Below are 57,132 nucleotides of genomic sequence, written 5' to 3' on the forward strand. Positions count from 1 at the left end.
GTGGTCTCCCGCGAGGTCAGCCCGAGCGAGATGGCGGTGCTCACCGTCGGCAGGATCCAGGCGGGGACCAAGGCCAACATCATCCCCGACGAGGCCTACCTGGAGATCAACACCCGGGCCCTCAACGACAACGTGTCCGCCCAGCTCGAAGCGGCCATCGAACGGATCGTGCGCGCCGAGGCCGCCGCCTCCGGAGCCGCCCGCGAGCCGGAGATCGAGCGCTTCCAGGGCGCGGGGGTCACCCGCAACGACCCCCAGAGCACCGCCGACGTGGCCGCCGCGCACCACGCCTACTTCGGCGACGAGTACGTCATCCACCTGCCCGACCCGTTCCCGGCGACCGAGGACTTCAGCTACTTCGGCCTGCCCGGCGACCCGCAGCCGATCCCGTACGTGTTCTGGTTCGTCGGCGCCACCCCCCACGACGTGTGGGAGGCCGCCCCCGGCGACACCCCGTACGAGAAGATGGGCAACGTCCCCAGCACCCACTCGCCGTTCTTCGCGCCCGCCCGGGAACCCACCCTGCGCGCCGGGCTGGCCGCGATCACCGTGGCCGCGCTGTCCTACCTGGGTGACGACAGCCCGAAGGCGTCGGCCGAGGACACGCCCAACGACGCCTACGACAGCGCCTACCTCGCCTCGTCCTGGCCCGCCCCGGAGGAGGACCGGGCCCAGACCGGATGGCCCGCCCCGGAGGAGGACCGGGCCCAGAGCGCATGGCCCGCTCCGGAGGAGGACCGGCCCCAGTCCCCCTGGCCCGCCCCCGACGAGGACCGGGCGCGGTCCCCCTGGTCCGCCCCGGACGACGACCGGGCCAAGTCCACCCACGAGGCCGACATGGACTCCGTGATGGAGGCCCAGGACGAGGAGCACCGCCAGGAGTGGCGCGACGGCAAGACCGAGGAGTCCACGCTGTCCGCGGACATGGCCGCGCTGCTGGAGGACGACGACCGGCCGCGCCCGCCGTCCGGCCCCTCCTACGGGGGCCCGCCCCCGCCCCCCGACGACGACCGCCCCGGCTCCGAGTACCGCCTCTGACCACGGATGGCCGAACGCCGGCTGCGCCATCCCCGGGAGATCCCCCTTCTGGTCGTGTGCGTGGGGGTGACCCTGCTCGCCGTGGTGGGCGCGGTCAGCCGCGCCTACTCGGGTGAGCCCAACCAGCCGCTGCTCCTGCTGAGCATCCCCGCGCTCGTGTACTTCGTGCGCGGGCAGCAGTACGCGCGCCAGCGGGTCAACGGGGTGCGCATCACCGAGAACCAGTTCCCCGAGGCCCACCGGATGGTCACCGAGGCCGCCGCCGCGTTCCGCATGAAGCAGGTGCCCGAGGCCTACGTCGTGCTGGGCAACGGCGAGCTCAACGCGTTCGCCTCCGGGCACGGCTTCCGGCGCTACGTGGCCGTCACCAGCGACCTGTTCGAGGTGGGCGACCGGCTGGCCGACGCCGACACGCTGCGGTTCGTGATCGGCCACGAGGTCGGCCACATCGCGGCGGGCCACACGTCGTTCTGGCGCCAGTTCGGGATCTCGGTGGCCAACGTGATCCCCGGCGTGGGCACCAGCCTGAACCGCGCGCAGGAGTACACCGCGGACAACCACGCCCACGCGTTCTGCCCCGAGGGCATGCAGGGGCTGCGGGTGCTCGCCGCGGGCAAGTACCTGTACCCGGCCGTGGACTTCCACGACATCGCCGCCCGCGCACGCACCGACACGGGCTTCTTCGTGCTGCTGGTCAACCTCCTGTCCAGCCACCCCGTGAACACGTTCCGCTTCGCCGCCCTGGCCGACCGCACCAGGCCGGGAAGGGTCTTCTAGAGGCGGGGTCCGCCCCGTGCGGGACGGGGTCGTTCCGGGCACGGGGACCGGTCCTTCCAGGTTCCGCACGGTCCGCCCGTGCGGGACGGGGCCGTCCTTCCGCCCTAGCCCTGCCCGCCCCGCCCGGCCAGCCGCGCCGCCGCCTGCGCGGGCAGCGGCTCGTGGCGCGCGTACTCCCGGCTGAACACGCCCGTGCCGTGCGAGATCGACCGTAGTTCCACCGCGTACCGGACGATCTCCAGCTCCGGCACCTCGGCGCGCACCACCGCCCGACCGCCCCGCACCGACTCGGTCCCCACCACCCGGCCGCGCCGGGCCGACAGGTCGCTCAGCACCGCGCCCAGGTAGGCGTCGTCCACCTCCACGGACACCTCGTCCACCGGTTCCAGCACCGCTAGACGCGCCGCGGCCGCCGCGTCCCTGAGCGCCAGCCGACCCGCCTTCTGGAAGGCCATGTCCGAGGAGTCCACCGAGTGCGCCTTGCCGTCGTAGAGCGTCACCCGGATGTCCACCAGCGGATACCCCGCCCCGGAGCCCGCTCCGTCCCCCGACCCCGCGCCGCCCTTCGCGCCGGTCCCCGTCCCGACGCCGTCCGCCATCTGCGCGCGCACGCCCTTCTCCACGGACAGCACGAACTGGCGGGGCACCACCCCGCCCACGATCTCGTCGACGAACTCCAGGCCCGCGCCCGACTCCAACGGCTCCACGCGGATCCGGCAGACACCGAACTCCCCGTGCCCGCCGCTCTGCTTCACGTTCCTCCCGGTGCCCTGCGCCGGGACCGCGAAGGTCTCCCGCAGCGGCACGCGCACCTCCCCGGTGCCGACCCGCACCCCGTGGCGGTGCTCCAAGCGGTCCAGCGCGGCGTCCAGGTGCGCCTCGCCCAGGCTCCACAGCACCATCTGGTGGGTTTCGGCGTTCACCTCCACCCGCAGCGACGGGTCCTCCGCCACCAGCCGGGCCACCGCCTGCGACAGCTTGTCCTCGTCCCCCGAGGACTCCGCGCTCACCGCCACCGGCAACAGCGGACGCGGGAAGCGCCACGGCGCCACGCGCACCGGCCGCTCCGGCTCGGAGAGGGTGTCGCCGGTGCGGGCGTCGGGAAGCCTCGCCACCAGGCACAGGTCTCCGGCGACCACCTGGCCCACCGGCCGGTTCTCGCGGCCCAGCGGCACGGACAGCGGTCCCGTGCGCTCGTCGTTGCCGGTCCGGTCCAGCTCGTCCTGGCCGGTCAGTCCGCACGGGACCCCGTGGCCGTGCAGGTGGACACGGGTGTCGGGGCGCAGGGTCCCCGAGAAGACGCGCACCAGGCTCACCCGGCCCACGTACGGGTCCCCGGCGGTGCTGAGGACCTGCGCGACCAGGGGTCCGTCCGGATCGCAGGACAGCCCCGCCACCGGTTCGCCCTCCGGTGTGGAGGTCTCGGGAAACGGGCGCCGGGTCGGGTCCGGGCACGAGAGCGGCAGTTCGCGCAGCAGTTCGCGCACACCCACCCCGGTCGTGGTGCTGATCGCCAGGACGGGATGGAAGCCGCCCGCGGCGACCGCCTTCTGGAGGTCGTCGATGAGCAGGTCGGGGTCGAGTTCGCCGCCCTCCATGTAGCGCTCCATGAGGGCCTCGTCCTCGCTCTCGGTGATGACCTCCTCGACGAGGGTCTCCCGGAGCGGTCCGGCCGCCTCGCGCAGCCAGTCCGGCACCGGACGCGCCGAGGGGGCGGACCCGGGCCCGCCCCCTCCGGCGCGGCCGGAACGCTTCGCGCGCTCGGAGCCGTCGGAGCCGCCGGCGCCGGCGGCTCCGACGGAGTAGTCGTAGTACCGCTCGGAGACCAGCCCCCACACGCCGACCACGCGGCGGTCGTCCCCCGTGCCCTCCACGGCCGGGACGTAGGCGGGGTGCACGCCCGGGCCGAACGCCTCCCGGCACTGGGCGACCACCTCGTCGTAGTCCGCGCGCGGGTGGTCGATCCTGGTGACGGCCACCGCCCGGGGCATGCCGACGGCGGCGCACTCCTCCCACAGCACGCGGGTGCGGCCGTCCACGCCCTCCAGGGCGGACACGACGAACAGGGCGGCGTCGGCCCCGCGCAGCCCGGCGCGCATCGCCCCGATGAAGTCCGCGTATCCGGGGGTGTCCAGAAGGTTGACCTTGACGTCGCCGACCATGACCGGGTTGACGGTGAGGTCGACCGACCGCCCCTGCCGGATCTCGACCTCGTCGTGGTCGCTGACGGTCGTGCCCTCCTCCACGCTGCCGGGGCGGCTGACCTCCCCGGCGGCGGCGAGCAGCGCCTCGACCAGGCTCGTCTTACCGGCGCCGGACGGCCCGACCAGCGCGATGTTGCGGATGTTGCGGGGCCCGTCGGCCCTCGGTACGGCTCCGGCTGAGGCTCCGGTTCCGTTGACGTTGCGATCTGCCATCCCTGCTACCCAGCCCTTCGTGGTCCGAGCGGTGGCCGCACGGAACGGGCGGACCCGCTCATGCTGTGACCTGTGTCACTTCTACGGTCGCCCTTCTCGGGCCGCACGGCAAGAGGTGGTCAGGAGCGGGAGCAGCCGTGGATGAAATACAGCATGTGCACTATGACTCGTTTCGGACCCCTACTATTGCCCCGTGCCATGGTCGGAGTCTCTCCCTCAGTTCAGCCTCGCCGGGACCGTCCTGACGGTCCTGCTGCTCCTCTTCGCGGCGTTCGGCGAACCCCTCCTCGGCAGGAAGGCGTTCACGTGGCTGTCCCGTAGGCGCGACGGCGACGCGCGCGCCCTCACCCTCCTGCACGCCGTCACCATGGGGATCCACGTGCTGTGGGGCCTGGTGGTCTTCGGGGTGCTGCTGCTCTCGCCGAACCTGGTCGCCGCGGACCTGGGCCTGCGCCTGCCCGACGCGTGGGGGCCGATCGCGGGCGGCGCCGTCGGCGGCCTGCTCGCCCTCACGGTGTTCTGGCTGCTGGTCAACGGGCTTCCGAAGGGACCGGGACGCTCCGGCCGCGGTCACGGCCGCGGCGGGAGGCCGGCGCGCGGCAGGCGCGCCCAGGGCGCGAGCGCCCGAGGGCGGCGCTCCTCCGCGCCGCTCAGCCTCCCCCAACCCGAGCGCGACCGGGGGCTGCTCGCACCGCGCACCAACGCCGAACGGGCGATGGCCGCCGGGGTGGCCGTCACCGGGGGCGTGTTCGGGGAACTGCTCTACCGGGGCCTGTTCATCCTCCTGGTCGCCAGCATGGGCGTGCCGCTGTGGATCGCCGCCGCGCTGTCGGTGCTGCTGTTCTCCGTCGCGCACCTCTACCAGGGCTGGTGGGGCCTGGTCAGCGCCGGCGCCTCCGGCACCCTCTTCACCGTCCTGTACCTGGGGACCGGAAGCGTCTGGGTGCCGGTCCTGGTCCACGTGGCGCTCAACCTGCGCTCCCTCGTCTTCCCGCCCGCCGACGTCCGCGAGGCGGGGGAGCGGGAGTACCGCGAGGACGAGGGGGACCCCGAGGCCTACGAGGAGTACGACGACTACGACGAGTACGAGCACCACGGCCACGGGTACGAGGACGGACCCGTCACCGGGGAACAGCCGCTGACCGACGCCGAGGAGGGCGGGAGCGCGGACACGGCGGTGGCGCCCGCACGGCCGGGCACGGGGACTCCCGCGCACGGGACCCCGTCCCACGGAGCCGGGTCGGGCTACGGCGGCACCCCTGGTCATGGCGGCCCCCCGGTCTACGGGGGCCTCCCGGACCAGGGACGAAACCTCGGCCACGGCGACCCCCACGGGCACGGCGGCGACCCCGGACACGGCGGGCACTCCGCTTACGGGGACCTCCCGGCCCGGAGCGGGGACTCCGGCCCCGGCGCCCCCCGCACCGACAGCGGTCCCCACGCCCACGGCGGCGCCTTCCAACAGGACCAGCGGGACCTGTACAGCGGCCTGTCCACCTCCGGGCCCTCCTCCGGGCACGGCGACCCCCTCGGCGACGGCGGCCTGCCCGGCTACGGTGACCGTTTCGGCGGCGGTGACCAGGGCGGTCACGTCGGTCAGCCCGGTTACGGCGGCCACCGCTCGGACGGCACGTCCCACCCCGCCCCGCCCCACCCCGGCCCCTCTCACGGCGGTCCGCCCCCCAACGCCCCGCTGTACCCCGGCGCCTCCCGCCCCGGCCCCCTCCCTCCCCACGGGGCACCGGCGGACCCCTCCCACGACGACCTCCTGGGCGATCACCGCCGGGACGAAGGCCGCGGAGAACGCCGCCTGTACCCCGACGAGTGGATCGACCGCCGCTACGGTGACGCGAACACCACACCGGGGTCCGACCCCGACCGCTGGAGCTGATCGGGCACGATGGTGGGGTGTCCGACGCCATTGACCACCCGCGCGCCCAACCCCGTGAGCACCGCTACCGGCTGACCACCTCCGACGGGGTCGGCATCGACGCCGTGCTCCTGCGCGGCGCCGGGTCCCGCACCACCGCCGTGATCCTCGCCAACGGGTTCACCGGTACCCACCGCAACCCGAGCACGCGTGCCGTCGCCGAAGCACTGCTCCCGTTCGGCGACGTGATGACCTTCGACTTCCGCGGCCACCACGGCTCCGGCGGGCTCAGCACCGTCGGCAACGCGGAGATCCACGACCTGGAGGCGGTCGCCGTCCGCCTGCGCGAACTCGGCTACACCTCCCTCTCCACCGTGGGGTTCTCGATGGGCGCGGCCGTCGCGATCCGGCACGCGGCCATCTACGGCGGAATGGACGCGGTGGTCTCGGTCAGCGGACCCAGCCGCTGGTACTACAGGGGAACGCGCGCCATGCGGCTGCTCCACCTGGGCATCGGCCGCAGGGCGGGACGCCTGTTCCTGCGCGGCTTCCGCAAGGTCAGGGTCATCGACAAGGAATGGGACCCCGTACCCGCCGAACCCCGGGAGATCGCCGGGGAGGTCTCCCCGACTCCCCTGCTGGTCGTGCACGGCGACTCCGACGCCTACTTCCCCGTCTCCCACGCCACCGCCATCCACGACGCCGCCCGGGAACCGCGCGACCTGTGGATCATCCCGGGGATGGGGCACGCCGAACGCGCCGTGACCCCCGAGCTGACCGCGCGCATCCGCGACTGGCTCGTGGGGAAGGTCGGCGGCGAGAACGCCTGAGCGGGCGGCTGAACAGGGCGGATCGGCACCGCGTCGACAGGTGTGCGCGTGTCGGCTACAAAGGACGGATGATCCGATCTCGTTCGTCCTCACCCGGGAACGGAACACCCTCGGAGACGGCCCCGCCCGGCGCGGCCGACGACAGCGGCACCACCGACACCACCCCGCCCGCCCTCCCCGGTCTGCGCGGACGGGGCTTCGCCCTGCTCATCGCGGCGACCGCGGTCGGCCTCTGCGGCTTCGCCGCCGTCCTGCCCCTGGTCCCCCTGTGGGCCAGCCGGGGCGGCGCGGGCGAGTTCGGCGCCGGGAGCACCACCGCCGTCTTCATGCTCACCACCGTGCTCACCCAGCTCGCCATGCCCTGGCTGCTGGAGAGGGGCGGTTACCGCTGGGCCTTCCCGGTGGGCGCCCTGGTGATGGGGCTGCCCACCCCGCTGTTCGCCCTGACCGCCGACCTGGGGCCGCTGCTGGCCGTCTCGGCGGTGCGCGGGGTCGGCTTCGGCATGGTCAGCGTCTCCGGAACCGTGCTCGCCGCCCGCCTGGTCCCGCACCACCAGGTCGGCCGGGCCACCGGTTACTACGGGCTGGCGGTCGGCCTGCCGCAGGTGCTCATCCTGCCCGGCGGCGTGGCGCTGGCCCTCAACATCGGCTTCGACACCGCGTTCTGGCTCACCGGTCTGTGCTCGGTCCTGGGCGGGGCCCTGGCCTGGGGCATCTGGTACGCCGACGGCGGCCGCAACCGTGCGGCGCTGCGGAGCACGGTCCGGGCCGCCGCCCCCGAACCCGGCCCAGCCCCGGACGCGTCCGCGGGCCGTCCGCTGCTGCGGGCGCTGGCGGCGCCGCTGGTGCTCATGCTGCTGACCGCCTCGTCGGCCAGCGCGATCATCACCTTCCTGGCCATCCCCCTGGAGCAGGCGGCGTGGCTGGTGGGCGGCGCCCTGGCCGCCTACGCGCTGGCGGTGGTGGCGGGCCGCTGGACCGCCGGGATGCTGCACGACCGCCACCGGCGCGCCCTCCTGCTGCTGCCGGGCATGGTCGGCGCGGTCGCGGGGATGGCCCTGGTCACCGTCGCGCTGTGGTCGGTCGGGGACGCGCCGGGCGCGGGGACGGCGCTGCTGGTGCTCCTGGGGTCGGCCGTGTTCGGCCTCGGCTTCGGCGCGGTCCAGAACGAGACCGTCACCCTCATGCTGAACCGCGCCGGTCCGGCCGGGTACGGCCGGGCCAGCGCGGTGTGGAACATCGGCTACGACGCGGGTTCGGGAGCCGGGGCGATGGTCCTGGGACTGCTGATCCAGCTGACGGGGTACGGGCCCGCGTTCGCGGTCACGGCCGTGGCGCTGCTGGCCTCGGTGCCGCTCGCCCTCGGCGGGCGCGCGGGGCGCGGGGCCCGCGCGCGCGGCTGATCCCGCCGGTCCGGCAGGGCCCGTCCGGGCCGGGGACGACCGGCCTACGGACGACTAGGGTCTGTTTTTTGAACCGGTCTCAGCTTGTGGGGGTTGGTTCGGGCGCCCACGGGGTTCTGGAGGTGGAGGAGGCGGGTTCGTGAGGAACGAGCGAACCCGCCGTAGGCGCCGAAGGTTCCCGTTCTCCGGGCGCCCGAACACAAGCAGGACCGCGCCGTAGGCGTCCGTTGAGGGTGGTGGCGGGCGACGGGTGGGACGAAGCGAAGCGGAGGTCCAAAAAACACTGACTAGTACGACGAGATGTGCACGTGGTCGTAGTGGTTCTGGGTGTTGTCGCCCCGGTCCTCCATCCACTTCCACTGGCGGGAAGCGGAGTGCCAGATCTGCTGCTCCCAGATGATGTACTTGATGCCCAGCCGGTCGGCGTTGTCGATCCCGAACTGGGAGATCTGCGAACCCAGGGACTGGTTGGCCGCCGAGGGCAGCGCACCGCCCGCGCTCATCATGAAGTCGCAGGCCTGGCCCGTGCCGTGGTCGTCGGCGCTGGAGCGCAGGCAGCCGACCGGGTAGGGCGCGCCGAACGTCTGCACGATCTCGTCGCGGATCGCCGCCATGCGCGGAGTGGCCCCGTCCCAGCCCCAGCCCCGCGCGCTGGCCGGGATGCTGCCGTCGCCCGGGGTCTCGGGGATCTGCTCCGCCTCGTACTCCTCGATCCTGGCCTCGACCTCCTCGCGCTCCTCCTCCAGCGTCTCGACGAGCTCCTCGGCCTCGGCCAGCTCGGTCTGGAGCTCCTCGTTGACCAGGGCAGCCTCGTCCCGCGTCTGGATGAGGTCGTAGATCTGCTCGGACTGGCTCTGCCCGAGGTAGTTCAGCGTCGCGGCGTCGGCGAACATGCTCTCCGGGTCGCTGGAGAAGATCACCTGGAACGCGGGGTCGAGGCCGCCGCCGCTCTTGTACTGGGTGGAGGCGATGGTGGACACACCGGTCCGGGAGGCCTCCAGACGCCCCTCGACCTCCTCCAGGTCCTCCTCGGCCTTCTCCACGCGGTCCTTGATCTCGTTGAACTGGAGGAGCTCGCCGTCGTAGCTCTCCTCCAGCTCCTCGGCCCGCCGGTTCAGTTCGTCGATGTCCACCTCGTCGTTGTCCGGCTCCGCCAGAGCCGTTCCGGGCAGGGCGACCAGCAGGGCCGCCGCCAGGGCGCTGAGGGACAGGGCGGCACGCCTGCCGCGCGCGAATGAGGGAGGAGTGGGTGTCATGTCTGCTCCGAGGATGGTCCGAGCGCATCCGGTCGGCCTGCGGCGTGTGACGGGGGGAGCCGCGGCGGTGGGAGATACTCAGCAGACCATACGAGATCTTGGCGTTACATGCCTAGTGCGTTACTCACGTGACTTGGGAGACTGCGCGGGGATGTGTCCGAAGATACCCGGAGCCGGGGACCGGACCGGACCCCGGTCGGCTGTTCCGGGTCCGGGCCCGCCGGAAGGAGGCCGGGACCCTCAGCTCGCGCCGCCGAAGGCGCTGGGCAGCTGTACGCCCGCGGGCTCGGGGGGCTCGGCGGGCATGAACCAGTCCGAGCGGCGGATGTCGCGCAGGGCCCGTTTGCGCGTCTGCGGGTCCAGGCGCTCGATGTAGACCATGCCGTCGAGGTGGTCGGTCTCGTGCTGGAGGCAGCGGGCCATCAGCCCCGTGCCCTCCACGGTGACCGGCTCGTTGCGCAGGTCCACCCCGGTGACGACGGCGCGCTCGGCCCGGGTCGCGGGGTACCACAGCCGGGGGACCGACAGGCAGCCCTCGTCGCCCTCCTGGACCTCCTCCGACAGCTCGGCGATCCTCGGGTTGATCACGTAGCCGATCCGGCCCTCGACGTTGTAGCTGAACACGCGCAGGCCCACGCCGATCTGGTTGGCGGCCAGACCCGCCCGCCCGGGGGCCTCGACCGTCTCCAGGAGGTCGTCCACCAGCGCCCTGGTGTGCTTGTCGAACCGGGTGACGGGTGTGGTGGGCGTGACGAGGACGGGGTCGCCGAAACGGACGATAGGGCGCATGGTCATGTGCCCCAGGGTAGTCGGAAGCGTGCTCCCGGCGGTACGGAAGCGGAGAATCCGGACTCGGGGCCCGGAGGCGGCTCCGGACGGCTCAGGCCGCGGCCAGGCCGGGGCGCAGGGAGTCGTCCAGCACCATCTCGATGTAGTCCAGGGCGGCCCTGCGCCGGGCCAGCGCACTCTCGTACAGGGAGGGGGCGCTGACGTTGCGCCGCACGCGCAGGCACTCGTTGACGATGCGCTGCCACCGGTCGGGGAAGGCGTGCAGGGCGTAGGCGCCCGCGCCGCTCTTGGAGGTGATCTCCCCGGTCTTGAGGGTGAAGTGCAGGCGGCTGACGCTCAGCACGCTCCAGGAGGGCGCCAGGGAGCCCAGGGCGGCCAGGCCGCGCGGCGTGACCAGGCGGCCCGCCTTCTCTCGCCAGCGCCGCCACTGCTCGTCCAGGGAGCCCAGTGACCAGGCGCGCAGGCTCTCGGGCTCGTCCCACACGTCCAGTTCGAGCGGGTGCGGGCCGCGCACGGTCACGCCGTGCTCGGCGAGGATGTGCCACGTGACGGGGTTGACGTCGGCGCTTGCCCGGTTGCGGAACCGGCCGCCGATCACCGAGGCGACCGGGCCGCAGGCCGTGGGGTCGCGGGTGAGGTCGTCCCAGGTGACGTGGATGCCGTTGAACTGGGGTCCGGTGGCGGCGGCGCGGGTGCGCGCGTGGACGCGTCGCAGCAGCTCCAGTTCGCGCCTGCCGGGCGTGTGACCGGTGACGATCACGAAGTCGACGTCGCTGGTGTGCGGGCGGAAGTCGCCGAGGGCGACCGAACCGGTCAGGTAGAGGCCTTCGACCAGGCCGGGGGCCTCCTGGTCGGCGTACGCGAGAAAGGTCTGGGCCAGCGTCTGCACCCGAGGGTGGACGGCCATGCTCACTCCAGTCTGGATGGTTCGGTGCGGATCTGGGGGCGCGGTCCGTCCGGAGGTGGGGAGTCCGGTCGGGCGGCGGCCCGGAGCGTTCCCGCGGCGTGTGCCGCCTGCGGGTACGCGCTCCATCGGTACCAAGTGTGAGCGGGTCGAGGGGGTCATGGCAAGTGATCGCGCCGGACCCGCATCCTGTCTCCCCACGTCAGGTGGTGTGCGGCTATGGGGGCTTGGGGGAGTACGCACCCTTGACAGAGAACGGCGTGATGTGCAAGGGGGGCCTCGCGCGCGTGCGAGGAGGTCCGGACCGGCCGGAGCGGGGCGCGGCGCTCCGGCCGGTCCGGAGGCGGCCGGGCGGGAACGGACACCGGCGAAAAGCGGCGCGCTCCGAAGACGGCCGAGAATCCGCGTCCTCTCAGGCAGGAAGGCTGCCGCACATTCCGCAGCACGTGCATCCGCACCTGGCGAATGCATGAGAAAAGCTTTGCTGGGTATTTCTCTAGAGAGGTCGGGGGCGAAAGCGGTTATTCGTCCGCCGGAGAATGGGTGTGGTGTCCGCCATGCCCCGCCGGGGACCGGTTCCGGGGCGGGAGGGAAGGGGCGGTTCGTCGGAGCAGGTGGGGGCGGCTTCCTCTCTCGGCGTCAAGGATAGCCCCCTTCGTCCTCCGGAAGCCGTGAGTCCTACACCACTCTCTCCAGAAGTGGACATGCCCTGTTTTTTCGGCGATTGTTATGGTTCACGCAGACCCCCGGTGGTCATAACCACCACAGCCATTGTTCGCTTTTTTCCTCCGCGTAACACCGCACAACCCCCGTGAAACTGAGCCGCTTTACGCTCGGCGGGCAAGGCAGTTCCCCCCGCAGATGTACCGAAGGAGACGTGCATGGTCCCGACGATGGTCCTCGTAGCCGACGACTCACGTGACACCCACCGCCGGGACGCCCTGTGGGGCCTGGCCGAGGCGGTGGCGAGCAGGGGAGAGGTGCCGGTGACCCCGGCCTTCGGCAGCCCCGACGACGTCGCCGCCACCGTCCACTCCGTCCGGGGGCCCAAGGTGGTCGTCCCCGCCTTCGTCGCGGGCGGCGACGTCGCCAGCGCCCGCCTGCTCTCCCGGCTCGGCCTCGGCCGTATGAGCGACTCCTGCCAGACCCCGCCCCTGGGAGCGGTTCCGTCGATCGTGGCCGACCTCGCCGGGCGGCTGGCCGACTCCGGCTGGGGTCCGTCCGACGGCGTGGTCCTGGCCGCCGACGGCACCACCGGCACCGAGGAGCACCAGGTCGTCATGGACGTGGCGCGCATGCTCAGCCGCCGCCTCGACTCCCCGGTCCAGGTGGGCTACCTGCGCACCTGGGCGCCCTCGGTGGTCGACGCCGTCGACCGGCTGCGCCGCCACGGCCAGGACAACGTCGCCGTCGCCGCGTGGAGGCTCGTGGACGGCCCCGACTTCGACCTGCTGCGCGGTCTGGACGTCACCGCGATCACCGAGCCCCTGTGGCCCTCCGAGCTGGTCGTGGACACCCTCCTCGCCCAGCACCGGGCGGTCAGGGGGCGCCTGGCCTGAGAACGCGGTCCCCGACGGGCCGACACCCACGGTGACACCGTCCGCCGCACGGGTGACCGCAGGAGTTCGGGGCGCCGCGCCACCGTTACCGGGAGCGCGCGGATGGGTAGGGGGCAAACGGGCGGGAACCCCCCGCACCCACAAACACGGCATCCGCACCGCGCCGCCTCCCACACGGCGCGGTGGCGACCGGACGCGACTCCTCCGGCGGCCCCCGCCTCCCCCCGCCGGCGCGGAGGTTTCCCCGCGACCGGTCCGGGACCCGAACAGAGCCAGTGCGCCGCGGACCGTGCGGTCCGCGGCTCCACCGACCCGCGAGGGGCCACCCCGAACCGTCATCGACGCGAGCGAACCTAAGGTGGATGTATGAACGACGTCACAGCGCAGTTCGTCGATGACCGGCAGCGTCGGCGTCTGGAACGGCGCTTCGGCAGCCACGTCGGCGAGTGGCTGACCGAACTCCCGGGGATCGTCTCCGGGATCGCCTCCGACTGGGGGCTGACCGTCGAGGGCCCGGCCCCCCACGGCCGGACCTCCGTCGTCGTCTGCGTCGTGCGCCCGGACGGCGACCGCGCGGTCCTCAAGCTCTCACCGGACACCGGCCTGGCCGCGTCCGAGGCACGGGTGCTGCGGATGTGGGAGACCTCCGGGCGCGTGCCCCGCGTGTGGGAGGTCGACAACGCGCGGGGGGCCATCCTCATGGAGTGGATCAGCGGCGACACCGTCGCGGCGGGCGGGCGGGTGCCGCCGATGGAGACCGTCGGCGCGCTCATCTCCCAGCTGCACTCCGTCGAGGTGCCCCGGCACGAACTGCTCGAACTGCGCCCGCTGACCTCGCGGGTGCAGTTCATCTTCGACCTGTGGAACCGCGAGCGCGCCGAGGGGCCCGCCGCCGAGGTGGTGTCCGCGTCCGCCATGCACCAGGGCTTCTGCCGGGCCCGCGACCTGGCCAACGGCACTGTGGACGTCGTGCCCGTCCACGGCGACCTGCACCCGGGCAACGTCATCGACGGCGGCCGGCGCGGCCTGGTGGCCGTCGACCCGCGCGCCTGCCTGGGAGACGCGGCGGTCGACGCCGTGGACTGGGCCCTGTGGAAGGCCACCAGCCTGCCCGAGGTGGTGCAGCGCGTGGACGTGCTCTCCGGCGTCCTGGGCGTGGACGGCGACCGGATGATGGCGTGGGCGCGCGCGTTCGCGCCCTGCCTGGCGGTGGCCAAGGCCAACCGCGGCCACGGCGGCACCGACGAGTTCGACATGCTCGTCGAACTCTCGGAGGGGGAGGCCTTCGTCCTGTGACCCGTGCCGGGCGGCCCCGGCGGCCGACCGCCCCGGCACGCGCCGACGGGTTCAGTCCCCGGGCTGGGCCGAGCCCGCCCTCTCGAAGCGGTAGCCCCGGCCCGCCTCCGTGATCAGGTAGCGCGGGCACGCCGGGTCGGGCTCCAGCTTGCGGCGCAACTGCGCCATGTACACCCGCAGGTAGTTGGTCTCGCTCTGGTAGGCCGGGCCCCACACGTCGTGCAGCAGCTGGCGCTGGCTGACCAGCTGGCCCGCGTGCCGGGCCAGGATCTCCAGGATGTGCCACTCCGTCGGGGTGAGCCGGACCTCCTCGCCCTCCCGCAGCACCCGCTTGGCGCCCAGGTCCACGGTGAAGGAGGGCGTGCGCACCACCGGGGCCTCGTCCACGCGCACCGACCGCCGCTCCGCCGCGCGCATGCGCGCCAGCAGCTCGTCCATCCCGAACGGCTTGGTGACGTAGTCGTCGGCACCCGAGTCCAGGCAGCGCACCTTCTCCCCGGCCGAGTGCCGCGCCGACAGCACGATGATCGGCACCTGCGACCACCCGCGCAGCCGCTGTATGACCTCCATGCCCTCCATGTCGGGCAGCCCCAGGTCGAGCAGGACCACGTCGGGGTGGTTGTCCGCGGCCAGCCGCAGCGCGGACGCCCCGTCGGCCGCGGTGTCCACGTCGTGCCCGCGCGCCCTCAGGTTGATCCGCATGGCCCGGATGATCTGCATGTCGTCGTCAACGACCAGGACCCGCATCGGTCCCCTCCCCGTCTCCGGTGTCCGTCTCGCTCTTCTCCACAGCACGGAGCGTGAACACCATGGTCAGACCGCCGCCGGGCGTGTCCTCGGGGTCGAGCCTGCCGTGCATCGCCTCAACGAAACCACGCGCGACCGCCAGTCCCAGACCCACCCCCGTGCCCTGGGGGGCGTCGCCCAGGCGCTGGAAGGCCTCGAACATGCGCTGTTTGCCCTCGTCGGAGACTCCGGGCCCGCGGTCCACCACGCGCAGCTGCACGCTGTCGCCGTGCGCGCTCGCCGAGACCAGCACCGGCAGGCGCGGGTCCGGGTTGTACCGGACCGCGTTGGAGACCACGTTGGCCACCGCCCGCTCCAGCAGCCCGGCGTCGGCGCGGACGCGGGGCAGGCGGTCGGGCACGTCCACCACGACCGCCTCGTGCGGCAGGCCCAGCAGGGTGATGGGCACGACCTCCTCCAGCCCCACCGCGCGGAGTTTGGGGCGCACGTTGTCGGTGTGCACCCGGCTCATGTCCAGCAGGTTGTCGATCAGCCGGTTGAGCCGGTCGGTGGACTCCTCCACCGTCTCCAGCAGGTCCTCGCGGTCCTCCTCGGTGAGGGTGATGTCGGTGGCGCGCAGACTCGACAGGCTCGCCTTGATCGAGGTCAGCGGGGTGCGCAGGTCGTGCGAGACCGCGGCCAGCAGAGCCGTGCGGATGCGGTTGCCCGCCACCTGGCCACGCGCCTCGGCCGCGTCCCACTCCAGCCTCTGGTGCTCCAGGGCGATGCCGATGTGCGCGGCGAAGGCCCGCAGCACGCCCCGGTCGGCGGCGGGCAGCACCCGGCCGCGCAGCGCCAGCGCCAGGTTGTCGGAGATCGAGACCAGGACGTCGGCCTCCTCGGGGGACTCGCACGCCGGGGCGCCCACGCTGTGCGCCGCGCGCCAGCGCTCGTCGTCCAGCCGCTCCAGCAGGGTCGCCGACCGCTGCCCGAAGGTCTCCCGGATCCGCCGCAGCAGGGCCTGGAGGGGCTCCTTGCCCGCCAGGACGCTGCTGGCCAGCAGCGTCACCGCGTCGGCCTCGGCCCGGGCGCGCGCTGCCTGCGCCGACCGGCGCGCCGCCATCTCCACCACGATCGCCACCAACGCCCCCACCAGGGCGAACGCGGTCAGCGCCAGCATGTTGTCCAGCGACACCGAGGGCCGCCCGTGCAACGGGGACAGCAGCACGGTGAGCAGCACCGCGCTCCACAGCGCCGACACCAGGGCGGGGCGCAGGCCGCCCACCGCCGCCGTGGCCACGGTGGCCAGCAGCAGGAGCATCGCGTCCGAGGCGGCGCCCACGTCCTCGAACAGGGGCAGCGCCATCACCAGCGACAGCAGGGTGGGCGCCAGCAGCGCCAGCGACCAGCCGGTCACCCGGCGGTGCTCGCCCAGCCCCCGGCCGGGCGGCGGCAGCGGCCACCGGCCGCTGCCCACCCGCTCGTGGGTGACGATGTGCACGTCGATGTCCCCGGAGTCGCGCGCCACGATCGCCCCGACCCCGGGGCCGAACACGTACTGCCAGGTGCGGCGGCGCGAGGACCCCAGCACGATCTGGGTGGCCTGGACGCCCCGCGCGAACTCCAGCAGCCCGGTCGGCACGTCGTTGCCGACCACCTGGTGGTAGGTGCCGCCCAGCTCCACGAGCAGCCTGCGCTGCCGCAGCAGGTCGTCTGTGGGCGCCTGCGCCATGCCGTTGGGCGGCACCACGTGCACCGCCAGCAGGTGGCTGGGCTGGGGGTGTCCGCCCCGCGAGCGTGCGGCCACGCGGGCGGCCCGCCGGATCAGCGTCTCTCCCTCGGGGCCGCCGGTGAGCGCCACCACGACCCGCTCCCGGGCCTCCCAGGTCCGCCGGATCTCGTGCTCGCCGCGGTAGCGGGCCAGGCTCTCCTCCACACGGTCGGCGGTCCACAGCAGCGCCAGCTCGCGCAGCGCCGCCAGGTTGCCCTCCCGGTAGTAGTCGGCCAGGGCCGCGTCCACGCTCTCGGCCGGGTGGATGTCGCCGCGCGCCATCCTGCGGCGAAGCTCCTGGGGGGTGACGTCCACGAGTTCGACCTCCGCGGCGCGGCGCACCACGTGGTCGGGGACGGTCTGCCGGGGGCGCGCGCCGGTGATCTGGTGGACCACGTCGTTGAGGGACTCCAGGTGGTGGATGCCCACGGTGGACAGCACGTCCACGCCCGCCTCCAGCAGCTCCTCCACGTCCTGCCAGCGGGTGGCGTTGGGCGAGCCGGGCGGGTTGGCGCGGGCGAGGTCGTCGACCAGCGCCGTCCCCGGAGCGCGCGCGATCACGGCCGCGGTGTCCACGGAACCGGACGGCAGCGGCGGGACCCGCTCCAGCCCCTCCAGGAGCGCGGAGGTCCGTGCCCGGCGGTGGGTGTGGGCGGCGGCGACCACGACGTCGGTGCCGCGCTCGGCCCGGCTGCGGGCCTCGGCCAGGGCGTTGTGCGTGGTGCCGACGCCGGGGGCCGATCCCAGGTAGATGCGGAGCTTTCCTCGTGCCACGGCATCCATTGTCGGGGCAGGGGAGGGCCGCCGCGGACGGTTCGGACCGCGGCGCGGGCCGGTCGCGGCCACGGGCATGACGCGGCGGCCCCGGTTGGCGATACTGGGGGGACATACCGACGCATACGCCCGGGCGCCCCTCGCGCGGCGGGCGGTGCCCGGCCGCCGCGCGCGGCCGACGAGCATTGGTGAGGAGGCGCGGCGTCCGCCCGCCGGACGGGGCGGCGCCGCGGAGCCGATGACCTATCCCCCCGACGACGGTTCGTTCCCCGGTCCCCCCGGCGGGGAGCCCTTCCCCGGACAGCCGGGACAGCCCCATCCGGGCCCACGGCCCCAGCCGGGCTCCCCCGGGCAGCCGCACCCCGGCCCGGGGACTGCCGGGGGTTTCCCCGGACGGCCGGGGCAGCCGCCCGGCGGGCCCGGCCACCCCCACGTCCCGCCCGCCCGGCCCGGGTACGGCGCGCACGGGGGCACGCCGCCTCTGCCGCCGGTTGCCGGCCACCCGGCACAGCCCGGTCCGCGCCGGCGTCCCCGCAGGGGCCTGGTCGTTGGCGGCGGCGCCGCGGCCGTCCTGCTGGCGGCCTCCCTGGGCGTCGTGGTGTGGAACATCGCCGACGGCCGCCCCTACGCGGAACTTCCCGACTGCGGACGGCTGCTGCCGGCCGAGGTGGTGGACTCCGTGCCCGGCACCGAGAGCCCACGCGCCGAGGGCGAGTACACCACCGTCGAGGACGACGAGACGGAGTACCTGGCCGAGGCGGGCGTGCTCGGCTACCTCAACTGCAGTGTCGGGAACGTCGACGGCTTCCCCCTGCACGTCACCGCCTCCCTCTTCGAGTACGAGGACGGCGGGGAGGCCGTCGAGAAGTTCCACGCGGAGCTTGAGGACCAGCTCCGCGACCGCGAGCGGGGACGTCACGAGGAGGAGCAGGACCAGACGACGGTGCTCCTGGACTGGCGCCCCGTGTCCGCGGGCGACACCGGGTACGCGGTGCTCTTCGAGGGCGACGGGCACACCGACGGCGACGCCTACGGCTCGGCGGTCTTCGTCACCGTCAACGTCGGTGTGACGGTCTCCTACACCGTCGGCGGAGACGACGGCGTCGGCGAGGCCGAGGCCCTGGACTTCCTCGCCGACTTCGCCGGACGGGTGGAGCGCCAGCTCTCCCGGGAGGGGGAGCGGGCCTGAGGTCCTCCCGGGGGCGGACGTCCGCCCCCGGGGCCCGGCCGGACGCCGCCCTACGGGGCGGGGATGAGCTTGCCCGGGTTCAGGATCCCCTCCGGATCCAGCGCGGCCTTGACCGCGCGCAGCACCTCCCCGCCCAGGGGGCCGATCTCCGCGGCCATCCACGGCAGGTGGTCGGTCCCCACCGCGTGGTGGTGGGTGATCGTCCCGCCGTTGGCGGCGATCGCCTCCGAGGCGGCCCGCTTGGCCCGGCCCCAGCGCTCCAGCGGCGCGGCCCCGGCCGCCGTCACCACCGTGAAGTACAGCGAGGCGCCCGTGGGGTAGGTGTGCGACACGTGGCACATCACCACGGCGCCGCCCTCCCCGTCCTCCAGCGCCCCGGTGAGCGCGCCGGAGACCGCCGCGTACAGCGGGAGCAGGCCGCTCCAGGGGGCCGCGGTCTCCAGGGTCTCGGCCAGTACCCCGGCCGACAGCAGGGAGTCGCGCAGGTAGGGCGCGGAGAACCGGTTGTCGCGCCAGTGCGCCACCGGCTCGGGGCCCAGCGGGGTGCCGCCCGCCCCGGCCATGGCCTCCCGCGCCGCGGCCGCGCGGACCTCCACCTCTGCGCCGGTGCCCTCGAAGCCCAGGACCGCCTGGCAGCCGGGCGCGGACTCGCGCCCTCCCACGGCCGCTCCCACGAAGGTCTCCGCCTCGTCCAGGACCCGCGCCATGGTCGGCCGGATCCCGGACTGGGCCAGGGTCCGCAGCGCGTCCACGCCCGCCGCGAAGTCGGGGAAGGACCACGCCTCGTCCAGCACGCGCTCGGGGCGGCGGCGGATCCGCAGGCCCACCTCGGTGATCACGCCCAGCGTCCCCTCCGAGCCCAGCAGCAGGCGGCCCAGGTCCGGACCGGCGGCCGAGGCGGGCGGGCCGCCCGTGTCCAGGGTGCCGCGCGGGGTGGCCGCGCGCAGCGAGACCACCATGTCCTCGAAGCGGCCGTACCCGGAGGAGGCCTGCCCGCTGGAGCGGGTGGCCGCGTAGCCGCCGACGCTCGCGTACTCGTAGCTCTGCGGCAGGTGCCCGAGCGTGCACCCGTGCTCGGCCAGCAGCGCCTCGGCGCGCGGGGTGCGCACGCCCGCGCCCAGGACGGCGGTCATGGAGGCGGTGTCCACCGACACCAGCCGGTCCAGGCGGCGCAGGTCCAGGCAGACCACGGCGCGCAGACCGCCGCGCAGGGGCGCGACCCCGCCCACCACGCTGGTGCCGCCGCCGAAGGGCACCACGGCCACGCGCTCGGCCGAGCACACCTCCAGGACGCGCCGGACCTGGTCGTGGTCGGCGGGGTACAGGACGGCGTCCGGCGCGGGGTCGGCCCTGCCCGCGCGGCGCAGCAGCAGGTCGGGGGTGCTCTTGCCGCCGCTGTGGCGGAGCCGGGCGGCGTCCCCGTCGTCCACGTGGCCGGGCCCGACCGCACCGGCGAGCAGTCCGCGCAGCCGCTCGTCCAGCCGCGAGGGGGGCAGCTCCACCCGCTCCTCGGGGACGGGGGGCAGGTCCGCCAGAGGGGCCCGCAGCACCTGGGAGACCAGGTCGCGCAGGCCGGGGTCCAGCGCGCGCGCCCGGGCGGGGTCACCCCACCCGAACCAGCTCATCTCGGGCGCCGCCTCCGAGGAAGTGTCGTCAGTCATGCTCTACAGTTTTACATATGGCGTCAATACGTAACGTTGAAGACCGCATCCTGGACGCGGCCCGCGCCTGCGTCGAGGCCTTCGGGGTGCGCCGCACCACCCTGACCGACGTGGCGCGCCGCGCCGGGGTCAGTCGGCCCACCGTGTACCGGCGCTGGCCCGACGCGACCGCGCTCGTGGCCGACCTGCTCACCCGGGAGCTGCGGCGGATCCTCGCCGACCAGGGCGACGGCCCCGGCGGGCCCGCCGGAGAGGACGTGCGCGCCCGGCTGGTCCGGCACGCGGCCGGGGTCGCCCGCGCGCTGCTCGCCCACCCGCTGTTCGTCCGGATCGTGGACACCGAGCCCGAACTCCTGGCCACCTACACCTTCCAGCGGCTGGGCACCAGCCACCGGGCGGCCCTCGAACTGGTGGAACCGGTCGTGGCCGAGGGCCAGCGCGACGGGTCGGTGCGCGCGGGCGACCCCGCGGTGCTGGCCCGCCTCGTACTGGTCACGGTCCAGGGCACGGTCACCTCCCGCCGCCTGTTCGCCGACGTCACCGACGAGTCCGGCCTCGTCGACGAGCTCGCCGCCCTCCTGGACGGCTACCTCCGCCCGCCGAACCAGGAGAGCCCATGAGCCCCGCGGTCCCCGCCTCCTCCTCCCTCAACACCGCCCGGCGCGCGGCCGACCTCGCCGCGCTGGAGCACGACCCACGGATCGATCTCCTGGTCGTCGGCGGGGGAGTGACGGGCGCCGGAGTCGCGCTCGACGCCGCCGCGCGCGGTCTGTCCACCGTCCTGGTCGAACGCCACGACCTGGCCTTCGGCACCAGCCGCTGGAGCTCCAAGCTGGTCCACGGCGGCCTGCGCTACCTGGCCAGGGGTCAGGTCGCCATCGCCTACGAGAGCGCCCGCGAGCGCGACGTCCTCATGCGGGTCACCGCGCCGCACCTGGTGCGGCCCCTGCCCATGGTCGTCCCCGTCCACCGGGGGACCGGACTCGCACGCGCCCTGTTCGTCCGCGCCGGGGCGGGGGCGGGCGACCTGCTGCGGATCATGGCCGGGACCCCCGGCGGCGTGCTGCCCCGGCCCCGCCTGGTCGGCCCGCGCCAGACCCTGCGCCTGCTCCCGGGCGTCGCACGGCGGGGACTCCTCGGCGGCGTCGTGTCCTTCGACGGCCAGCTCGTCGACGACGCCCGCCTCGTGGTGGCCCTGGCCCGCACCGCCGCCCGTGAGGGCGCCCGGATCCTCACCCGCTGCTCGGCCGAGAGCCTGGCCGCCGACGGCGCCGTGCTGCGCGACGGGGTGACGGGCCGGATCGTCCCCGTGCGCCCGCGCGCGATCGTCAACGCCACCGGGGTCCACGCCGACCTGCTCGACCCCCACGTGCGGTTGAGCCCCAGCCGGGGCAGCCACCTGGTGCTCGACGGCGCCGCCCTGGGCCGTCCCCGGGCCGCGCTCACCGTGCCGATCGACGGCAGCGCCAGCCGCTTCGTGTTCGCCCTGCCCCAGCCGGACGGCCGGGTCCTGGCCGGGCTCACCGACGAGCCCGTGGACGGCACCGTGCCGGACGTGCCCGAGGTGCCCGACAGCGACGTGGACTTCCTGCTGGACCGGTTCAACCGGGCCCTGGAGACCCGCCTGGAGCGCTCCGACGTCCTGGGCGCCTTCGCCGGGCTGCGCCCGCTGGTGCACGGGGTCGGGGACAGCGCCGACCTGTCCCGCGAGCACGCCGTCACGGTCGCCCCGAACGGCACCGTCACCGTGGTCGGCGGCAAGCTCACCACCTACCGCGCCATGGCCGAGCAGGCCGTCGACACCGCCGTGCGCTCCCGCGGGCTGTCCGCGGGCCCCTGCCGGACCCGCGCGCTGCCCCTGGTCGGCGCCGCCCCGCGCGAGGCGCTCGACGCCGTGGCCGCCCCGCGCCGCCTGGTGGCCAGGTACGGCACCGAGGCGGTCGCCGTGCTGGCCGAGGCCGACGCCGACCCGGAGCTGCTCGCCCCCCTCGTCCGCGGGGTCACCGGGGCCGAACTCCGCTTCGGGGTGCGCCACGAGGGAGCCATGGACGCCGCTGACCTGCTGGACCGCCGCACCCGGGTCGGGCTCGTCCCCGCCGAGCGCTCCGCGGCCGAGGCCGCCGCCGAGGAGGCGCTCGGGGCCGTGGACTGAACGGCGGGACGGGTCGGGGGGAGACGGGCCGGAGAACGCGCGGGATTTCGGGGACTCACCACACCCGCATCCCCTGTCCCACAGGGTTCTGATCGCGTAAGGTCGTAGCCGTTCCCGCCGCCCCTCCCCCGAAGGCGGTTCCAGGACGCTCCCGCAGCCGCCCCCTTCCCCCGGTTCGCCTGCCCACTGAACCGCCCCGCCGAAGGAGTCCTCCCATGCCCACGCTCGTCTCCGTGCCGGCTCTGGCCAAGGCCGAGGACACCGTCCTCAAGGGTGTACCGGACGAGTACCGGCACTACTTCAGCGGACGGCCGCCGGTCCCCTTCACCAAACGCCACTGGGAGTTCCCCGGGGAGCCCGCCAGCGTGCCGCTGGCCCGCGCCTTCCTGGACACCTGCGCGGCCGCCCGGGACAGCGACTACCGCTACGTCTTCTCGCTGCTGGGCACCGAGCTGGCCACCAACGCCATCCGGCACAGCCGCTCCGGCGAGGAGGGCCAGACCTTCGTGCTGCGGGTGACCCGGGCGCCCAACGGGCTCACGCTGGTCTGCCGGGACAACGGCAGGCCCACGCGCTCCCAGCCGGGAGAGGACCGCCCGCTGAGCGCCGGACCGCTGGAGGGCGACCGGCTCACCGCGGAGAACGGACGGGGCCTGGCCCTGGTCGACAGCTTCGCCACCGCCTGGGGCGACAACGGCCACCCCAGCATCCGCAAGGTGTGGTTCCACCTGGCCTACGACCTCACCGGCAGCTCCTGGCCCGCCGCCTGATCCCTGCGAGGGCGGGGAGGGCCGGGCGGGGCGCATGAGCGCCTGATCCCTCCAGGGGAGGGGAGACGCGGGAGGCGCGTGCGCGTTCTGGACGCGTCCGGTCCCCGCCGCGCGGACGCGCCCGCGGCCACCCGGGCACGGCGGGCCGGGCGTGCGCTCTTGCCACCCGGGCACGGGCGTGTCAGCATACTGACCAGTAGCCACATGTGGCGCGGATCACGGGACGGCGCGATCCCCGGTCCGCACGGGCCCGCGGGCCCCGTACCACCGCACGCGGCGCCCCAGGCCGACGCCCTCACCTCCGCGGTCCGCGACGGTCGGCCACTCCCCCCGACCGCCCGATCGCGCCCCCCCGCGCGGCTCGCCCCGAGGTGTCCGCCCATGGATTCCACCATCGCCACGATCGCGCTCCCGGCGGCACTCGCCGTCATCATGCTCGGGCTCGGCCTGAGCCTGACCGTCGGGGACTTCGTCCGACTGACCAGCATGCCCGGCACGGTCGCGCTCGTTCTGGGCTGCCAGATCCTCGTCCTGCCCCTGGTCTGCCTCGCCCTCGTCCTGCTCTTCGACCCGCCGCCCGCCCTGGCGGTGGGCATGATGCTGCTCGCCGCCTCGCCCGGCGGCACCACCGCCAGCCTGTACAGCTACCTGTTCCGCGGCAACGTCGCGCTCAACATCTCCCTGACGGCGCTCAACTCCCTCACCGCCATGGTGACCCTGCCGCTGATCACCAACCTGGCCATCGCCCGCTTCATGGGCGACGGCGACACCCTCGGCCTCCAGGTCGGCAAGGTCCTCCAGGTGTTCGCGGTCATCCTGGTCCCCGTCGCGGTCGGCATGCTCGTCAGGGCGAGGGCGGACGCCTTCGCCCGGCGCATGGAGAGGCCGGTCAAGATCGCCTCCGTCGCGGTGCTGTTCGGCGTCATCGCCGTCGCGCTCTACCAGGAACTCGACAACATCGGCGACTACATCGTCTCCGTGGGGCTGATGGTGCTGCTGTTCAACATCGCCAGCCTCACCATCGGCTACTGGGCGCCGCGGGTCCTGGGCACCGGCCGCCCCGAGGCGATCGCCTCCTGCATGGAGATCGGCCTGCACAACACCACGCTGTCCCTGGCCATCGCGCTCAGCCCGGCCCTGCTCGGCAGCACCGAGATGGCCGTCCCGTCCGCGGTGTACGGCGTGCTGATGTTCTTCACCGCGGCCGCCACCGGCCTGCTGGTCACCCGCGGGGGAACCCGTGAGGAGGCCCCGGCGTCCGGCCGCTGACCCGCCTCCGCCGGGGGCCGACCCGCCTGGTCCGGCCGGGGCCGCTCACCTGCTGTCGAGGTAGGCGAGCACCGCGCGCACCCGGCGGTGTCCGCTGTCGGAGGGCGACAGCCCCAGCTTCGCGAAGATGTTGCCGACGTGCTTGTGCACCGCGTTCTCGGTGACCACGATCCGTTCGGCGATCTCCCCGTTGTCGAGCCCCTCCGCCATCAGCGCCAGGACCTCGTTCTCGCGGCGGGTGAGCGACTCCAGGGGGTCGCGGACCCGGCGGGCCAGCAGCTGCTGCACCACCGCCGGGTCCATCACCGTGCCGCCCCCGGCCACCCGCCGCAGCGCGTCCACGAACTCGCTGACCCGGCCCACCCGGTCCTTGAGCAGGTAGCCCACCCCGCCGCGGCCGTCGGCCAGCAGCTCCCCGGCGTAGTCCCTCTCCACGTACTGCGAGAGCACCAGCACCGGCAGCGCCTCGTGCCTGCGGCGGGCACCGATCGCCGCGTGGATGCCCTCGTCACGGAAGTTCGGCGGCAGCCGCACGTCCACGATGGCCAGGTCGGGCCGGTGGCGGTCCACGGCGTCGGCGAAGGCCGCCGCGTCCGCGGCCACCTCGGCCACCTCGAAGCCCCTGGTGGAGAGCAGCAGCTCCAGCCCCGCCGACAGCAGCACGTTGTCCTCGGCGATCACGATCCGCACGGCATCTCCACGTCGATCACGGTCGGCCCGCCCGCCGGGCTGTCCACGCGTACCGTACCGTCCAGGGCGGCCACCCGGCGGCGCAGTCCCCGCACACCGCTGCCGCGCTCCTCGTCCACCCCGCCCGAGCCGTCGTCGCGCACCGTCACCCGCAGCACGCCGTCCGCCCGTTCCAGGCGCACGGAGATCTCCTCGGCCCCGCTGTGCTTGACCGCGTTGGTGACCGACTCGGTGACCACGAAGTAGGCCGCGGTCTCCACCGCCACCGGGAGCGCGCCCAGCTCGCCCACGTCCAGGCGGGTGGGGACGGTGGTGCGGGCGGCCAGCGCGGTCAGCGCCCCGGACAGCCCCCGGTCGGCCAGGATCGGCGGGTAGATGCCCTGGATCACCTCGCGCAGCTCGGCCATCGCCTCCTCGGCGCCCTCGTGGGCGTTTCGGAGCAGCGCGGCCACGGCCGGGTTCTCCACGGCCTCCCTCGCCACACCCAGCTGCATCGCGATCGCCACCAGCCGCGCCTGGGTGCCGTCGTGCAGGTCGCGCTCGATCCGGCGCAGCTCCGCGCCGTGCGCGTCCACCACGTCGGCGCGCGTGCGGCTCAGCTCGTCCACCCGGGCCGCCAGCAGCTCCGCCTCGGTGGGGGCCAGCAGCGCCAGGGTCATGCGGGCGTGGGCCCGGGCCGCCGGGACGGCCGCGCCCAGGCCCAGCGCGCACCCGACCACCGTGTAGGCGACCCCGGTGACCAGAGCGGTGCCCCAGTCCAGCACCGGGAGCCACAGGAGCTGCAACGGCTCCTCCCCCGGGATCGCCCACCAGAACAGGTACTGCGGCGCGCTCAGCGGCATCGCGAGGGCCAGCAGCCCCACGAGCCCCAGCACGGTGCTGGCGGGCGCGAACACGGGCAGCCACAGCAGGACGCGGCGGGTGGACGGCCGACCCCACAGCTCCCGGAAACCGGACGCCTCCCGCCCGCCCACGCGCGGGACCGGCACGCCCAGGAAACGGGAGGCCCACCCCTGGTGCCAGGAGGCCCACCGGCCCAGCAGCCCCACCCAGCGCGGGAGCAGCACGAATCCCAGGCCCCCGATCGGGATGGTCAGGGCCACGGCCAGGGTCAGCGGCAGCATCGCCAGCGTCACCAGACCCGAACCCAGAACCACCAGCAGGTACGTGCTGGCCCGCAGCGCCCGCCTCCAGACCGCACCCATGCCCGCCGTCCCTTCCTCTCGCCCGTCGACCAACGACAGTCTGGCCCATCGCGGACACCCCGGGCACTACAGCCAGCCACCCTCTCCGCCCCGCGGCCTCCGCCGACCGCGCGAGCGCGTCGACGGACCCGCCGGACACTGCCATCGTGGACGGGGAACCCCCACCCGCCTCCGGAACGGAGCCCGACCGGTGACCGCAGCGACCGACCCCCCGCCGACCGGTGCGTCCGCCCCCGCGCCGTCCCGACACTGGACGGCGTTGGACGCCCGGCCCGGTCCCACGCGCCGCAGGTTCGCGGTGGACACCGCCGTGGCCCTCCTCCACCTGCTGCTCTCCGGAGGCCTGCCCGACCCGCACACCCTGGGCGCCCAGCCGCTGGACTGGGTGCGCCCGGTCCTGTGCGCCGTCGTCGCGGCCGGGATCGTGCTGCGCTGGAGACGGCCCGCCGCCTCCTTCGGCGCGGTGCTCGCCGCCGGTCTGGCGGCCACCGTCGCGGGATGGGGCCAGATGCCGCTGGCCGCCGCCGCGTGGGCGCTGTACCCGCTCGCGCTGACCGCCGAACGCGGCCCCACCCGGCCGCGGCACGGGTTCTATCTGCTGGCGGGCGTCCTGGCTGTCGTGGCCGTCGGAACCAACGGCGCGGCCCTGGACGGAGTGGTCCGCGACCTCGGCGTCGGCTCGGTGCTCCTCGGCCTGTCCTGGCTGCTGGGCCGCTCAGTCCGGGAACGCAGCGTCCAGGAGGCGCGCGCGGTCGCCGCGGTGGCGCGCGAGGCCCGGGTCCGGGAGCGGCTGCGGGTGGCCCGCGAGGTGCACGACGTGGTGTCCCACACCCTGGGCGCGGTCGGCATGCGCGCCGGGGTGGCCCGCTACACGGGAGGGGACGCCGAGGACCTGCGGGCGGCCCTGGCCGACATCGAGGCCGCCAGTCGCCAGGCCTCGGACGAACTCCGCAGGGTTCTGGTGTCCCTGCGCGGCGACCACGACGCGTCCCTGGGACCACAGCTAGGACCGGCCGACCTGGAGGCCCTCGTCGCCACCGCGGAGAGCACGGGGATCACCTGCCGCCTGCGGACGGAAGGGGCCGGGTCGCTGCCCCCAGCCGTGGCGGACAGCGTCCACCGCGTGGTCCAGGAGGCGCTCACCAACGCCATCCGGCACGCGCCCGGCTCCATCTGCGAGGTCACCGTCCTGGGCGGCGCCGCCGCCGTGGAGGTGGAGGTCATCGACACCGGGCCCGCGCCCGGCCGCGTTCCCGTACCGGGCAGCGGAACCGGCCTGGCCGGGATGGCGGAGCGTGTCGCCGCGCACGGCGGCACCCTCTCCGCAGGGCCCCTCCCCGGCGGCGGTCACCGCCTCCGCGCGCGCATCCCCTTCGGACCCGGGCCCGGGTGAGGCCGTGCGGCGACTGCTAGCGCCCCGTCGCACACGGCGAGCCGCGTTCCAAGGCCCGTCCACCGGGAACGCGCGGCGCGCCCGTGTGCCGGACGACAGCGCCTTGCCGGTGGCCTTGTCGCCCACGGAACACACGGCGCGCCCGTGTGCCGGACGGTGCCCGTGCGCTTCACGGAACCCGTGTACCGGAGGAGCTGTGTGTGACTGATGACTCCTTGGGTGCCGGGTGACATTTGTGTGCTGGACAGTGTCTGAACGTCGGATGACACCCGTGCGCCGAAAGGCGGCAGAACACGGGAACCCACCCGCGGGCGGAGTCCGCCAGACTGTGTCCCGGGGCCCGCACGCCGGCGCGGCGACGCGCCCCGGTATCCGTCCGAGGGCAGGGGGACAGGCATGGGTGAGACGGCGCCGGTGCGGATCGTGGTCGCCGACGACCAGGACCTGCTGCGCGGTTCGCTGCGCATGCTCATGGACAGTGACCCCGGCCTCACCGTGGTCGGCGAGGCGCGCACCGGGCACGAGGCGGTCGACCTGGTCGTGCGCACCCGGCCCGACCTCGTCCTCATGGACGTGCGCATGCCCGGGCTCGACGGACTGGCCGCCACCCGCCGAATCTGCGCGCGGACCACCGCCACCCGTGTGGTCGTCCTGACCATGTTCGACCTCGACGAGTACGTGTACGGGGCGCTGCGCGCCGGGGCCAGCGGGTTCCTGCTCAAGAACACCGCCCCCGAGGAGCTGCTGCGCGCCGTCCGCGTGGTCGCCGACGGCCAGGCGCTCCTGGCCCCCGAGGTCACCGGGCGCCTGATCGCCGAGGTGGTCCGGTCCAGGCAACCCGAGCCGGACGGGTGGGCCGACGTCCCGCTGACCCCGCGCGAGCGCGAGGTCGCCGCCCTGGTCGGCAGGGGGCTGTCCAACGCCGAGATCGCCGACCGCCTCGTCCTGAGCCGCGCCACCGTCAAGACCTACGTGAGCCGCCTGCTCACCAAACTCGACGCCCGCGACCGCGCGCAACTGGTGGTCTTCGCCTACGAGACCGGCCTGGTCCGGGCCGCACGCCGCGACTGACCCGGCCGACCGGGCCCACCGGGAACACGTGCGCCCGCCTCGGACGTCCCCCGGGGTTGACGGTGCGACTGTCCACTCCGGGCCGACGCGCCGGTCCGCCCCCGGGCCCGACGATGGGCGCCATGATCGAGATACGCGGACTCACCAGGCGCTTCGGCGCCCACACGGCGGTGGACGGGCTCACCTTCACCGCCCGCCCCGGCCAGGTCACCGGCTTCCTGGGGCCCAACGGGGCGGGAAAGTCCACCACGCTGCGGACACTGCTCGGGCTGGAACGGCCCGACGGGGGCCGCGCCCTGGTGAACGGGGTGCCCTACACCTCGCTGCGCAGACCCGCAGCCACCGTCGGCGCCCAGCTCGACGTCGGCGGCGCCCACCCTTCCCGCACGGCCCGCGCCCACCTGGGGTGGATCGCCCGCGCCAACGGTCTGCCCGCCTCCCGGGCGGAGGAGGTCCTGGAGTGGGTCGGCCTGGCGCACGCCGCCCGCTCGCGGGTGCGCACGTTCTCGCTGGGCATGGGCCAGCGGCTCAACCTGGCCGCGGCCCTGCTCGGCGACCCGGAGGTGCTCGTGCTGGACGAACCGGTCAACGGGCTCGACCCCGAGGGCATCCGGTGGATTCGCGGGTTCACCCGCGAGCTCGCCGACCGCGGGCGCACCGTCCTGCTCTCCAGCCACCTCATGGGAGAGGTGGCGAGGATCGCCGACCACTTGGTGGTCATCGACAGGGGACGGCTGGTCGCCGAGGGCGGACCCGCGGAGCTGACCGCCGGACACGACTCACTGGAGGAGGCCTTCTTCGCCCTCGTCGGCCGGGGCCACGGGGAGTGGACCGGGGGCCAGCGGTGAACGGCGTCCTGCGCGCCGAGGCGGACAAGTTGCGCACTCTCGTCTCGGTCTGGATCACCTGCCTGGCGACCCCGGTCCTGACGGTCGGGCTGGCCTGGCTGTCGGGCTGGTCGGTCGGCCAGGCCCTGGAGAACGACCCCGGGATGCTGGTGCGCGAGGTCGTCCCCGAACAGAGCGGCTTCGACGCGATCATGTACGGGCAGGCCGGAATGGTGGTGCTGGGCGTGCTCGCGGTCAGCGGCGAGTACACCGGCGGACAACTGCGCACCTCGCTGCTGGCGGTGCCCGACCGGTCCCGACTCCTCCTCGCGAAGGCGACGGCGGTGGTCCTGGCCGCACTGCCCGTCGCGGCGGTGACCGTGACCGCCGCCTTCGCCGCCACCCAGTTCGGGCTGGGGGAGCACGGCTACCCCCTGGCGGACGTCGTCGGCGGCCCGGTGCCGGGCGCCCTGGCGGGCGCCGTCCTGTACTGGGTCCTGCTGGCCCTGCTCGCGGCCGGGCTGACCGTCCTCGCGCGCAACGCGATCGTGCCGCTGACCGTGCTGATCAGCACGGTGCTGGCGCTGTCCTTCTTCCTCTCGATGCTCACCGACGCGGCCGACTACCTGCCCGACCGCGCGGGGGCCCAGATGTTCCTGCTCGGAGGACCCAACCGGACCGACCTGTCCGCACTCCAGGGCGGCGCGGTCATGGCGGCCTGGGTGGTGCTGGTGTGGGCGGCGGCGGTGTGGCTGTTCCGCCGGCGCGACGCCTGACCCGGGGGAGGGGCCGGGGCGCCGCCGCGCGTGCCTCGGCTCAGTCCTCCGGCCCCTCCTCCTCATCCCCGTCGCGGGTGAGGGTGTCCACGGCCACCGCCACGCTGATCACCAGGGCAGGGTCCCCGGCGAGGTCGGTGCGGTGGGTGTTCACGTCCACCGCGTAGGTGTCCAGGACGCGGAACCACTTGCGGGACACGTGCGCGACGGTGCCGTGCTCGTCGCTGATCACGTACTCCTTGCCGAGGAAGTCCCCGGTCACCTCCCAGTCCGGCGCGCCCTCCACCTCCACCACGAGCTTGTCGCGCAGCGGGTTGACCAGGCGCTTGCGCACGGTGGCGGTGGCGCCGCCCTCCCGCTCGACCCTCATCTGGTCGCGCAGTCTGAACAGCTTCTTGCGGATGACGGCGAGGACGGTGCCGCCGGTGTCCTTGAGCTCGAAGGTCGTGCGCAGCCGCAGCGCCTTGCCGTCCACGAGGAAGACCTTCTCACCCGCCTCGTCGGTCACCCAGTAGTCGTCACCGATGTCGAAAACGCGTTCGCGTACCAGGAACTTCATGCCTCGAAGTTAGGGCACGCGCGCCCGCCGCACCAGAGGCCGTCCGCGCCTGTGGACAACGCCTCCCGAGCGGGGCCGTGCGGGCACGCACAGGCCGGGGGACCGCCCGGTGCGGCCCCGCGCCGACACCGCCGCCGGACGGGACCGTGCCCGCGAAAGTCCGCCCGCTCCGGCACGACACGCGCCGGAGCGGGTACCTATGGGCACATCCCGACCCGGAAAGGTCCCCATGACCTGGCACACCCGGCCCATGGCCGCGTTCGACACCGAGTCCACCGGCCTGGACCTGGCCAACGACCGGATCGTCACCGCCGCCCTGTGGCGCATCGACCCCGCGGCCCGCACCAAGGAGGTCACCACCTGGCTCATCGACCCCGGGATCGACATCCCCCAGGAAGCCACCGACATCCACCACATCACCACCGAGCACGCCCGCGAGCACGGCCGCCCCGCCGCCGAGGCGGTGCCCGAGATCGGTGCCGCCCTGGAGAAGGCCGCCGCGGACGGAGTGCCGGTGGTGGTCTACAACGCCCCCTACGACCTGGGCCTGCTCTCCGCCGAACTACGGCGCCACGACGCCGGGGCGCGCCTCGACGGGACGCTGCGCGTCCTGGACCCGCTGGTGATCGACAAGCGCTTCGACACCTTCCGGCGCGGCTCGCGCAAGCTGGTCGACGTGTGCGCCCACCACGGCGTGCGCCTGGACGCCGAACAGGCGCACGGGGCCGCCGCGGACGCGCTCGCCGCCGCCCGGCTGGCCTGGAAGCTCGCCGCCGCCCACCCCGAACTGGCGGCCATGGACATCGACGACCTGCACGCCGCACAGGCGGTCTGGAAGGCCGAACAGGCCGCGAGCTTCCAGGACTACCTGCGGCGCAGGGACCCCGAGGCGGTCGTGGACGGCTCCTGGCCGCTGCCCGGTCCCGCCTGACCGGGCACCGCCCGCCGAGCCGGATCGGCCGGACGACCACGGGCGGCCCCGACACGCGGGGCGGTGGCACCGGGAGCTCCCGGTGCCACCGCCCCGCGTGGCGTCACACGTCCTGCCCGCCGCGTGCCCCGTCCACCGTGTGTCCGGGGAAGTTCGGGAGACGTGGTGCCGGGTGCCGTAAAACGAAGAACGCCGACCGTGGCGGTCGGCGTCGTTCCGGCTGATCAGCGGGGTGAATCCGCTGGTCCGTTCTGTGTGCCCCCTGCAGGATTCGAACCTGCGCACACGGCTCCGGAGGCCGTTGCTCTATCCCCTGAGCTAAGGGGGCTGGCTTGCGTGAACAACTGTAGCAGGGGCGCGCCGCCCTTCGTCCACCCGTCGCCGCCGCGCCCGCCCCGGCCCGTCGATGACCGCAATCCGGTGGTGCCGTGTCGCCCGGCGGCGGTAGTGTCGCGCCCGTGAACGCCCTACCCACACGGGTTCTCGTCGTCGAGGACGACGACGTCATCCGCGAACTCATCCGCCTCAACCTCGAACTGGAGGGGTTCGAGGTGTTCACCGCCGTGGACGGCCAGGACTGCCTCGACCGCGCCGCGCACATCGACCCGCACGTGGTCACCATGGACGTCATGATGCCCCGCGTGGACGGCTGGACGGCCGTCGAGCGCCTGCGCGCCGACGCCCGCACCCGCGACCGCCCCATCATCATGGTCACCGCGCGCACCCAGGAGACGGACCACCAGCGCGGCAGGCGCGTCGGTATGGACGCCTACCTCACCAAGCCCTTCGACCCCGACGTGCTCATCGACATCATCCGGAGCCTGGTCGACAGGGGCCGGGAGTGACCCCCGGACACCTGGAGGCCGCCGTCCGCGCGGCCGCCGCGCGGGCCCTGGACCTGGCCCCGGACGCGATCCCCTTCGTGTGGCCACGCAACGACCACGCGGACGGGGGCGCCGACGCCGCCACCGCCCTGCCGCCCCGCCTGGCGGGCGTCTCCGGCGGCCGGGAGACCGACCGCCGGGGGGACCGCCGCGCCGAGGTCCGCGACCGCGTAGCCGCCGAACTCTCCGCCATGCGCGACGAGGGCCTGGTGGACTTCGACCGCGTCACCGGCGACGGCCGCGGCTTCCTCAACGTCACCTTCACCGGGCGCCAGCGCGACGCCCTGCTCGCCGCGGCGGCCGACGGGCCCCGCTTCCTCACCGGCCGGGACTGGGACGGCGAGGGGGAGTGGCCCGCCTCCGCCCTGCACGAGGCCGGGCCGGTCGCCCAGGCCCGCAGGCTCGCCCGCGCCGACGCCCGCGCCCGCGTCGCCCTGGCGGTCGGCCCCCAGGCCCCTCCGCCCGCCCCCGGCGAGGCCTCCTGGCGCGACCCCTACCTCGACGGCGGGCACCGGGAACTGCTCACCCCCGCCGCGCGCGCCCTCGGCGCGGTCGGCGAGGACAGCGCGCGCGTCGCCTTCTGCCGCTCGGTGCCCGAGCACCCGCGCGGCACCGAGACCACCGGACGCGACCTGCCGGTGCTGCCCTCCGCCGAGTACCCCGGGGCCTGGGCGCGCCTGACCGACGCCAACCCCGCCTTCCGGATGCGCTACGCCCACGCCCACGCGACCAGCCTCGTGCGCTGGAGCGCCGAGGGCGCGCCGCCCCTCGCGGCCAGCCCCGACCGCACCGCCGCCGTGCGCGGCCTCCTCTTCGACGGCCCCAGCGCCCTGGACACGGCCGCCCGCCGAGAGGAACCCCATATCCTGGTCCGATACCTGGAGGCGCTGACCAGTGCCTACGATGAGTGGCGGACGTGTTCCGCCGCGGTCCCCGAAGCCTCTGAGCGGACCGCCGCGGACCCGGCCCTGCCAGCAGCCGTCGCCGGGGTCCTCCGCACCGGACTCCTCCTGCTCGGGGTGTCAGCGCCCACAAGGCTGTAGACGCCCCGTGCCCCCCGGTGGGCCGTACCCGTCCCTGGTGTTCCGATCGGTTCGGTGGACAATGGGGGGTGCCGCCGACCCGCACAGCCGTACAGTCCCAGCCGAAAGCCCATCATGAGCCGCTACGCCCACCCCGCCGGTTCCCGCCACGCGGAGATCCTGCCGGAGGACAACCCGCCGCTGCCGCCCGAGGACCTCAACGCCCTCGACCCGCGCGTGTGGCCCGCCACCGCGCGCCGAACGGACGGTGAGCTCACCGTCGGCGGCGTCGGCGTGCGCGAACTCGCCGCCACCCACGGCACACCGCTCTTCGTCATGGACGAGGAGGACTTCCGGGGCCGCGCCCGCGACTACCGCACCGCCTTCTCCGACGCCGACGTCTACTACGCGGGCAAGGCGCTGCTGACCAAGGCCGTCGCGCGCTGGGTCAACGAGGAGGGGCTCAAGCTCGACGTGTGCTCGGGCGGCGAACTCACCGTCGCCCTGGCCGCCGGGGTCCCCGCCGAGCGCATCGGCATGCACGGCAACAACAAGTCCGCCGCCGAGCTGCGCCGCGCCGTCGAGGCCGGGGTGGGCCGCGTCATCATCGACTCACTCGACGAGATCGAGCGCCTCGGCGCGATCGCCGCCGAACTCGGCGCCCGCCCCAAGGTCCTCATCCGCGTCACCACCGGCGTGGAGGCGCACACCCACGAGTTCGTCGCCACCGCCCACGACGACCAGAAGTTCGGCTTCGCGATGAGCACCGGCGCCGCCGCCGAGGCCGTCCGCCGCGTCCTGGCCGCCCCGCACCTGGAACTCGTCGGCCTGCACTCGCACATCGGCTCGCAGATCTTCGACACCTCCGGTTTCGAGGTCGCCGCCCGCCGCGTGACCAGGTTCCTCACCGGCGTCCACGAGGAGCTGGGCGTCACCCTGGCCGAGCTCGACCTCGGCGGCGGCCTGGGCATCGCCTACACCTCCGGCGACGACCCCCTGGACCCCAAGACCATCGCGGGGAGCCTGACCTCCATCGTGCGCCGCGAGTGCGAGGAGGCCGGACTGCCGGTGCCCCGCATCGCGGTCGAGCCCGGCCGCGCCATCGCGGGCCCGGCGGGGATCACCGTCTACGAGGTCGGTACCGTCAAGGACGTGGAGGGCATCCGCACCTACGTCAGCGTCGACGGCGGCATGAGCGACAACATCCGCACCGCCCTGTACGGCTCGGAGTACACCAGCCAGCTCGTCTCCCGCGAGAGCGACGCCGAACCCATGCTGTCCCGCCTGGTCGGCAAGCACTGCGAGAGCGGCGACATCATCGTCCACGACCTCTACCTGCCCGCCGACCTGCGCCCGGGCGACCTGGTGGCCGTCGCCGCCACCGGGGCCTACTGCTACTCCATGGCGAGCAACTACAACCACCTGCCCCGGCCGGCCATGGTCGCGGTCCGCGGCGGGAGCTCCCGCGTCATCGTGCGCAGGGAGAACGAGGAGGACCTCCTCCGCCTCGACGTCGGCTGAACGGTCCCGACGGCGGCCGGGGCCGCCCCGAGACGAGGATTCACGAGAGAAGTGGGAGTCACGCCCAAATGGCGATGAAGGTGGCGCTGCTCGGATGCGGCGTGGTGGGCTCGGAAGTCGTCCGCCTGGTCAACGAGCAGTCCGAGGAACTGGCCGCGCGGGTGGGCACGCCCATCGAGATCGGGGGCATCGCGGTGCGCCGCCTGGGCCGCGACCGCGGCGTCGACCCGGCGCTGCTGACCACCGACGCCACGGCCCTGGCCACGCGTCCCGACATCGACCTCGTGGTGGAGGTCATCGGCGGCATCGAACCGGCCCGCTCGCTGATCCTCGCCGCGATCAAGTCGGGCAAGTCCGTGGTCACGGCCAACAAGGCCCTGCTCGCCGAGGACGGCCAGACCCTGCACGCCGCCGCCCGCGACGCCGGGGTGGACCTGTACTACGAGGCCTCCGTGGCGGGCGCGATCCCGCTGCTGCGGCCGCTGCGCGACTCGCTCGCGGGGGACAGGGTCAACCGCGTGCTGGGCATCGTCAACGGCACCACGAACTACATCCTCGACCGGATGGACTCCCTGGGCGCCGGGTTCACCGAGTCCCTGGAACAGGCGCAGGCCCTCGGGTACGCCGAGGCCGACCCCACCGCGGACGTGGAGGGCTTCGACGCGGCGGCCAAGGCCGCGATCCTGGCCCGGCTGGCCTTCCACACCCAGCGGGTGACCGCCGCCGACGTGCACCGCGAGGGCATCACCGGCGTGTCCGCGGGTGACATCGCCAGCGCCCGCGCGATGGGCTGCGTGGTCAAACTCCTGGCCATCTGCCAGCGCTCGCAGGACGGGGGGTCGGTGGGCGTGCGCGTCCACCCGGTGATGCTCCCGGTCGAGCACCCCCTGGCCAGCGTCAAGGAGGCCTACAACGCGGTGTTCGTGGAGGCCGAGTCCGCGGGCCGCCTGATGTTCTACGGGGCCGGGGCGGGGGGTACCCCCACCGCCAGCGCGGTCCTGGGAGACCTGGTCGCGGTGGCGCGCAACCGCCTCGCCGACACCTCGGTGGCCGAGGGCGGGCACGACACCGGGCTGCCGGTGCACGACATGGGCGAGACCATCACCAGCTACCACGTGGCGCTGGACGTGGCGGACCGCCCCGGCGTGCTGTCCAAGGTCGCGGAGATCTTCGCCGACCACGGGGTGTCCATCAAGAACGTGCGCCAGGAGGGCAGCGGGGACGACGCCCAGCTGGTGCTGGTGAGCCACCCCGCCCCCGACGCCGCGCTCAGCGCCACGGTCGAGGACCTGCGCGTCCACGACATGGTGCGCGAGGTGGCCAGTGTCATGCGCGTGGAGACCTTCGCCGACTGAGCGGACCGCGCGCCGCGGACGGCCGGGACCCCGCGGAGGGCCGCACGGGACCCGTGCGGCCCCCTCCGCCGACCCCATGTCCGTATGATGAGACATCAGACCGCGATTCGAGATAGTGCGGGCGTGGTCATAGACTCGTAGCTGGTGGGGAGGACGGACGCGCCGCCGGGCCGTCCGGGAACCCCGCCGCTTCCACCGCGCGTCAAGCGAAGCCGCATCCACCCGAAAGGGACAAGTCGTGAGCATGGCACGGGCGTGGCGAGGCATCGTCGAGGAGTACCGCGACCGCCTCCCCGTCAACGAGAGCACCCCCGTTGTCACCCTCCAGGAGGGCGGCACGCCCCTGCTGCCCGCCACGCGCGTGTCCGAGCTCACGGGCTGCGAGGTCTTCCTCAAGGTCGAGGGGCTCAACCCCACCGGGTCCTTCAAGGACCGCGGCATGACCATGGCCATCACCAAGGCCGCCGAGGACGGCGCCAAGGCCGTCATCTGCGCCTCCACCGGCAACACCAGCGCCAGCGCCGCCGCCTACGCCATCCGCGCGGGCATGACCTGCGCCGTGCTCGTGCCCCAGGGCAAGATCGCCATGGGCAAGCTGGCCCAGGCCCTCGTCCACGGCGCCCGCCTGCTCCAGGTCGACGGCAACTTCGACGACTGCCTCGAACTGGCCCGCAAGCTCAGCGTGGACTACCCGGTCGCCCTGGTGAACTCGGTCAACCCCTACCGCCTCCAGGGGCAGAAGACCGCCGCCTTCGAGATCGTCGACGCCCTCGGCGACGCCCCCGACGTCCACTGCATCCCCGTGGGCAACGCGGGCAACATCACCGCCTACTGGATGGGCTACACCGAGTACTCCAGGGACGGGATCTCCACCCGCAACCCGCGCATGCTCGGCTTCCAGGCCAGCGGCTCCGCGCCCATCGTCAACGGCGCGCCCGTCACCAGCCCGAGCACCATCGCCACCGCCATCCGCATCGGCAACCCGGCCTCCTGGAAGCTGGCCGAGCAAGCCCGCGACGAGTCCGGCGGCCTCATCGACAAGGTCACCGACCGCCAGATCATGGCCGCCTACAAGCTCCTCGCCGCCGAGGAGGGCGTGTTCGTGGAGCTGGCCTCCGCCGCCAGCGTGGCCGGTCTGCTCCAGTCCGTCCAGGCGGGGCTGGTCGAGCCCGGCAGCCGCGTGGTGTGCACCGTGACCGGCAACGGCCTCAAGGACCCCGACTGGGCGCTGGCCGGAGCCTCCTCCGCCACCACCGTCCCGGTCGACGCCCTCGCCGCGGCCCAGGCCCTCGACCTGGCCTGAGACCGGTCGTCCACAGGGCGGAGGGAGTGCCTTCCGCCCTGGCGGGGACGCCGGTAACCTCCCGACCGGGAGGGGTGCGGCCCCGTGCCCGCGAGGGCGTGGGCCCCCGACAATCACCCTCACCGCGCACCCATCATCCTTGCAAGACCCCGGTCCCGCCTGTGGACGAGTACCACGGGGGGCTTCCCGAGAGCCCCCGCCAGGAGAGAGCCCCACGTGAGCCCATCACGCCCCACCCGGGTGTCCGTCCAGGCCCCCGCCACCAGCGCCAACCTCGGACCGGGCTTCGACGCCCTGGGCCTGGCACTGCGCCTGTACAACACATTCGAGGCGTCCCCGCGCGAGGACGGCGAGCTGCGCGTGCGCGTCGAGGGGGAGGGCGCCGACGAGGTCCCCCTCGACGAGCGCCACCTCGTGGTGCGCGCCATGCGCGAGACCTTCGAACGGGCCGGGGAGCAACTGCCCGGGCTCGACCTGACCTGCGTCAACGGGATCCCGCACGCACGCGGTCTCGGCTCCTCCTCCTCGGCGATCGTCGGCGGCGTGGCCGCCGCCAGCGCCCTGCTGGGGCGCACCGGCCCCGACGGCGGACCGGACCGCGACGGCATCTACCAGATCGCCGCGGACATCGAGGGACACCCCGACAACGTGGCCCCCTGCGTCTACGGCGGTTACACGGTCGCCTACCGCGACGGCGACCGCTGGGGCGCGGTGTCCTTGGCCCCGGACCCCCGCGTCCTGCCGGTGCTGTGCGTGCCCGAGTGGCGGCTGTCCACCGAGCGGGCCCGCGGGCTGCTGCCCGAGCGGGTGCCCCACGGCGACGCCGCGTTCAACGCCGGGCGCGCCGCGCTGATGACCGCGGCCGTTTGTGGCCATCCCGAGGCCCTGTACGCGGCCACGCGGGATCGGCTACACGAGCCCTACCGCGCCCCGGCCATGCCGGACACCCTCGATCTCATCCGTGACCTGCGGCAACACGAGAAACTGCCCGCGGTGGTCTCCGGGGCCGGGCCGACGGTCCTGGTCCTGTGCTCCACGGGGGCGGGGGAGGCGTCCGCGGATTCGCCGGAAATCGCGGACCAGGTTGATTCGATCCGCCGGAGGGCGGGTAAGAATTGGGACATACGCCCCCTGCTCGTGGAGCTGGCGGGGGTGCGGTCCCCATCTCCCCATCCGTAGCACCTGTGTCGAGGAATAGCCGTGGCCTGTGGTGGTGTTAGGCTAGGTGAAGCACCAGATGCCCCGTTGCGGGGCGAGTGCTCATCCGCCACAACGGCCTTCGCGTCCCATACTCCGGTGGTCCGGTCCCACGACCAACCGGAAGCGGCGGCCGACGTGTCGAGTCCGCGGTTCTCCCGCGACTGTCGCCAACGTCATCGCAGCCCGCTCCTCCTCGGATGAGCGTGTCTCCACGATGGACGGGCAACACCACCGAGCCATCCGCCCCGACGTCTGGCTGTACCCAGAGCCCGTCGCGATTGGGTACGGGACCGCCTTCACGCCGGTTTCCGAACATCCACGTGGGGCACGCCCTACCCGGCCCTGCCGGTTCGCACCACCGGGCCGGCCGCTCCAGCACCCGCTGACGGCCGACGCCCGCTCCTTGGGAAGGACCCTTAGTGAGCGACACCACCGAACTCCGAACGGACGCGGCGGTCGAAGACAAAGCCACCACCGGCGTTTCCGTGACGGAGGCTGGCGATGGCGCGCCGACAGCCACGCCCTCGCGGTCCCGCACGGCGTCGCGCGGCACCGGTCTCGCGGCCTTGAAGCTCCCCGAGCTCCAGAAGCTCGCGTCCAGCCTGGGTATCACCGGTACGGGGCGCATGCGCAAGAGCGACGTCATCGCCGCGATCGAGGCCAAGCAGGGCGGCCCGGTCGGCGGCCCCACGAAGGCCAAAACAGCAAAGAGCGCAGAGACGGCGTCCAAGGCCGGTAAGGTCGAGGCAACCGACGGCCGGGCCGAGGCTCCCGAGACGCCGGGCACGGACGAGGCCCCGCGCAAGCGCGCGGACAAGCAGCCGTCGGACCAGGCCGTGACCGACCCCCAGGGCGGACGGGGCGACAAGCCCTCCCGCGGTCGTCGTTCGTCCCGCCGACGCGGTGACGAGCCCGGCGACCAGCCCCGGGCGGTGGACGGCGCCGAATCCTCTACCTCCGCGAGCAGCGTGACCAAGACATCCAGCACCCCCCAGAAGAACGGCCCCGACTCCGCCGAGGACCGTGACAACAGGTCCGGGCAGGGTCGCGAGCGCCAGCGCAACCGCCGCAACCGCAACCGCGGCGGTGACGACCAGAACGCGAACAGCAACGCCCAGCAGGGTGGTGGCGGCCAGAACCAGGGCCGCGGCTCCGGTGGTGGCGGTGGCGACGACGACGACTTCGGCGGACGCCGCCGCGGACGCCGTCGGGACCGTCGGGACCGCCGCGGACGCGGCGGGGGCCAGGAGCCGGAGCCGGTGATCGGCGAGGACGACGTCCTGCTGCCGGTCGCGGGCATCCTCGACATCCTGGACAACTACGCCTTCGTGCGCACCACCGGCTACCTCCCCGGCCAGAGCGATGTCTACGTCTCCCTGGCCCAGGTCCGCAAGCACGGCCTGCGCAAGGGCGACCACATCATCGGCGCGGTCCGCCAGCCCAAGGACGGCGAGCGCAGGGAGAAGTTCAACGCCCTGGTCCGCCTGGACTCGGTCAACGGCATGTCGCCCGACCAGGCCAGGGGCCGCCAGGAGTTCTCCAAGCTGGTCCCCCTGTACCCGCAGGAGCGCCTGCGCCTGGAGACCGAGCCGCAGATCCTCACCACGCGCATCATCGACCTGGTGGCGCCCATCGGCAAGGGCCAGCGCGGGCTGATCGTCTCCCCGCCCAAGGCGGGCAAGACGATGGTGGTGCAGGCGATCGCCAACGCCATCACCGAGAACAACCCCGAGTGCTACCTGATGGTGATCCTGGTCGACGAGCGGCCCGAGGAAGTCACCGACATGCAGCGCACGGTCAAGGGCGAGGTCATCCACTCGACCTTCGACCGGCCCGCCGAGGACCACACGGTCGTCGCCGACCTGGCCATCGAGCGCGCCAAGCGGCTCGTGGAGATGGGCATGGACGTCGTCGTCCTGCTGGACTCCATCACCCGCCTGGGCCGCGCCTACAACCTGGCCGCCCCGGCCAGCGGGCGCATCATGTCCGGCGGTGTGGACTCCACGGCGCTCTACCCGCCCAAGCGCTTCTTCGGCGCGGCCCGCAACATCGAGGGCGGCGGCTCGCTGACCATCCTGGCCACGGCGCTGGTCGAGACCGGCTCGCGCGCCGACGAGGTGATCTTCGAGGAGTTCAAGGGCACCGGCAACATGGAGCTCAAGCTCAACCGGAGCCTGGCCGACAAGCGGATCTTCCCCGCGGTGGACGTGGACGCGTCCAGCACCCGCAAGGAGGAGATCCTCATGTCCTCCGAGGAGCTGGGCGTGGTCTGGAAGCTGCGCCGGGTGCTGCACGCGCTCGACACCCAGCAGGCCATCGAGCTGCTCCTGGACAAGATGAAGGAGTCCAAGAGCAACGCCGAGTTCCTGCTCCAGATCCAGAAGACCACCGTGGGTCCCGAGCGCTGACCCGCGGCCCCCGGGTCGAAGCAGGCCCCTCTCCCGTTCCGGGAGGGGGGCTTCGTCGTGTCCGCGCGGTGTGTCCGCGGCAGGCGGGCCCGCCCGGGCGGGCTCCCGCGTACGGGCCCGCCCTCCACCGGCCGCGTCCTCCACCGCTTTCCTTTCGAATCGCGGAAGAGCCAACCCGTGAAACGAAAAAGATCACTACTGTGTTGCGGATCACAGAAGGGTGTATCCCGCGACAGGAAAACGATTTAGGGTCTCGCCGTCGAGTAGTCCCCGCACCAGGGAGCCGCCCGGATGGACAACCTCGCCCTACTCAGCCTCCTCGCGCTCGCCCCGATCGTCCTCGTCGGCGTCCTGCTCGTCGGGTTCCGCCTCCCGGCCATGTACGCGATGCCCGCCGGATACGTCGTCGTGGTCGCCGTCGCCGTCCTCTTCTGGCAGACCGACTGGGTCGCGATCGCCGCCTCCACCGTCCAGGGCCTCATCCTCGCGATCGGCCTGCTCTACATCATCTTCGGCGCGCTCCTGCTGCTGTCCACCCTCACCAAGAGCGGCGCCATCGCCACCATCCGCACCACCTTCACCGACATCAGCCCCGACCGCCGCGTCCAGGCGATCATCATCGGCTGGCTGTTCGGCAGCTTCATCGAGGGCGCCTCCGGTTTCGGCACCCCCGCCGCCGTGGTCGCGCCGCTCCTGCTCGCCCTGGGCTTCCCCGCGATGGCCGCCGTCATGGTCGGCCTGGTCATCCAGAGCACGCCGGTCAGCTTCGGCGCGGTGGGCACACCCGTCCTCGTCGGCGTCTCCGGAGGGCTGGAGGGGTCGTCCGCGGCCGCCGCGCGCGCCGCCGAACTCGGCCTGGACATGCCCGGGTTCGTCAGCCTCATCGGGTTCCAGACCGTCCTGCTGCACGCCGTCGCCGGAACCCTCGTCCCGCTCTTCATCTGCTGCATGCTCTGCGGCTTCTACGGCGGGAACCGGCGCTTCTCCGACGGCCTCGGAGTGTGGAGGTTCGCGCTGTTCGCCGCCTTCGCCATGACCGTCCCCTCGGTCCTGTACAACCACTTCCTCGGCGTGGAGTTCACCAGCCTCCTCGGCGGCCTCACCGGCCTGGTCATCGTCGTCCTCGCCGCGCGCAGGGGCTTCCTCATGCCCAAGCGGACCTGGGACTTCCCGCCCCGCGAGGACTGGCTGGCCCGCTGGAGCGGCACGCTCTCCCGGGGGGACGGCGAGACCGCGCGCGCCGACGGAGGACGCGTGGGCTTCCTGGCCGCCTGGGCGCCCTACCTCATGGTCGCCGCGCTGCTGGTGGCCACCCGCACCATCACGCCCCTGGAGGACTGGCTGACCGGCGTCACGGTCGGAGCCACCGACATCTTCGGCACCCCCGTCTCCCAGCTCGTCGAACCCCTCTACTCTCCCGGCGCGACCTTCATCCTCGTCTGCCTGCTCACCTACGGCCTGCACCGCATGACCCGCCGCCAGATCGCCGACTCCTGGCGGATGGCCGGATCACAGCTGGCCGGGGCGGCCGTCGCCCTGCTCTTCGCCGTCCCGCTCGTCCGCGTCTTCATCAACACCGGAGGCGACTTCGGCGACACCGCCATGGAGAGCATGCCGCTCACCCTCGCCGCCGGAGCCGCCGAACTGGGCGGGACCGCTTGGCCGCTCTACGCCCCCTGGATCGGCGCCCTGGGCGCCTTCGTCGCGGGCTCCAACACCGTGTCCAACCTGATGTTCTCCCTCTTCCAGTTCTCCACCGCCGAACGCATCGGCATCCCGCCCGAGACCGTCGTGGCCACTCAGGCCGTGGGCGGCGCCGCGGGCAACATGATCACCGTGCACAACGTGGTCGCCGCCTCCGCCGTGGTCGGACTGGCCGGACGCGAGGGCGACCTCATCCGCCAGAGCCTCCTGCCCATGACCTACTACGTGCTGCTGGCGGGGTCGGTGAGCTACGTCCTCGTCTACGGGTTCGGCCCCAACAGCGGCACCGTCATGCTCCTTCTGCTCCTCGCCGCACTCACCGCGCTCGTCCTCCTCATGCGCAGGGCCGACGCGGACAAGCCCCCCTCCCGCACCGCCGGAACCGCCTCCGGAGGAGGCCGCGGGAAGGGGGAGGAATAGGTACTGGTCCCGGCAACGTTGTGGGTCTGGCAAACTGGTAGCGAGGAGTGGCCCGCCCTGCTTCGGCTGGGCCCGCCGCCCCGTTACCCGGATCGCCGCGACACCGGTTCGCGCATGGCCCACGACGACCGACCCGCCCCCTGGCGGCCCGGCCCGTCATGCGTCCGGCGGTTGCGCCCCTGATGAGGAGACACACATGAAGGCCGACATCCACCCCGAGTACGTCGCTACCGAGGTGACCTGCACCTGCGGTGCCCACTTCACCACCCGCAGCACCGTCACCGAGGGCAAGATCCGCGCCGAGGTGTGCTCCGAGTGCCACCCGTTCTACACGGGCAAGCAGAAGATCCTGGACACCGGTGGCCGCGTCGCCCGCTTCGAGAAGCGCTTCGGCAAGCGCAAGTAGCGCCGCCCGCTGTCCCGCGGGGCCGGAGCACCCGGCCCCGCGGGACCAGGCTGACCCCCGAGGGGGAGACGGACAGGCGAGGTAAGCACAACACGACGGGGACGGGCGAACGTGAAGCTGGACGACCTACTGGGGGAGTACTACGAGCTGGAACAGCAGCTCGCCGACCCCGAGGTGCACGCCGACCAGGCCAGGGCGCGCACGCTGGGCAAACGCTACGCACAGCTCACCCCCATCATCGAGACCTACCGCGCGCTCAAGGAGGTCGAGAGCGACATCGACACCGCGCGCGAGCTCGCTGCCGAGGACTCCTCCTTCGCCGAGGAGGCCGACCGCCTGACCGAGGAGGCCGAGCGGCTCACCGAGCGCCTGCGCGTCCTGCTCATCCCCCGCGACCCCGCCGACGACAAGAACCTCATCATGGAGGTCAAGGCGGGCGAGGGCGGTGAGGAGTCCGCCCTCTTCGCCGGCGACCTGGTGCGCATGTACCTGCGCTACGCCGAGCGCCAGGGCTGGAAGACCGAGGTCATCGACTCCACCCACTCCGACCTCGGCGGGTACAAGGACATCACGATCGCCTTCAAGAACAAGGGCACCCCCGAGCCCGGTTCGGGCGTGTGGCCGATGCTCAAGTTCGAGGGCGGCGTGCACCGCGTGCAGCGCGTCCCCGTCACCGAGTCCCAGGGCCGCATCCACACCTCCGCGGCCGGTGTGCTGGTCGTCCCCGAGGCCGAGGACATCGAGGTCGAGATCCACGAGAAGGACCTTCGCGTGGACGTCTACCGCTCCTCCGGACCCGGCGGCCAGAGCGTCAACACCACCGACTCCGCGGTGCGCATCACCCACCTGCCGACCGGCATCGTCGCCTCGTGCCAGAACGAGAAGAGCCAGCTCCAGAACAAGGAGCAGGCCATGCGCATCCTGCGCGCCCGCATCTACGCCGAGGCCCAGGCCAGCGCGGACGCCGAGGCCGCCGCCGAGCGCAAGAGCCAGGTCCGCACGGTGGACCGGTCCGAGCGCGTGCGCACCTACAATTTCCCCGAGAACCGCATCTCCGACCACCGGGTCGGATACAAGGCCTACAACCTCGACCAAGTCCTCGACGGGGAACTCGGCGGGGTCGTCAAGGCCCTCGTGGACGCGGACACCAAGGAAAGGCTCGAAGCGGCTCAGTCGTCATGAACGTCCTGCTCGACGAGGTCGCCCGCGCGACGCGCAGACTCGCGGAGGCGGGCGTGGCCTCACCTCGCGCCGATGCCGAGGAACTCGCGGCGTTCGTGCACGGTGTCCGTCGAGGGGAGCTGCACACGGTCGCCGACTCCGACTTCGACGCCCGCTACTGGGAGTGCGTCTCCCGGCGCGAGGCCCGCGAACCCCTCCAGCACATCACCGGCCGCGCCTACTTCCGCTACCTCGAACTCCGCGTCGGACCCGGGGTCTTCGTGCCCCGCCCCGAGACCGAGATCATGGTGGACTGGGCCATCCAGACCCTGCGCGCCATGGACGTCGCCGACCCCCTGGTGGTCGACCTCGGCACCGGCTCGGGAGCCATCGCCATCTCCATCGCGCAGGAGGTGCCGCGCTCACGCGTGCACACGGTGGAGGTCGACCCCGACGCCCTGGCCTGGGCCCGGCGCAACATCGACGCCAGCGGCCACGCCGACCGGGTCACCTCCCACCACGGCGACATGCGCACCGCCCTTCCCCAGCTCAACGGGCGCGTCGACCTGCTCATCAGCAACCCCCCCTACGTCCCCACCCGCGAGGCCGGAGCCATCCCGCCCGAGGTGCGCGACTACGACCCCGCCCCCGCGCTGTGGTCGGGCGAGGACGGCCTGGACATGATCCGCGCGCTGGAGGCGGTCGGCCGCAGGCTGCTGCGCCCCGGCGGCGCGATGGCCGTGGAGCACCACGACGGCCAGGGCATCGACATCCCCTGGCTCTTCCCCGAGGACAGGGGCTGGCGCGACGTCCTCAACCGCAAGGACCTGGCCCGGCGCGACCGCTTCGTGGTCATGCGCCGCGCCGACGAGGACGGCTGACGTGCTTTCCCCCGCCCCCCGTATCCCGGTCCGACCGTGAACCCGGTGGACTCCGTTCAAGAGTGAGGTGAACGCAGGTGAGCCGCATCTACGACTGCGCGGACGAGACCGCCCGCAAGGACGGCATCGCCGACGCCGCGTCCGCGGTACGCCGAGGCGACCTTGTGGTGCTGCCCACGGACACCGTGTACGGCATCGGTACCGACGCCTTCAGCCCGACGGCCGTGGCCAGGCTGCTCGCCACCAAGGGCCGGGGCCGCGAGATGCCCCCGCCGGTGCTGGTCGGCTCGATGCGGGCCGCCAACGCCCTCGTCGACGACCTGGGCAACCACGGTCGCGACCTCATGGAGGAGTTCTGGCCCGGCCCGCTCACCCTGGTCTGCACCGCCACCCCCAGCCTGTCCTGGGACCTGGGCGACACCAAGGGCACCGTGGGCGTGCGCATGCCGATGGACCCGGTCGCCCTGGACCTGCTCAAGGAGGTCGGGCCCATGGCGGTCAGCAGCGCCAACAAGTCCGGCCAGCCCTCCGCGACCCGTGTGGAGGAGGCCATCGAGCAGCTCGGTGACGAGGACATCGCCGTCTACCTGGACGGCGGCGAGACCGAGTCCCGCGTCTCCTCCACCATCGTCGACCTGACCTACGCGGTCCCGCGCGTGCTGCGCGCGGGCGCCATCTCCATCGAACAGCTGCGCGCGGTGTGCGGCACCGTGATCGGCGAGCTGCGCAAGGGTCCCCGCAAGCCCGTGCGGCCGGAGGGCGGCGAGGCCGGGGACGAGCAGGCCCCGGCACCGGAGGCGCAGACCTCGCGGGACGAGGACGAGAGCGCTCCCGGGACCGCCCCCGACGGCGACAAGAACTAGAGGGGCCAGGACGTGCGTGAGTACGCGCTCACCTTCGTCATCGCCGCCGCGGTGACCTACCTGCTCGTTCCGCTGGTGCGCCGGTTCGCCATCGCCTTCGGCGCCACGCCGCCGGTGCGCGACCGCGACGTGCACACCGAGCCCATCCCGCGACTGGGCGGGCTGGCCATCTACGGAGGGTTCGCCGCCGCCCTGCTGATCTCGGCCCAGCTGCCCCACCTCCAGGACGTCTTCCTCGCCGACACCTGGATGGGCCTGCTGCTCGCGGGCGGACTCATCACCATCGTCGGCGTCATCGACGACCGCTGGGGCATGGACGCGCTGAGCAAGCTCGCCGGGCAGACCGCCGCCGCGGGCATCCTGGTCTGGCAGGGCGTGCAGCTGCTGTGGCTGCCGCTGCCCGGCACCCAGCTCTCCCTGGGTCCGTGGCTGGGCGCGATGGTCTCGATCCTGCTGATCGTGGTGACCATCAACGCGGTCAACTTCGCCGACGGCCTCGACGGCCTGGCGGCGGGCATCGTCGCCATCTCCTCCCTGGCCTTCTTCGCCTACTACTACGTCGTCGCGGTGGAGCAGGGCTTCGTGCGCCAGTCCTATCCGGCGATGATCGCGATCATCCTCGCGGGCACGTGCGCCGGGTTCCTCTGCCACAACTTCCACCCGGCCAAGGTGTTCATGGGCGACACCGGGGCCATGCTGCTGGGCCTGCTGCTGACCTCGATCACCATCACGGTGACCGGGCAGTTCGACGCCAACACCGCGCGCGAGGGGTTCAACTCCGGCCTGGTGGTGTTCCTGCCGATCGCGCTGCCGCTGCTGGTGATCGCCCTTCCGCTGGCCGACCTGGTGCTGGCCGTCGTGCGCAGGACCCTGGCGGGCAAGTCCCCGTTCGCGCCGGACCGGGGCCACCTGCACCACCGCCTGCTGGACATGGGCCACAGCCACGTGCGCGCGGTGCTGCTGATGTACCTGTGGGCGGGGATCGTGGCCTTCGCCGCGGTCGCCCTGTCGGTGTTCGACTCCTGGGTCATCGTGTTGGCGGTGACCGCGCTGGTGGCCACGTGTGCGGTTGGACTCATCGCGCTGCCCCGTCTGCGGCGACGCGGACTGCTGTTCCCGCGGCGCAAGGAAAGCGTCAAGACGGCCCCAGATCACGATTCGCCAACTGATGGCTGAGCGGGCCCTCGGGGGCCGTACCTTGGAGCCGAGGAAAGGCGCTTCTGACCTGCGGATACGGTGGCGGAACAGGTGTGGCGAAGGCGACATGAGCGTGGAAAACCGCCTGGATCGGGCACTTTGTGGACCGTTAAGGTCGCGTTAAGGAACCCCCGGATTCAGCACCAAAAACCTTGTGATAGCTTTCACGAGCAGGCAACCACGACCCCAGACGGAGCTTCGCCATGCAGGAAAACGACGCCTGGAGGGCCTTCCGCGGTGCCGCGCTTCCCGGTGTGGCGTGCGCCCTTCTGGCCTTGGCGGTATCGGCGCTTCTCGCCGGTACACCGGGCCTGGCCGGCTCCGCGCTGGCCTCGGTGGTCGTTCTCGGCTGCTTCGGTCTGGGACAGGCGGGCGTCATCCTCGTCACCCGCCGAAACAAGGACCTCTTCCTCGCGGCGAACCTCGTGGGCTTCGTCCTCAAGATGGCGGTGCTCGGCGTTGTCCTGGTCACCCTGGGCAACAGCTCCTTCGTGGCCAGCCTGAACAGCGCGGCCTTCGTGTACAGCGCGTTGGCCGTCGTCCTGGCCTGGCTGGGCGGTCAGACCTGGACGATCTCCAGGACGAGGACGCTCCACGTCGACCCGGTCGAGAGCGCGGAGAACGGGTGATGGAGTGCCCCGGCCGTGCCCCTCGAAACGGGCGTAATACGATGCTTCCCGACGGCTGGGACTCCGAGTCCCCGTCCGAGCTCACATGCTATATTCCGGAGCGAGATGAGCAGCGAACCGACCAGGAAGACAGACGCGCACGAGGATTCGGTGCCGCGTCAGTCCGACGGGTGGGCCCTCTTCTCCACTCTGCTCTCGGGCGTGCTCGTCTGGAGCGCGATCGGCTGGGCCGCGGACGAGCTGTTGGGTTTCCAGGCACTGTTCCTGCCCATCGGGGCGGTTCTGGGAATGGCGGGCGCGATCTACCTGATCGTCGCCAAGTCCCGTCGCTCCTGAGTCCCCCTACCAGTCCGGCGTCGCGGTTCGCGCGACAACGCTCCGCAACAACCATCAACGAGGCTTTCTTGCGTCACGACGAAAGGATTCGCCGTGAGTGCTGACGTGCGCATTCTCGCGGCCGAACCGAATTGCCACTTGTTCGGTGACAACGGGTGCGGTTTCACGCCGCCCACGATCGGGATGTTCTTCCCCGAACCGTGGTACACCAACATCCCCGGCAGCGCGGGTATCGACCTCTACCTGGTCCTGCTGCTCGTCGCGGTCGGTGCCGTCCTGCTTCTGTGGTCGTGGTTCAGCCGCAAGCTGAGCCTCGTCCCCGGGCGCAGGCAGAGCGTCGGAGAGATGCTGGTCCTCTTCGTGCGCGACCAGATCACCCGTCCCACGATGGGTGCCAAGGGCGACCGGTTCCTGCCGTTCATGACAGCGGTGTTCACGCTGATCCTGGCCATGAACTTCACCGGCCTGATCCCCGGTATGTTGCCGGTCAACAGCAACCTGGCCTTCACGGCCATGCTGGCGGCGGTCATCTACGTCATGACCATCGTGATCGGAATCCGCAACCAGGGCGGCTGGGGCTATTTCCGGAACCAGATCTTCCCCCCGGGAATGCCCAAGGTGATCTACATCCTGGTCACCCCCATCGAAATCCTCTCGGTGTTCCTCATCCGGCCGGTGACGCACGCCCTCCGTCTCTTCGCGACCATGTTCGCGGGCAGCCTGCTGCTCGCCGTGTTCGCCTACGGCGGCTGGTACATGCTGAACCTGACGGCCGGACCGGTCCTGAGTACGGTTTCGGTGCTCTTCTCCGGTGCCGCTCTGCTCGGCTACCTGGCCTTCTTCCTCTTCGAGATCCTGATCATGGCCGTCCAGGCGTTCATCTTCACGCTGCTGGCCAGCCTGTACATCAACCAGTCCCTCGAAGCGGCCCACTGAACCCCGCACACCCCCCGGTCCCCCCGGGCCGGTCAGGGGTGTGGGAAGCCACAGATCCGTCCACACCGGCGAACTGACCCACTTGCGAAGCGCAACGCCGGACGTCGAGTAAAAGGAAACATCAATGGACATCGCTGCGATCACCGGCAACATCAACACCATCGGTTACGGCATCAGCGTCATCGGCGCCGGTATCGGTGTCGGTATCGTCTTCGGTCTCGGTATGCAGGCCATCGCCCGCCAGCCCGAGGCGCGCGGTCCGCTCCAGACCAACATCTACCTGGGCTTCGCCCTCATCGAGGCCCTGGCCATCCTGGGCTTCGTTCTCGCCTTCGCCGCCCCCACCGGTTCCTGACCAAGGTTCGCCGGCGGAATCTGATGGCAACTGACGCGAAGGAGGGCTGACCATGTTGGTGGAGTTGGCAGCCGATTACAACATTCTGCGGATCGACTGGGTGAAGTTCACCTTCGGTGCGATCGCGCTCGCCGTGGTCTACTTCTTTGTCGCCCGCAAGGCGGTGCCGAAGGTCATGGCGGTCCTCGACGAGCGTCACGACGCCATCGAGGGCGGCATCGAGCGCGCCAAGAGGGCCGAGGCCGAGGCCGAGGAGATCCGCCAGCAGTACCGCGAGAAGCTCGAAGAGTCGCACCGCGAGTACGCCCAGGAACTGGAGAAGGCCAAGGAGCAGCGGGCGGCGATCATCGCCGAGGCGCGCGAGGAGGCCCAGGCCGAGGCGCGTCGCATCGTCGAGGCGGCCCACGCCCAGATCGAGGCCGACCGCCAGCAGGCCCTGGTGCAGCTGCGCAACGAGGTCGGTGCGCTCTCCACCGAGCTGGCGAGCCGCATCGTCGGTGAGACCCTCAGCGACAGCGCCGCCCAGAACCGCGTCATCGACCGGTTCCTGGACGAGCTGGAGCAGAGCGACAGCACGCAGCGGGCAGAGGTGCGCTGATGCGTGGTATCAGCCGCACGTCGCTGGCCGAGGTGACCCGGCGCCTGGACGAGAACGTCCTGGCGTCGGCGGGAACCCCGCAGAGCGGCGTCTCCCTGGGCAGCGAGCTCTTCGAGGTCGTCGCCCTGCTGGGGAGCGAGCACTCGCTGCGCCGCTGGCTCGCCGACCAGGCGAACCCGGCCGAGGCCAAGACCGGCCTCATCGGGCAGCTCCTGGAGACCCGGGTGTCGCCGTCCGCGGTCCTCGTGGCCGGTGACGTGGTCTCGGCCAGGTGGTCGGGTCCGCGCGACCTGGTGGACGCGATGGAGCGGATGGCGGTCTACGCGACCGTCGCCCAGCTCCAGAGCGCCTCGGGGCTCGACGAGCTGGAGGACGAGCTGTTCCGCTTCCAGCGGATCGTCATCGCCCAGCCCGCGCTGCGCGACGCCCTCACCCGTGAGGGGGTCGCCCCCGAGAAGCGTCTCTCCCTCGTGGAGGGCCTGCTCTCGGGCAAGGTGAACCCCGCGACGCTGGTCCTGGTCGGAGAAGCGGTCACCCGGCCCAGGGGTCGTACCCTGGAGCAGGCGCTGGACAACTTCGGACAGCTCGTCGCCGAGCGCGCCAAGCGCTACGTCGCCGTCGTCCGCAGCGCAGTCGCCCTGAGCGAGCAACAGCAGTCCCGGCTCGGAGCCGCGCTCTCGCGCGTCTACGGCCGCGACATCCACCTCAACATCGAGGTCGCCCCCGAGATCGTGGGTGGCCTGTCCATCCAGGTGGGTGACGAGGTCATCGACGGGACCATCGCCGGGCGTATCGCCGAGGCCCAACGCCGCCTGGCCGGCTGACAGAACGCAAGGCAAGCACGCACGGCGCCAGCCCGGCGCCATTTGAGAGCAAGGACAACGTAGAGATGGCGGAGCTGACGATCCGGCCGGACGAGATCCGGGACGCGCTACAGCGCTTCGTCCAGTCGTACGAGCCTGAAGCCACCCGCGCGGAAGAGGTCGGTACCGTCACCTACTCCGGTGACGGCATCGCCCGCGTCGGTGGCCTTCCCTCGGCGATGGCGAACGAGCTGCTCCAGTTCGAGGACGGCACCCTGGGCCTGGCCCAGAACCTCGAGATCGGTGAGATCGGTGTCGTCGTGCTGGGTGACTTCACCAGCATCGAGGAGGGCCAGAAGGTGCGCCGCACCGGCCAGCTCCTCTCGGTGCCGGTGGGTGACAACTTCCTCGGCCGCGTGGTGGACCCCCTGGGCGCCCCCATCGACGGCAAGGGCGAGATCGAGTCCACCGAACGCCGTGAGCTGGAGCTCCAGGCTGCCTCCGTGATGGAGCGCAAGCCCGTCCACGAGCCGCTCCAGACCGGTATCAAGGCGATCGACTCGATGACCCCGATCGGCCGCGGCCAGCGCCAGCTGGTCATCGGCGACCGGCAGACCGGCAAGACCGCGGTCTGCATCGACGCGATCATCAACCAGAAGGCCAACTGGGAGTCGGGCGACCCCGACAAGCAGGTGCGCTGCATCTACGTCGCGATCGGTCAGAAGGGCTCGACCATCGCCGGTGTGCGTGGCGCCCTCGAAGAGGCCGGCGCGATGGAGTACACCACCATCGTCGCCGCCCCGGCGTCCGAGGCGGCCGGCTTCAAGTACCTGGCCCCCTACACCGGCTCGGCCCTGGGCCAGCACTGGATGTACGAGGGCAAGCACGTCCTCATCGTCTTCGACGACCTCACCAAGCAGGCCGAGGCCTACCGTGCGGTCTCGCTGCTGCTGCGCCGCCCGCCGGGCCGCGAGGCGTACCCCGGTGACGTCTTCTACCTGCACTCCCGGCTTCTGGAGCGCTGCGCCAAGCTCTCCGACGAGATGGGCAAGGGGTCGATGACCGCCCTGCCGATCATCGAGACCAAGGCGGGCGACGTCTCGGCGTACATCCCCACCAACGTCATCTCCATCACCGACGGCCAGGTCTTCCTGGAGTCGGACCTGTTCAACCAGGGCCAGCGCCCGGCGATCAACGTCGGTGTGTCGGTCTCCCGTGTCGGTGGCGCCGCGCAGACCAAGGCCATGAAGAAGGTCTCGGGCACCCTGCGGCTGGGCCTGGCCCAGTACCGCGAGCTGGAGGCGTTCTCCGCCTTCGGTTCGGACCTGGACGCCGTCTCCAAGCAGCAGCTGGAGCGCGGTGCCCGCCTGATGGAGCTCCTCAAGCAGGGCCAGTACTCGCCGTTCTCCATGGAGAAGCAGGTCGTCTCGATCTGGGCCGGCACCACCGGCCGCGTCGACGACGTCCCGGTCGAGGACGTGCGCCGCTTCGAGGAGGACTTCCTCGACCACCTGAGCCGCGAGCACTCGGGCATCCTCGACACCATCCGCGAGAGCGGCAAGTTCGAGGACGAGACCGAGAAGTCCCTCGACTCGGCGCTGGAGAAGTTCAAGCAGGGCTTCCAGACCTCCGCCGGAACCCTCCTGGGCACCGAGGCCGAGGCCGAGGCGCTGGACGAGGAGAAGGTCGGCCAGGAGACCATCAAGGTCGCCAAGGGCGGGAAGTAACCCATGGGTGCACAGCTTCGCGTCTATCGCCGGAGGATCCGCTCGACGAAGTCGATGGCGAAGATCACCCGCGCGATGGAGCTCATCGCCACGACGCGCATCACCAAGGCGCAGCGTGCGGCGGAGGCTGCTGGGCCCTACGCGCGGGAGATCACCCGGGCGGTCTCGGCCCTGGCCAGCCGGGTGACCGATCACCCGCTGCTGACCGAGGCCGAGAACCCCACCCGCGCCGCGGTCCTGGTCATCACCAGCGACAAGGGCCTGGCGGGCGCCTTCTCGACCAACGTGCTCAAGGAGGCGGACTCCCTCACCCAGCTCCTGCGCGAGCAGGGCAAGGAGGTCCTCACCTACATGGTGGGCCGCAAGGGCGTGGGCTTCTACAAGTTCCGCGACCGCCCCATGGAGGCGCAGTGGGAGGGCTTCACCGAGCGCCCCACTTACGCGCACGCCCAGGAGATCGGCTCCGCCCTCATGGAGAAGTTCTCCGCCGACGCCGCCGACGGCGGGGTCGACGAGATCCACGTGGTCTCCACGGAGTTCGTCTCGATGCTGACCCAGCGCGCCGGGGCCGTCCGGGCCCTGCCGCTGGAGGTGGAGGAGGTCGACAGCTCCGAGCTGGAGGCCGTGCACGGGAGCGAGCCGCTCCCGCTGTACGAGTTCGAGCCCTCGGCGGAGGAGGTCCTGGACCAGCTGCTGCCGCAGTACGTCGTCAACAGGATCTACTTCTCGCTCCTGGAGTCGTCCGCCTCCCAGCAGGCCTCCCGCCGCGCCGCCATGAAGGCGGCCACGGACAACGCCGAGGAACTCGCCAAGAACCTGACCCGTCTGGCCAACCAGGCACGTCAGGCTGAGATCACCAATGAGCTCAGTGAGATTGTCGGCGGTGCCGACGCGCTCGCTGCTGCCAGCGCGGGAAGTGAGTAACAAAAGTGACTGCGACAGTTGAAGGGACGGCTGGGGCTGGCACCGCCACCGGCCGGATCTCCCGGGTCACCGGCCCGGTCGTCGACGTGGAGTTCCCCGTCGGCTCCCTGCCTGCCATCTACAACGCCCTGCACACCGACGTGACCATCGGCGGCAAGGCCAAGACCATCACGATGGAGGTCGCCCAGCACCTGGGTGACAACCTCGTGCGCACGGTCTCCCTGGCCCCCCAGGACGGCCTCGTCCGCGGCGCCGAGGTGCGCGACACCGGCGAGCCCATCAGCGTGCCCGTCGGCGACGTCGTCAAGGGCCACGTGTTCAACACCCTGGGCGAGTCCCTGGACGTGCCGACCGCGGAGCTGGGCGTCACCGAGCGCTGGCCGATCCACCGCAAGGCCCCGGCCTTCGACCAGCTCGAGTCCAAGACCGAGATGATGGTCACGGGCATCAAGGTCATCGACCTGCTCACCCCGTACGTGCGCGGTGGCAAGATCGGCCTGTTCGGCGGCGCCGGTGTGGGCAAGACCGTGCTCATCCAGGAGATGATCACGCGTATCGCCCGCAACTTCGGTGGTGTGTCCGTGTTCGCCGGTGTCGGCGAGCGCACCCGTGAGGGTACGGACCTCTTCCTGGAGATGGACGAGATGGAGGTCCTCCAGGACACCGCCCTCGTCTTCGGCCAGATGGACGAGCCCCCGGGCACCCGTCTGCGGGTGGCCCTGTCCGCTCTGACGATGGCGGAGTACTTCCGCGACGTCCAGAAGCAGGACGTGCTGCTGTTCATCGACAACATCTTCCGTTTCACCCAGGCGGGTTCGGAGGTCTCCACGCTGCTGGGCCGCATGCCCTCGGCCGTGGGCTACCAGCCCAACCTGGCGGACGAGATGGGCCAGCTCCAGGAGCGGATCACCTCGACCCGCGGTCACTCGATCACCTCGATGCAGGCGATCTACGTGCCCGCGGACGACTACACCGACCCGGCTCCGGCGACCACCTTCGCCCACCTGGACGCGACGACCGAGCTCTCCCGCCCGATCTCGCAGAAGGGCATCTACCCGGCGGTGGACCCGCTGACCTCCACCTCGCGCATCCTCGACCCGCAGTACGTGGGCGAGGAGCACTACCAGGTGGCCCAGCGCGTCAAGGAGATCCTCCAGCGCAACAACGACCTCCAGGACCAGATCGCCATCCTCGGTATGGACGAGCTGTCCGAGGAGGACAAGATCGTCGTCAACCGGGCGCGCCGGATCGAGCGCTTCCTGTCGCAGAACATGTTCGTGGCCGAGAAGTTCACCGGCACCCCGGGCGTGTTCGTCCCCCTGGAGGAGACCATCTCCTCCTTCAAGGGCCTGTGCGACGGTGAGTACGACCACCTGCCCGAGCAGGCGTTCCTCGACGTCGGCAACATCGACATGGCCGTCGAGAAGGCCAAGAAGCTGCAGGGTTAGTTCTCCGGCCGGGCCGGTCCCCGACAGCGGTCGGGGACCGGCCCGGCCGAATCACCCGCTAGCCGAGGAGTTTGTGGCAGTGTCGAAGAAGCTTTTCGTCGAGATCGTCTCGCCCGAACGTGAGATTTGGGCGGGCGAGGGCGACATGGTCATCGCGAAGACCGTCGAGGGTGAGATGGGCGTCCAGCCCGGGCACGTCCCGGTGCTGTCGCTGCTCGCCCACGACGCGGTCGTCCGCGTGCTGGGCGCGCGGGAGACCGGCGAGGTCCGGGCCGCCGCGCACGGCGGGTTCGTCTCGGTCTCGGGTGAGGGACGCGTCTCCATCCTCGCTGAGACCGCCGAGCTCGCCGAGGACATCGATGTGGACCGCGCGCGCACGGCGCTGAAGGGCGCGGCCGAGTCCGGCGACAACGTCGCCCTGGGCCGTGCCCGCAGCCGTCTGCGGGCCGCGGGCGAGGAAGTCGCCTAGCGTAGGACGGCGGGACGAGTGGTGGGCATGCAACGGCTCCGGCCCGGAGCACCCTGGTGGGAGTCCGCGCTGTGGGTGTTCCTCGCCCTGCTCGTCGTCCTGCTGGCGCTGGCGCTCGCCGTCACCCTGCGCCGCTGGATCCTCGTACGGCGCGGCGGCGCGGTGGAGTGCTACCTGCGCGCCGTCGGGGCGCGGGGCCGCAGGGGGTCCTGGCGTATCGGCTTCGGCCGGTACGGCACGGAGAACCTGGGCTGGTTCCCGATCTTCTCCCTCAGACCGCGGCCGACAGCCAGGCTGTCGCGCCGCGGTCTCGTCGTCGTGGGGCGGCGCGCCCCCGCCGGGGACGAGGACCTGCCCGCCGACCTCACCGTGCTCCAGGTGGGCTGGTTGCTCGCCGACGGCTCCGACCCCCGCGAGGCGGCCTACGAGATCGCCATGGGCGAGGGCGCCCAGACCGGCTTCCTGTCGTGGCTGGAGTCGATGCCCCCGGGAACGCACTGGGAGAGCTGAGTTTGTGCGCGTGGGTGGTTCCCCCGCGCGCCCCGTGTGCCTAGCATGGCCGACATGAGTACGATCGTCGCTTTCTCCGTCTCCCCTCTCGGAACCGGTGAGTCCGTCGCCCCCGCCGTCGCCCGCGCTGTGCGGGTGGTCCGGGAGAGCGGACTGCCCAACGAGACCT

Annotated in this window: 52 protein-coding genes and 1 tRNA gene (2 of these 53 running past the window's edge); 42 read left to right on the forward strand and 11 right to left on the reverse strand. The window is 72.7% G+C overall.

Annotated features, from left to right (window positions below; translation table 11 throughout):
* Both G011_RS0112350 and G011_RS0112355 read left to right on the forward strand, forming a co-directional pair.
* Positions 1–1,038, forward strand: the 3' portion of a protein-coding gene (locus G011_RS0112350) for an amidohydrolase (protein WP_019608731.1). 735 nt of this gene lie to the left of the window's left edge; 1,038 of the gene's 1,773 nt are visible here — the last part of the coding sequence; its start codon lies beyond the left edge, outside the window; it ends in the stop codon at positions 1,036–1,038.
* Between the two features lie 6 nt (positions 1,039–1,044).
* On the forward strand, positions 1,045–1,815 hold the full coding sequence (locus G011_RS0112355) for a M48 family metallopeptidase (protein WP_019608732.1): 771 nt from the start codon (positions 1,045–1,047) through the stop codon (positions 1,813–1,815).
* A 104-nt stretch (positions 1,816–1,919) separates the two neighbouring features.
* On the opposite strand, the gene G011_RS0112360 is transcribed toward G011_RS0112355, so the two are convergent.
* Positions 1,920–4,232, reverse strand: coding sequence for an elongation factor G-like protein EF-G2 (locus G011_RS0112360; RefSeq protein ID WP_019608733.1), 2,313 nt, complete (start codon positions 4,230–4,232; stop codon positions 1,920–1,922).
* 193 nt (positions 4,233–4,425) lie between these two features.
* On the opposite strand from G011_RS0112360, the gene G011_RS0112365 reads away from it, so the two are divergent.
* The 3 genes from G011_RS0112365 (at position 4,426) to G011_RS0112375 (ending at position 8,335) form a co-directional block, all read left to right on the forward strand.
* Positions 4,426–6,123: a CPBP family intramembrane glutamic endopeptidase gene (locus G011_RS0112365; RefSeq protein WP_026338241.1), complete on the forward strand. Its 1,698-nt coding sequence runs from the start codon at positions 4,426–4,428 to the stop codon at positions 6,121–6,123.
* Positions 6,124–6,140: 17 nt separating this feature from the next.
* Positions 6,141–6,932, forward strand: coding sequence for an alpha/beta hydrolase (locus G011_RS0112370; protein ID WP_019608734.1), 792 nt, complete (start codon positions 6,141–6,143; stop codon positions 6,930–6,932).
* 68 nt (positions 6,933–7,000) lie between these two features.
* Positions 7,001–8,335, forward strand: coding sequence for an MFS transporter (locus G011_RS0112375; protein WP_019608735.1), 1,335 nt, complete (start codon positions 7,001–7,003; stop codon positions 8,333–8,335).
* Between the two features lie 287 nt (positions 8,336–8,622).
* Here G011_RS0112375 and G011_RS0112380 read toward each other — a convergent pair whose 3' ends face one another.
* The 3 genes from G011_RS0112380 to G011_RS0112390 form a co-directional block, all read right to left on the reverse strand.
* Positions 8,623–9,591, reverse strand: a complete 969-nt coding sequence (locus tag G011_RS0112380; RefSeq protein WP_013151350.1) for a hypothetical protein — start codon at positions 9,589–9,591, stop codon at positions 8,623–8,625.
* Between the two features lie 240 nt (positions 9,592–9,831).
* Positions 9,832–10,386 carry a peptide deformylase gene (def, locus tag G011_RS0112385; protein ID WP_019608736.1) on the reverse strand — a complete coding sequence of 185 codons (555 nt, stop codon included), beginning with the start codon at positions 10,384–10,386 and terminating at the stop codon, positions 9,832–9,834.
* An 85-nt stretch (positions 10,387–10,471) separates the two neighbouring features.
* Complete coding sequence (locus G011_RS0112390) at positions 10,472–11,287, reverse strand: nucleotidyltransferase domain-containing protein (RefSeq protein WP_019608737.1); 816 nt, start codon at positions 11,285–11,287, stop codon at positions 10,472–10,474.
* 878 nt (positions 11,288–12,165) lie between these two features.
* On the opposite strand from G011_RS0112390, the gene G011_RS0112395 reads away from it, so the two are divergent.
* Together G011_RS0112395 and G011_RS0112400 are read left to right on the forward strand one after the other, a co-directional pair.
* A complete protein-coding gene (locus tag G011_RS0112395) occupies positions 12,166–12,843 on the forward strand; it encodes a sirohydrochlorin chelatase (RefSeq protein ID WP_019608738.1) in 678 nt (225 codons plus the stop codon).
* Positions 12,844–13,209: 366 nt separating this feature from the next.
* The gene (locus tag G011_RS0112400; protein WP_019608739.1) at positions 13,210–14,139 is read left to right on the forward strand and encodes an aminoglycoside phosphotransferase family protein; all 930 of its coding nucleotides are present in this window, start codon (positions 13,210–13,212) and stop codon (positions 14,137–14,139) included.
* Positions 14,140–14,190: 51 nt separating this feature from the next.
* On the opposite strand, the gene G011_RS0112405 is transcribed toward G011_RS0112400, so the two are convergent.
* Both G011_RS0112405 and G011_RS29770 read right to left on the reverse strand, forming a co-directional pair.
* The gene (locus tag G011_RS0112405; RefSeq protein ID WP_013151355.1) at positions 14,191–14,886 is read right to left on the reverse strand and encodes a response regulator; all 696 of its coding nucleotides are present in this window, start codon (positions 14,884–14,886) and stop codon (positions 14,191–14,193) included.
* The gene (locus tag G011_RS29770) at positions 14,867–17,419 is read right to left on the reverse strand and encodes an ATP-binding protein (RefSeq protein ID WP_081642956.1); all 2,553 of its coding nucleotides are present in this window, start codon (positions 17,417–17,419) and stop codon (positions 14,867–14,869) included. Before G011_RS29770 ends, G011_RS0112405 begins: the two co-directional genes overlap by 20 nt.
* 586 nt (positions 17,420–18,005) lie before the next feature.
* Here G011_RS29770 and G011_RS32420 point away from each other — a divergent pair.
* Positions 18,006–18,599 carry a hypothetical protein gene (locus G011_RS32420; RefSeq protein WP_019608741.1) on the forward strand — a complete coding sequence of 198 codons (594 nt, stop codon included), beginning with the start codon at positions 18,006–18,008 and terminating at the stop codon, positions 18,597–18,599.
* A gap of 50 nt (positions 18,600–18,649) precedes the next feature.
* Here G011_RS32420 and G011_RS0112420 read toward each other — a convergent pair whose 3' ends face one another.
* Positions 18,650–20,260, reverse strand: coding sequence for an FAD-binding oxidoreductase (locus G011_RS0112420; protein ID WP_026338243.1), 1,611 nt, complete (start codon positions 20,258–20,260; stop codon positions 18,650–18,652).
* Between the two features lie 17 nt (positions 20,261–20,277).
* On the opposite strand from G011_RS0112420, the gene G011_RS0112425 reads away from it, so the two are divergent.
* The 4 genes from G011_RS0112425 to G011_RS0112440 all read left to right on the forward strand — a co-directional run bounded on the left by G011_RS0112425 (position 20,278) and on the right by G011_RS0112440 (position 24,451).
* A complete protein-coding gene (locus G011_RS0112425; protein WP_013151359.1) occupies positions 20,278–20,880 on the forward strand; it encodes a TetR/AcrR family transcriptional regulator in 603 nt (200 codons plus the stop codon).
* On the forward strand, positions 20,877–22,412 hold the full coding sequence (locus tag G011_RS0112430) for a glycerol-3-phosphate dehydrogenase/oxidase (RefSeq protein ID WP_019608743.1): 1,536 nt from the start codon (positions 20,877–20,879) through the stop codon (positions 22,410–22,412). Before G011_RS0112425 ends, G011_RS0112430 begins: the two co-directional genes overlap by 4 nt.
* Positions 22,413–22,627: 215 nt before the next feature.
* Positions 22,628–23,182, forward strand: coding sequence for an ATP-binding protein (locus G011_RS0112435; RefSeq protein WP_019608744.1), 555 nt, complete (start codon positions 22,628–22,630; stop codon positions 23,180–23,182).
* A gap of 381 nt (positions 23,183–23,563) precedes the next feature.
* Complete coding sequence (locus tag G011_RS0112440) at positions 23,564–24,451, forward strand: bile acid:sodium symporter family protein (RefSeq protein ID WP_019608745.1); 888 nt, start codon at positions 23,564–23,566, stop codon at positions 24,449–24,451.
* A 45-nt stretch (positions 24,452–24,496) separates the two neighbouring features.
* Here G011_RS0112440 and G011_RS0112445 read toward each other — a convergent pair whose 3' ends face one another.
* Both G011_RS0112445 and G011_RS0112450 read right to left on the reverse strand, forming a co-directional pair.
* Positions 24,497–25,141, reverse strand: coding sequence for a response regulator transcription factor (locus G011_RS0112445; protein ID WP_013151363.1), 645 nt, complete (start codon positions 25,139–25,141; stop codon positions 24,497–24,499).
* Positions 25,129–26,346 (reverse strand): sensor histidine kinase, encoded by a 1,218-nt coding sequence (locus tag G011_RS0112450; RefSeq protein ID WP_019608746.1) that lies wholly within the window; start codon positions 26,344–26,346, stop codon positions 25,129–25,131. The genes G011_RS0112445 and G011_RS0112450 overlap by 13 nt, the downstream gene beginning before the upstream one ends.
* A 190-nt stretch (positions 26,347–26,536) precedes the next feature.
* Between G011_RS0112450 and G011_RS0112455 the strand changes: the two genes are divergently transcribed.
* From G011_RS0112455 to G011_RS0112470, 4 genes are all read left to right on the forward strand, one after another.
* Positions 26,537–27,739 carry a sensor histidine kinase gene (locus G011_RS0112455; protein ID WP_026338244.1) on the forward strand — a complete coding sequence of 401 codons (1,203 nt, stop codon included), beginning with the start codon at positions 26,537–26,539 and terminating at the stop codon, positions 27,737–27,739.
* Between the two features lie 396 nt (positions 27,740–28,135).
* Positions 28,136–28,810: a response regulator transcription factor gene (locus G011_RS0112460; RefSeq protein WP_019608748.1), complete on the forward strand. Its 675-nt coding sequence runs from the start codon at positions 28,136–28,138 to the stop codon at positions 28,808–28,810.
* A 122-nt stretch (positions 28,811–28,932) separates the two neighbouring features.
* Complete coding sequence (locus tag G011_RS0112465; RefSeq protein WP_019608749.1) at positions 28,933–29,658, forward strand: ABC transporter ATP-binding protein; 726 nt, start codon at positions 28,933–28,935, stop codon at positions 29,656–29,658.
* Positions 29,655–30,413, forward strand: coding sequence for an ABC transporter permease (locus G011_RS0112470; RefSeq protein WP_019608750.1), 759 nt, complete (start codon positions 29,655–29,657; stop codon positions 30,411–30,413). The genes G011_RS0112465 and G011_RS0112470 overlap by 4 nt, the downstream gene beginning before the upstream one ends.
* A 40-nt stretch (positions 30,414–30,453) precedes the next feature.
* On the opposite strand, the gene G011_RS0112475 is transcribed toward G011_RS0112470, so the two are convergent.
* On the reverse strand, positions 30,454–30,972 hold the full coding sequence (locus G011_RS0112475) for an LURP-one-related/scramblase family protein (RefSeq protein ID WP_019608751.1): 519 nt from the start codon (positions 30,970–30,972) through the stop codon (positions 30,454–30,456).
* A gap of 229 nt (positions 30,973–31,201) precedes the next feature.
* Here G011_RS0112475 and G011_RS0112480 point away from each other — a divergent pair, with 229 nt between their 5' ends.
* Entirely contained in the window at positions 31,202–31,903 is a 702-nt protein-coding gene (locus G011_RS0112480) for an exonuclease domain-containing protein (protein ID WP_019608752.1), read from the forward strand.
* Between the two features lie 256 nt (positions 31,904–32,159).
* On the opposite strand, the gene G011_RS0112485 is transcribed toward G011_RS0112480, so the two are convergent.
* Positions 32,160–32,231: transfer RNA gene (locus G011_RS0112485), tRNA-Arg, on the reverse strand.
* 130 nt (positions 32,232–32,361) lie between these two features.
* On the opposite strand from G011_RS0112485, the gene G011_RS0112490 reads away from it, so the two are divergent.
* The 25 genes from G011_RS0112490 to G011_RS0112610 all read left to right on the forward strand — a co-directional run.
* Positions 32,362–32,748 carry a response regulator gene (locus tag G011_RS0112490; protein ID WP_019608753.1) on the forward strand — a complete coding sequence of 129 codons (387 nt, stop codon included), beginning with the start codon at positions 32,362–32,364 and terminating at the stop codon, positions 32,746–32,748.
* Entirely contained in the window at positions 32,745–33,830 is a 1,086-nt protein-coding gene (locus G011_RS0112495; RefSeq protein ID WP_019608754.1) for a DALR anticodon-binding domain-containing protein, read from the forward strand. The genes G011_RS0112490 and G011_RS0112495 overlap by 4 nt, the downstream gene beginning before the upstream one ends.
* A gap of 114 nt (positions 33,831–33,944) precedes the next feature.
* The gene (gene lysA, locus G011_RS0112500) at positions 33,945–35,330 is read left to right on the forward strand and encodes a diaminopimelate decarboxylase (protein WP_019608755.1); all 1,386 of its coding nucleotides are present in this window, start codon (positions 33,945–33,947) and stop codon (positions 35,328–35,330) included.
* A 68-nt stretch (positions 35,331–35,398) separates the two neighbouring features.
* Entirely contained in the window at positions 35,399–36,685 is a 1,287-nt protein-coding gene (locus tag G011_RS0112505) for a homoserine dehydrogenase (RefSeq protein ID WP_013151373.1), read from the forward strand.
* Between the two features lie 244 nt (positions 36,686–36,929).
* Positions 36,930–37,988 (forward strand): threonine synthase, encoded by a 1,059-nt coding sequence (thrC, locus tag G011_RS0112510; RefSeq protein ID WP_013151374.1) that lies wholly within the window; start codon positions 36,930–36,932, stop codon positions 37,986–37,988.
* A gap of 240 nt (positions 37,989–38,228) precedes the next feature.
* Positions 38,229–39,167 (forward strand): homoserine kinase, encoded by a 939-nt coding sequence (gene thrB / locus G011_RS0112515; RefSeq protein ID WP_019608757.1) that lies wholly within the window; start codon positions 38,229–38,231, stop codon positions 39,165–39,167.
* A 440-nt stretch (positions 39,168–39,607) separates the two neighbouring features.
* Positions 39,608–41,596, forward strand: coding sequence for a transcription termination factor Rho (gene rho, locus G011_RS0112520; protein ID WP_013151376.1), 1,989 nt, complete (start codon positions 39,608–39,610; stop codon positions 41,594–41,596).
* Between the two features lie 291 nt (positions 41,597–41,887).
* Positions 41,888–43,720, forward strand: coding sequence for an L-lactate permease (locus G011_RS0112525; protein WP_019608758.1), 1,833 nt, complete (start codon positions 41,888–41,890; stop codon positions 43,718–43,720).
* Between the two features lie 196 nt (positions 43,721–43,916).
* Positions 43,917–44,126 (forward strand): 50S ribosomal protein L31, encoded by a 210-nt coding sequence (gene rpmE, locus G011_RS0112530; protein WP_013151378.1) that lies wholly within the window; start codon positions 43,917–43,919, stop codon positions 44,124–44,126.
* A gap of 111 nt (positions 44,127–44,237) precedes the next feature.
* Positions 44,238–45,308, forward strand: a complete 1,071-nt coding sequence (gene prfA / locus G011_RS0112535; RefSeq protein ID WP_013151379.1) for a peptide chain release factor 1 — start codon at positions 44,238–44,240, stop codon at positions 45,306–45,308.
* Positions 45,305–46,168, forward strand: a complete 864-nt coding sequence (gene prmC / locus G011_RS0112540) for a peptide chain release factor N(5)-glutamine methyltransferase (RefSeq protein WP_013151380.1) — start codon at positions 45,305–45,307, stop codon at positions 46,166–46,168. Before prfA ends, prmC begins: the two co-directional genes overlap by 4 nt.
* Positions 46,169–46,245: 77 nt before the next feature.
* A complete protein-coding gene (locus tag G011_RS0112545; protein WP_019608759.1) occupies positions 46,246–47,031 on the forward strand; it encodes an L-threonylcarbamoyladenylate synthase in 786 nt (261 codons plus the stop codon).
* Between the two features lie 12 nt (positions 47,032–47,043).
* Positions 47,044–48,207 carry an MraY family glycosyltransferase gene (locus G011_RS0112550; RefSeq protein ID WP_013151382.1) on the forward strand — a complete coding sequence of 388 codons (1,164 nt, stop codon included), beginning with the start codon at positions 47,044–47,046 and terminating at the stop codon, positions 48,205–48,207.
* Positions 48,208–48,431: 224 nt separating this feature from the next.
* On the forward strand, positions 48,432–48,857 hold the full coding sequence (locus G011_RS0112555; RefSeq protein ID WP_019608760.1) for a hypothetical protein: 426 nt from the start codon (positions 48,432–48,434) through the stop codon (positions 48,855–48,857).
* Between the two features lie 105 nt (positions 48,858–48,962).
* On the forward strand, positions 48,963–49,193 hold the full coding sequence (locus tag G011_RS0112560) for an AtpZ/AtpI family protein (protein WP_019608761.1): 231 nt from the start codon (positions 48,963–48,965) through the stop codon (positions 49,191–49,193).
* Positions 49,194–49,298: 105 nt separating this feature from the next.
* The gene (atpB, locus tag G011_RS0112565) at positions 49,299–50,129 is read left to right on the forward strand and encodes a F0F1 ATP synthase subunit A (protein WP_026338246.1); all 831 of its coding nucleotides are present in this window, start codon (positions 49,299–49,301) and stop codon (positions 50,127–50,129) included.
* Between the two features lie 124 nt (positions 50,130–50,253).
* Complete coding sequence (atpE, locus tag G011_RS0112570; protein ID WP_013151386.1) at positions 50,254–50,484, forward strand: ATP synthase F0 subunit C; 231 nt, start codon at positions 50,254–50,256, stop codon at positions 50,482–50,484.
* A 52-nt stretch (positions 50,485–50,536) separates the two neighbouring features.
* Positions 50,537–51,082 (forward strand): F0F1 ATP synthase subunit B, encoded by a 546-nt coding sequence (gene atpF, locus G011_RS0112575; protein ID WP_019608763.1) that lies wholly within the window; start codon positions 50,537–50,539, stop codon positions 51,080–51,082.
* Positions 51,082–51,906, forward strand: a complete 825-nt coding sequence (locus G011_RS0112580; RefSeq protein WP_019608764.1) for a F0F1 ATP synthase subunit delta — start codon at positions 51,082–51,084, stop codon at positions 51,904–51,906. Before atpF ends, G011_RS0112580 begins: the two co-directional genes overlap by 1 nt.
* 65 nt (positions 51,907–51,971) lie before the next feature.
* The gene (gene atpA, locus G011_RS0112585) at positions 51,972–53,612 is read left to right on the forward strand and encodes a F0F1 ATP synthase subunit alpha (protein WP_019608765.1); all 1,641 of its coding nucleotides are present in this window, start codon (positions 51,972–51,974) and stop codon (positions 53,610–53,612) included.
* 3 nt (positions 53,613–53,615) lie between these two features.
* Entirely contained in the window at positions 53,616–54,536 is a 921-nt protein-coding gene (locus tag G011_RS0112590) for a F0F1 ATP synthase subunit gamma (protein ID WP_026338247.1), read from the forward strand.
* 5 nt (positions 54,537–54,541) lie between these two features.
* Positions 54,542–55,984 (forward strand): F0F1 ATP synthase subunit beta, encoded by a 1,443-nt coding sequence (gene atpD, locus G011_RS0112595; RefSeq protein ID WP_026338248.1) that lies wholly within the window; start codon positions 54,542–54,544, stop codon positions 55,982–55,984.
* A gap of 79 nt (positions 55,985–56,063) precedes the next feature.
* Positions 56,064–56,453, forward strand: a complete 390-nt coding sequence (locus tag G011_RS0112600; RefSeq protein WP_013151392.1) for a F0F1 ATP synthase subunit epsilon — start codon at positions 56,064–56,066, stop codon at positions 56,451–56,453.
* 27 nt (positions 56,454–56,480) lie between these two features.
* Positions 56,481–56,963: a DUF2550 domain-containing protein gene (locus G011_RS0112605; RefSeq protein WP_026338249.1), complete on the forward strand. Its 483-nt coding sequence runs from the start codon at positions 56,481–56,483 to the stop codon at positions 56,961–56,963.
* Positions 56,964–57,008: 45 nt separating this feature from the next.
* Positions 57,009–57,132, forward strand: partial view of an MTH1187 family thiamine-binding protein gene (locus tag G011_RS0112610; RefSeq protein ID WP_019608769.1) — the 5' end (the start) only. It continues 188 nt past the right edge of the window; the window shows 124 of its 312 coding nt (coding positions 1–124); it begins with the start codon at positions 57,009–57,011; the stop codon falls past the right edge of the window.

The organism is Nocardiopsis sp. CNS-639 (assembly GCF_000381685.1).
Classification (GTDB): domain Bacteria; phylum Actinomycetota; class Actinomycetes; order Streptosporangiales; family Streptosporangiaceae; genus Nocardiopsis; species Nocardiopsis dassonvillei.

Bases quoted from the DNA above. Each gene is read 5' to 3' on its own strand.
- G011_RS0112580 (WP_019608764.1), top strand. From the start codon at position 51,082: ATGCGTGGTATCAGCCGCACGTCGCTGGCCGAGGTGACCCGGCGCCTG.
- G011_RS0112475 (WP_019608751.1), bottom strand. From the start codon at position 30,972: ATGAAGTTCCTGGTACGCGAACGCGTTTTCGACATCGGTGACGACTAC.
- G011_RS0112435 (WP_019608744.1), top strand. From the start codon at position 22,628: ATGCCCACGCTCGTCTCCGTGCCGGCTCTGGCCAAGGCCGAGGACACC.
- G011_RS0112400 (WP_019608739.1), top strand. From the start codon at position 13,210: ATGAACGACGTCACAGCGCAGTTCGTCGATGACCGGCAGCGTCGGCGT.
- atpE (WP_013151386.1), top strand. From the start codon at position 50,254: ATGGACATCGCTGCGATCACCGGCAACATCAACACCATCGGTTACGGC.
- G011_RS0112405 (WP_013151355.1), bottom strand. From the start codon at position 14,886: ATGCGGGTCCTGGTCGTTGACGACGACATGCAGATCATCCGGGCCATG.
- rpmE (WP_013151378.1), top strand. From the start codon at position 43,917: ATGAAGGCCGACATCCACCCCGAGTACGTCGCTACCGAGGTGACCTGC.
- G011_RS0112380 (WP_013151350.1), bottom strand. From the start codon at position 9,591: ATGACACCCACTCCTCCCTCATTCGCGCGCGGCAGGCGTGCCGCCCTG.
- atpA (WP_019608765.1), top strand. From the start codon at position 51,972: ATGGCGGAGCTGACGATCCGGCCGGACGAGATCCGGGACGCGCTACAG.
- G011_RS0112505 (WP_013151373.1), top strand. From the start codon at position 35,399: ATGGCGATGAAGGTGGCGCTGCTCGGATGCGGCGTGGTGGGCTCGGAA.
- thrC (WP_013151374.1), top strand. From the start codon at position 36,930: ATGGCACGGGCGTGGCGAGGCATCGTCGAGGAGTACCGCGACCGCCTC.
- G011_RS0112440 (WP_019608745.1), top strand. From the start codon at position 23,564: ATGGATTCCACCATCGCCACGATCGCGCTCCCGGCGGCACTCGCCGTC.
- G011_RS0112360 (WP_019608733.1), bottom strand. From the start codon at position 4,232: ATGGCAGATCGCAACGTCAACGGAACCGGAGCCTCAGCCGGAGCCGTA.
- G011_RS0112420 (WP_026338243.1), bottom strand. From the start codon at position 20,260: ATGACTGACGACACTTCCTCGGAGGCGGCGCCCGAGATGAGCTGGTTC.
- G011_RS0112590 (WP_026338247.1), top strand. From the start codon at position 53,616: ATGGGTGCACAGCTTCGCGTCTATCGCCGGAGGATCCGCTCGACGAAG.
- G011_RS0112465 (WP_019608749.1), top strand. From the start codon at position 28,933: ATGATCGAGATACGCGGACTCACCAGGCGCTTCGGCGCCCACACGGCG.
- G011_RS0112460 (WP_019608748.1), top strand. From the start codon at position 28,136: ATGGGTGAGACGGCGCCGGTGCGGATCGTGGTCGCCGACGACCAGGAC.
- G011_RS0112395 (WP_019608738.1), top strand. From the start codon at position 12,166: ATGGTCCCGACGATGGTCCTCGTAGCCGACGACTCACGTGACACCCAC.
- G011_RS0112430 (WP_019608743.1), top strand. From the start codon at position 20,877: ATGAGCCCCGCGGTCCCCGCCTCCTCCTCCCTCAACACCGCCCGGCGC.
- G011_RS0112390 (WP_019608737.1), bottom strand. From the start codon at position 11,287: ATGGCCGTCCACCCTCGGGTGCAGACGCTGGCCCAGACCTTTCTCGCG.
- G011_RS0112525 (WP_019608758.1), top strand. From the start codon at position 41,888: ATGGACAACCTCGCCCTACTCAGCCTCCTCGCGCTCGCCCCGATCGTC.
- prmC (WP_013151380.1), top strand. From the start codon at position 45,305: ATGAACGTCCTGCTCGACGAGGTCGCCCGCGCGACGCGCAGACTCGCG.
- G011_RS0112480 (WP_019608752.1), top strand. From the start codon at position 31,202: ATGACCTGGCACACCCGGCCCATGGCCGCGTTCGACACCGAGTCCACC.
- def (WP_019608736.1), bottom strand. From the start codon at position 10,386: ATGACCATGCGCCCTATCGTCCGTTTCGGCGACCCCGTCCTCGTCACG.
- G011_RS0112450 (WP_019608746.1), bottom strand. From the start codon at position 26,346: ATGGGTGCGGTCTGGAGGCGGGCGCTGCGGGCCAGCACGTACCTGCTG.
- G011_RS0112375 (WP_019608735.1), top strand. From the start codon at position 7,001: ATGATCCGATCTCGTTCGTCCTCACCCGGGAACGGAACACCCTCGGAG.
- G011_RS0112560 (WP_019608761.1), top strand. From the start codon at position 48,963: ATGAGCAGCGAACCGACCAGGAAGACAGACGCGCACGAGGATTCGGTG.
- G011_RS0112555 (WP_019608760.1), top strand. From the start codon at position 48,432: ATGCAGGAAAACGACGCCTGGAGGGCCTTCCGCGGTGCCGCGCTTCCC.
- G011_RS29770 (WP_081642956.1), bottom strand. From the start codon at position 17,419: ATGGATGCCGTGGCACGAGGAAAGCTCCGCATCTACCTGGGATCGGCC.
- G011_RS0112605 (WP_026338249.1), top strand. From the start codon at position 56,481: ATGCAACGGCTCCGGCCCGGAGCACCCTGGTGGGAGTCCGCGCTGTGG.
- G011_RS0112355 (WP_019608732.1), top strand. From the start codon at position 1,045: ATGGCCGAACGCCGGCTGCGCCATCCCCGGGAGATCCCCCTTCTGGTC.
- G011_RS0112425 (WP_013151359.1), top strand. From the start codon at position 20,278: ATGGCGTCAATACGTAACGTTGAAGACCGCATCCTGGACGCGGCCCGC.
- atpF (WP_019608763.1), top strand. From the start codon at position 50,537: ATGTTGGTGGAGTTGGCAGCCGATTACAACATTCTGCGGATCGACTGG.
- lysA (WP_019608755.1), top strand. From the start codon at position 33,945: ATGAGCCGCTACGCCCACCCCGCCGGTTCCCGCCACGCGGAGATCCTG.